General features: G+C 58.1%; 53 protein-coding genes. 27 read left to right on the top strand and 26 right to left on the bottom strand.

Annotated features, from left to right (window positions below; all coding sequences use genetic code 11):
- The first annotated feature begins 252 nt into the window (after positions 1–252).
- The gene (locus tag Q1W15_RS07525) at positions 253–702 is read left to right on the top strand and encodes a phosphate-starvation-inducible PsiE family protein (RefSeq protein ID WP_300725725.1); all 450 of its coding nucleotides are present in this window, start codon (positions 253–255) and stop codon (positions 700–702) included.
- A 262-nt stretch (positions 703–964) separates the two neighbouring features.
- Here Q1W15_RS07525 and Q1W15_RS07530 read toward each other — a convergent pair whose 3' ends face one another.
- A complete protein-coding gene (locus tag Q1W15_RS07530) occupies positions 965–2,224 on the bottom strand; it encodes an MFS transporter (RefSeq protein WP_300725728.1) in 1,260 nt (419 codons plus the stop codon).
- Positions 2,225–2,482: 258 nt separating this feature from the next.
- Between Q1W15_RS07530 and Q1W15_RS07535 the strand changes: the two genes are divergently transcribed.
- Both Q1W15_RS07535 and Q1W15_RS07540 read left to right on the top strand, forming a co-directional pair.
- Entirely contained in the window at positions 2,483–4,252 is a 1,770-nt protein-coding gene (locus Q1W15_RS07535; RefSeq protein ID WP_300725731.1) for a sigma-54-dependent Fis family transcriptional regulator, read from the top strand.
- Between the two features lie 175 nt (positions 4,253–4,427).
- Positions 4,428–5,720, top strand: coding sequence for a carbohydrate porin (locus tag Q1W15_RS07540; protein WP_300725734.1), 1,293 nt, complete (start codon positions 4,428–4,430; stop codon positions 5,718–5,720).
- A 57-nt stretch (positions 5,721–5,777) separates the two neighbouring features.
- On the opposite strand, the gene Q1W15_RS07545 is transcribed toward Q1W15_RS07540, so the two are convergent.
- From Q1W15_RS07545 to Q1W15_RS07565, 5 genes are all read right to left on the bottom strand, one after another.
- Complete coding sequence (locus Q1W15_RS07545; RefSeq protein WP_300725737.1) at positions 5,778–6,161, bottom strand: VOC family protein; 384 nt, start codon at positions 6,159–6,161, stop codon at positions 5,778–5,780.
- A gap of 63 nt (positions 6,162–6,224) precedes the next feature.
- Positions 6,225–7,235, bottom strand: a complete 1,011-nt coding sequence (locus Q1W15_RS07550) for an alcohol dehydrogenase catalytic domain-containing protein (protein WP_300725740.1) — start codon at positions 7,233–7,235, stop codon at positions 6,225–6,227.
- A 10-nt stretch (positions 7,236–7,245) separates the two neighbouring features.
- Positions 7,246–8,064 carry an SDR family NAD(P)-dependent oxidoreductase gene (locus Q1W15_RS07555; RefSeq protein WP_300725743.1) on the bottom strand — a complete coding sequence of 273 codons (819 nt, stop codon included), beginning with the start codon at positions 8,062–8,064 and terminating at the stop codon, positions 7,246–7,248.
- A gap of 12 nt (positions 8,065–8,076) precedes the next feature.
- Entirely contained in the window at positions 8,077–8,598 is a 522-nt protein-coding gene (locus tag Q1W15_RS07560) for a 2,4'-dihydroxyacetophenone dioxygenase family protein (protein WP_300725746.1), read from the bottom strand.
- A gap of 377 nt (positions 8,599–8,975) precedes the next feature.
- Entirely contained in the window at positions 8,976–9,404 is a 429-nt protein-coding gene (locus tag Q1W15_RS07565; RefSeq protein ID WP_300725749.1) for an HPF/RaiA family ribosome-associated protein, read from the bottom strand.
- 312 nt (positions 9,405–9,716) lie between these two features.
- Between Q1W15_RS07565 and Q1W15_RS07570 the strand changes: the two genes are divergently transcribed.
- The 3 genes from Q1W15_RS07570 to Q1W15_RS07580 all read left to right on the top strand — a co-directional run bounded on the left by Q1W15_RS07570 (position 9,717) and on the right by Q1W15_RS07580 (position 14,101).
- Entirely contained in the window at positions 9,717–10,277 is a 561-nt protein-coding gene (locus Q1W15_RS07570) for an RNA polymerase sigma factor (protein ID WP_300725752.1), read from the top strand.
- Positions 10,274–11,263 (top strand): FecR family protein, encoded by a 990-nt coding sequence (locus tag Q1W15_RS07575; protein ID WP_300725755.1) that lies wholly within the window; start codon positions 10,274–10,276, stop codon positions 11,261–11,263. The genes Q1W15_RS07570 and Q1W15_RS07575 overlap by 4 nt, the downstream gene beginning before the upstream one ends.
- A 417-nt stretch (positions 11,264–11,680) precedes the next feature.
- On the top strand, positions 11,681–14,101 hold the full coding sequence (locus Q1W15_RS07580; protein WP_300725758.1) for a TonB-dependent receptor: 2,421 nt from the start codon (positions 11,681–11,683) through the stop codon (positions 14,099–14,101).
- A gap of 77 nt (positions 14,102–14,178) precedes the next feature.
- Here the strand turns inward: Q1W15_RS07580 and Q1W15_RS07585 are convergent, their stop codons facing one another.
- Positions 14,179–15,054 (bottom strand): helix-turn-helix domain-containing protein, encoded by an 876-nt coding sequence (locus tag Q1W15_RS07585; protein ID WP_300725761.1) that lies wholly within the window; start codon positions 15,052–15,054, stop codon positions 14,179–14,181.
- A 134-nt stretch (positions 15,055–15,188) separates the two neighbouring features.
- Between Q1W15_RS07585 and Q1W15_RS07590 the strand changes: the two genes are divergently transcribed.
- Complete coding sequence (locus Q1W15_RS07590; RefSeq protein WP_300725764.1) at positions 15,189–16,085, top strand: DMT family transporter; 897 nt, start codon at positions 15,189–15,191, stop codon at positions 16,083–16,085.
- A 58-nt stretch (positions 16,086–16,143) separates the two neighbouring features.
- Here Q1W15_RS07590 and Q1W15_RS07595 read toward each other — a convergent pair whose 3' ends face one another.
- The gene (locus tag Q1W15_RS07595) at positions 16,144–17,118 is read right to left on the bottom strand and encodes a D-glycerate dehydrogenase (protein ID WP_300725858.1); all 975 of its coding nucleotides are present in this window, start codon (positions 17,116–17,118) and stop codon (positions 16,144–16,146) included.
- A gap of 192 nt (positions 17,119–17,310) precedes the next feature.
- On the opposite strand from Q1W15_RS07595, the gene Q1W15_RS07600 reads away from it, so the two are divergent.
- Positions 17,311–20,118: an RHS repeat-associated core domain-containing protein gene (locus Q1W15_RS07600; RefSeq protein ID WP_300725766.1), complete on the top strand. Its 2,808-nt coding sequence runs from the start codon at positions 17,311–17,313 to the stop codon at positions 20,116–20,118.
- A gap of 155 nt (positions 20,119–20,273) precedes the next feature.
- Here the strand turns inward: Q1W15_RS07600 and Q1W15_RS07605 are convergent, their stop codons facing one another.
- The gene (locus Q1W15_RS07605; RefSeq protein ID WP_300725767.1) at positions 20,274–21,206 is read right to left on the bottom strand and encodes a LysR family transcriptional regulator; all 933 of its coding nucleotides are present in this window, start codon (positions 21,204–21,206) and stop codon (positions 20,274–20,276) included.
- A gap of 220 nt (positions 21,207–21,426) precedes the next feature.
- Between Q1W15_RS07605 and Q1W15_RS07610 the strand changes: the two genes are divergently transcribed.
- The 5 genes from Q1W15_RS07610 (at position 21,427) to Q1W15_RS07630 (ending at position 29,116) form a co-directional block, all read left to right on the top strand.
- Entirely contained in the window at positions 21,427–22,938 is a 1,512-nt protein-coding gene (locus tag Q1W15_RS07610) for an efflux transporter outer membrane subunit (RefSeq protein WP_300725769.1), read from the top strand.
- A gap of 58 nt (positions 22,939–22,996) precedes the next feature.
- A complete protein-coding gene (locus Q1W15_RS07615) occupies positions 22,997–25,183 on the top strand; it encodes an FUSC family protein (RefSeq protein WP_300725772.1) in 2,187 nt (728 codons plus the stop codon).
- Positions 25,173–25,373: a DUF1656 domain-containing protein gene (locus tag Q1W15_RS07620; protein WP_016781859.1), complete on the top strand. Its 201-nt coding sequence runs from the start codon at positions 25,173–25,175 to the stop codon at positions 25,371–25,373. Before Q1W15_RS07615 ends, Q1W15_RS07620 begins: the two co-directional genes overlap by 11 nt.
- Before the next feature lie 10 nt (positions 25,374–25,383).
- Positions 25,384–26,247 (top strand): HlyD family secretion protein, encoded by an 864-nt coding sequence (locus Q1W15_RS07625; protein ID WP_300725777.1) that lies wholly within the window; start codon positions 25,384–25,386, stop codon positions 26,245–26,247.
- A gap of 97 nt (positions 26,248–26,344) precedes the next feature.
- The gene (locus Q1W15_RS07630) at positions 26,345–29,116 is read left to right on the top strand and encodes an RHS repeat domain-containing protein (RefSeq protein ID WP_300725782.1); all 2,772 of its coding nucleotides are present in this window, start codon (positions 26,345–26,347) and stop codon (positions 29,114–29,116) included.
- Between the two features lie 27 nt (positions 29,117–29,143).
- Here the strand turns inward: Q1W15_RS07630 and Q1W15_RS07635 are convergent, their stop codons facing one another.
- The 5 genes from Q1W15_RS07635 to yaaA all read right to left on the bottom strand — a co-directional run bounded on the left by Q1W15_RS07635 (position 29,144) and on the right by yaaA (position 32,785).
- On the bottom strand, positions 29,144–29,413 hold the full coding sequence (locus tag Q1W15_RS07635) for a hypothetical protein (protein WP_300725785.1): 270 nt from the start codon (positions 29,411–29,413) through the stop codon (positions 29,144–29,146).
- A 53-nt stretch (positions 29,414–29,466) separates the two neighbouring features.
- Positions 29,467–30,291, bottom strand: a complete 825-nt coding sequence (locus tag Q1W15_RS07640) for an SDR family oxidoreductase (protein WP_300725788.1) — start codon at positions 30,289–30,291, stop codon at positions 29,467–29,469.
- Between the two features lie 19 nt (positions 30,292–30,310).
- Positions 30,311–30,775 carry a multidrug transporter gene (locus Q1W15_RS07645; RefSeq protein ID WP_300725790.1) on the bottom strand — a complete coding sequence of 155 codons (465 nt, stop codon included), beginning with the start codon at positions 30,773–30,775 and terminating at the stop codon, positions 30,311–30,313.
- A gap of 85 nt (positions 30,776–30,860) precedes the next feature.
- Entirely contained in the window at positions 30,861–31,691 is an 831-nt protein-coding gene (locus tag Q1W15_RS07650) for an SDR family oxidoreductase (RefSeq protein WP_300725792.1), read from the bottom strand.
- A 314-nt stretch (positions 31,692–32,005) separates the two neighbouring features.
- Positions 32,006–32,785 carry a peroxide stress protein YaaA gene (yaaA, locus tag Q1W15_RS07655; RefSeq protein WP_300725794.1) on the bottom strand — a complete coding sequence of 260 codons (780 nt, stop codon included), beginning with the start codon at positions 32,783–32,785 and terminating at the stop codon, positions 32,006–32,008.
- Positions 32,786–32,942: 157 nt separating this feature from the next.
- Between yaaA and Q1W15_RS07660 the strand changes: the two genes are divergently transcribed.
- From Q1W15_RS07660 to Q1W15_RS07670, 3 genes are all read left to right on the top strand, one after another.
- Positions 32,943–34,073, top strand: a complete 1,131-nt coding sequence (locus tag Q1W15_RS07660) for a polysaccharide deacetylase family protein (RefSeq protein ID WP_300725796.1) — start codon at positions 32,943–32,945, stop codon at positions 34,071–34,073.
- A 334-nt stretch (positions 34,074–34,407) separates the two neighbouring features.
- Positions 34,408–35,802 carry a PhoH family protein gene (locus Q1W15_RS07665; protein ID WP_300725797.1) on the top strand — a complete coding sequence of 465 codons (1,395 nt, stop codon included), beginning with the start codon at positions 34,408–34,410 and terminating at the stop codon, positions 35,800–35,802.
- A gap of 336 nt (positions 35,803–36,138) precedes the next feature.
- On the top strand, positions 36,139–37,035 hold the full coding sequence (locus tag Q1W15_RS07670; protein WP_300725798.1) for a LysR family transcriptional regulator: 897 nt from the start codon (positions 36,139–36,141) through the stop codon (positions 37,033–37,035).
- Positions 37,036–37,100: 65 nt separating this feature from the next.
- On the opposite strand, the gene Q1W15_RS07675 is transcribed toward Q1W15_RS07670, so the two are convergent.
- Entirely contained in the window at positions 37,101–37,547 is a 447-nt protein-coding gene (locus tag Q1W15_RS07675) for a DMT family transporter (protein ID WP_300725799.1), read from the bottom strand.
- Positions 37,548–37,692: 145 nt separating this feature from the next.
- On the opposite strand from Q1W15_RS07675, the gene moaC reads away from it, so the two are divergent.
- The 3 genes from moaC to moaE are packed head-to-tail and all read left to right on the top strand — an operon-like array spanning position 37,693 to position 38,863.
- Complete coding sequence (moaC, locus tag Q1W15_RS07680) at positions 37,693–38,166, top strand: cyclic pyranopterin monophosphate synthase MoaC (protein ID WP_300725800.1); 474 nt, start codon at positions 37,693–37,695, stop codon at positions 38,164–38,166.
- Positions 38,163–38,408 carry a MoaD/ThiS family protein gene (locus tag Q1W15_RS07685; RefSeq protein ID WP_300725802.1) on the top strand — a complete coding sequence of 82 codons (246 nt, stop codon included), beginning with the start codon at positions 38,163–38,165 and terminating at the stop codon, positions 38,406–38,408. The genes moaC and Q1W15_RS07685 overlap by 4 nt, the downstream gene beginning before the upstream one ends.
- A gap of 2 nt (positions 38,409–38,410) precedes the next feature.
- Positions 38,411–38,863, top strand: a complete 453-nt coding sequence (gene moaE, locus Q1W15_RS07690; RefSeq protein ID WP_300725805.1) for a molybdopterin synthase catalytic subunit MoaE — start codon at positions 38,411–38,413, stop codon at positions 38,861–38,863.
- Positions 38,864–38,911: 48 nt separating this feature from the next.
- Here moaE and rhlB read toward each other — a convergent pair whose 3' ends face one another.
- The 4 genes from rhlB to Q1W15_RS07710 form a co-directional block, all read right to left on the bottom strand.
- On the bottom strand, positions 38,912–40,390 hold the full coding sequence (rhlB, locus tag Q1W15_RS07695) for an ATP-dependent RNA helicase RhlB (RefSeq protein ID WP_300725807.1): 1,479 nt from the start codon (positions 40,388–40,390) through the stop codon (positions 38,912–38,914).
- A gap of 83 nt (positions 40,391–40,473) precedes the next feature.
- Entirely contained in the window at positions 40,474–41,130 is a 657-nt protein-coding gene (locus Q1W15_RS07700; protein WP_300725809.1) for an alpha/beta hydrolase, read from the bottom strand.
- A 350-nt stretch (positions 41,131–41,480) separates the two neighbouring features.
- Positions 41,481–41,951, bottom strand: a complete 471-nt coding sequence (locus Q1W15_RS07705) for a type II TA system antitoxin MqsA family protein (RefSeq protein WP_300725812.1) — start codon at positions 41,949–41,951, stop codon at positions 41,481–41,483.
- On the bottom strand, positions 41,948–42,259 hold the full coding sequence (locus Q1W15_RS07710) for a type II toxin-antitoxin system MqsR family toxin (protein ID WP_300725814.1): 312 nt from the start codon (positions 42,257–42,259) through the stop codon (positions 41,948–41,950). The genes Q1W15_RS07705 and Q1W15_RS07710 overlap by 4 nt, the downstream gene beginning before the upstream one ends.
- A 167-nt stretch (positions 42,260–42,426) precedes the next feature.
- On the opposite strand from Q1W15_RS07710, the gene Q1W15_RS07715 reads away from it, so the two are divergent.
- The 4 genes from Q1W15_RS07715 to Q1W15_RS07730 all read left to right on the top strand — a co-directional run bounded on the left by Q1W15_RS07715 (position 42,427) and on the right by Q1W15_RS07730 (position 45,191).
- A complete protein-coding gene (locus Q1W15_RS07715) occupies positions 42,427–43,086 on the top strand; it encodes a FadR/GntR family transcriptional regulator (protein WP_300725816.1) in 660 nt (219 codons plus the stop codon).
- Between the two features lie 14 nt (positions 43,087–43,100).
- Positions 43,101–44,390, top strand: coding sequence for a CynX/NimT family MFS transporter (locus Q1W15_RS07720; RefSeq protein ID WP_300725818.1), 1,290 nt, complete (start codon positions 43,101–43,103; stop codon positions 44,388–44,390).
- Between the two features lie 64 nt (positions 44,391–44,454).
- Entirely contained in the window at positions 44,455–44,931 is a 477-nt protein-coding gene (locus Q1W15_RS07725) for a nuclear transport factor 2 family protein (RefSeq protein ID WP_300725820.1), read from the top strand.
- Positions 44,928–45,191 carry a GIY-YIG nuclease family protein gene (locus Q1W15_RS07730; RefSeq protein WP_300725822.1) on the top strand — a complete coding sequence of 88 codons (264 nt, stop codon included), beginning with the start codon at positions 44,928–44,930 and terminating at the stop codon, positions 45,189–45,191. The genes Q1W15_RS07725 and Q1W15_RS07730 overlap by 4 nt, the downstream gene beginning before the upstream one ends.
- Before the next feature lie 12 nt (positions 45,192–45,203).
- Here the strand turns inward: Q1W15_RS07730 and Q1W15_RS07735 are convergent, their stop codons facing one another.
- A complete protein-coding gene (locus tag Q1W15_RS07735; RefSeq protein ID WP_300725824.1) occupies positions 45,204–45,554 on the bottom strand; it encodes a glutaredoxin family protein in 351 nt (116 codons plus the stop codon).
- A complete protein-coding gene (yejK, locus tag Q1W15_RS07740; protein WP_300725836.1) occupies positions 45,554–46,558 on the bottom strand; it encodes a nucleoid-associated protein YejK in 1,005 nt (334 codons plus the stop codon). Before yejK ends, Q1W15_RS07735 begins: the two co-directional genes overlap by 1 nt.
- A 396-nt stretch (positions 46,559–46,954) precedes the next feature.
- On the opposite strand from yejK, the gene Q1W15_RS07745 reads away from it, so the two are divergent.
- Positions 46,955–47,236 carry an HU family DNA-binding protein gene (locus Q1W15_RS07745; protein ID WP_300725838.1) on the top strand — a complete coding sequence of 94 codons (282 nt, stop codon included), beginning with the start codon at positions 46,955–46,957 and terminating at the stop codon, positions 47,234–47,236.
- A 125-nt stretch (positions 47,237–47,361) separates the two neighbouring features.
- Here Q1W15_RS07745 and rlmF read toward each other — a convergent pair whose 3' ends face one another.
- From rlmF to Q1W15_RS07770, 5 genes are all read right to left on the bottom strand, one after another.
- On the bottom strand, positions 47,362–48,378 hold the full coding sequence (gene rlmF, locus Q1W15_RS07750) for a 23S rRNA (adenine(1618)-N(6))-methyltransferase RlmF (RefSeq protein ID WP_300725840.1): 1,017 nt from the start codon (positions 48,376–48,378) through the stop codon (positions 47,362–47,364).
- A 145-nt stretch (positions 48,379–48,523) separates the two neighbouring features.
- The gene (locus Q1W15_RS07755; protein WP_300725842.1) at positions 48,524–51,370 is read right to left on the bottom strand and encodes a valine--tRNA ligase; all 2,847 of its coding nucleotides are present in this window, start codon (positions 51,368–51,370) and stop codon (positions 48,524–48,526) included.
- A 156-nt stretch (positions 51,371–51,526) separates the two neighbouring features.
- The gene (locus Q1W15_RS07760; RefSeq protein ID WP_300725844.1) at positions 51,527–51,892 is read right to left on the bottom strand and encodes a DNA polymerase III subunit chi; all 366 of its coding nucleotides are present in this window, start codon (positions 51,890–51,892) and stop codon (positions 51,527–51,529) included.
- Between the two features lie 7 nt (positions 51,893–51,899).
- Positions 51,900–52,328 carry a DNA polymerase III subunit chi gene (locus Q1W15_RS07765; RefSeq protein ID WP_300725861.1) on the bottom strand — a complete coding sequence of 143 codons (429 nt, stop codon included), beginning with the start codon at positions 52,326–52,328 and terminating at the stop codon, positions 51,900–51,902.
- Between the two features lie 85 nt (positions 52,329–52,413).
- On the bottom strand, positions 52,414–53,904 hold the full coding sequence (locus tag Q1W15_RS07770; protein WP_300725848.1) for a leucyl aminopeptidase: 1,491 nt from the start codon (positions 53,902–53,904) through the stop codon (positions 52,414–52,416).
- A 320-nt stretch (positions 53,905–54,224) separates the two neighbouring features.
- Here Q1W15_RS07770 and lptF point away from each other — a divergent pair, with 320 nt between their 5' ends.
- The 3 genes from lptF to Q1W15_RS07785 all read left to right on the top strand — a co-directional run.
- A complete protein-coding gene (gene lptF / locus Q1W15_RS07775; protein WP_300725851.1) occupies positions 54,225–55,343 on the top strand; it encodes an LPS export ABC transporter permease LptF in 1,119 nt (372 codons plus the stop codon).
- Positions 55,336–56,397 (top strand): LPS export ABC transporter permease LptG, encoded by a 1,062-nt coding sequence (gene lptG / locus Q1W15_RS07780; protein ID WP_300725854.1) that lies wholly within the window; start codon positions 55,336–55,338, stop codon positions 56,395–56,397. The genes lptF and lptG overlap by 8 nt, the downstream gene beginning before the upstream one ends.
- Positions 56,398–56,559: 162 nt before the next feature.
- Positions 56,560–56,642 (top strand): GTP-binding protein (locus tag Q1W15_RS07785; RefSeq protein WP_300725864.1); only part of this gene is annotated, 83 nt, incomplete at its 3' end.

The following is a 56,642-nucleotide window of genomic DNA, read 5'->3' on the forward strand; positions in this document are numbered from 1 at the left end:
CTAGGCTCTGTACGAAATGTATCTGCGCTCGGTTATGCGGCGTTGAAAACAGGCTCGGAATGCTCATTTACAACCCGTAAACTCCGCTTCCTCGCCTGTTTTCGCCTTGCCTAACCTTCGCTCGAAAACATTTCGTACAGACCCTAAGATTTTATTTTTTGGTTTTAAACGTACTGAAACGCTTCGCTTTGCTGTGGCTTGGCAGGCGCGAGGACGGCTAGAAAGCATTTTTTCTTTGAGAGGGTATAAGGCATGAGTCAAATTCAATGGGCGGAACGGTTGCGCAAAAGCCTGCACAATGGCGCTGATTCAATTGGAAATCTGGTGGTCGAGTCATTTCATTACCTTGCGCTTTTTGGCATTGCTGCCATCACCGTTTGGGCTGCGATAAGCGCATTTATTGGAATGCTTGGGCAAGAAAAAATAAGCGTTGATGATATTTTACTATTGTTCATCTACCTTGAACTTTTGGCGATGAGCGGGATTTATTTTAAAACTAACCACATGCCTCTGCGGTTTTTGTTGTATATCGGCGTCACTGCATTGATTCGGTTATTGATCAGTGATGTTTCACATCATAATGCTCCTGATATGGGCATCATTTATGTGTGCGGTGGTGTCTTGTTGTTGGCGTTTTCAATTCTTGTTGTTAGATACTCTTCCTCGAAATATCCATCCGTCAGAGAGCGTGCAGAGCGCTAACGGCTGACCAAATAGAACAACTTCAAGAGACAGGGCGTTTGATGGGTATGAACAATACCCATCTGCGACCTGAGCTTGGACGCCTGTTCGCCGGAGCTGTCACCGAGTTATTTAACCCGTGAACGGCGGTGGGCCAGCAGCGGATTATGCTCATCTGCTGCTGACTGTTTGGCTTGCGCCTTCGACGTACTACGCTGTTCGCGCAGGCCTCAAGCCGCACGCCCCCGTGACGGGTTGGAGCGCGCCTCTCAGTACGTTGCCTTCAGGGAAGGGTCGCATCTTTGACCGTTAGCCCGTCCTGTTGCGCAGGCTTGGCGCGCAAGGGTGCGGTTTCGAGCAGCCATAGGCCTATCAGGCCCACGACCACTGCACAAGCAGCCTGCAGCATGAGAGGCGCGCTCAACCCGGCGATGTCAGCCAACCATCCGCCGGCGATCGGGCTCAGAACACCACCGACGATTTCCCCTACGCCCATCACCAACCCAACGCAAGCAGCGATGCGGTGCGCGGGGACTGTTTCGTAAGGGATGGTGGCCATAAAAATAGGTGCCACTCCGCTGGCAGACCAGGTCAGAAATAGAATCAGGCACAACATCCAGAAAGGCCCGTCGAAGTACAGGGCCGCCAACGGTGTGAGCGCGCCGATCAAGGAAAACACGACGACCACGGTTCGACGTCCCAAGCGGTCTGAGAGTGCGGGCACGATGTAGCTGAAAACCGTTGCGCTGGCACCCAGTACACTCATCAGAATGCCCATTTCTGTTGAACTAAAATGGCGTTCATTCATGTAGTACATCGGCATAAAGGCCCAGCCCAGCACCATCCACGCCACATAAAAACAAGCAATCAGCATGCACAGCGAGACGTTGCGATAGCGCAGCAGATCACGCCACGTTTCATGGGTAGGCGCAGTTATCGCTGTCGCAACAGGGGCGATGATGGCTTTAGGCTCTTGAACGTACTTCCAGATCAACCAAGCCGCAATCAATCCGGGGATCCCGGCCACAAAGAAAGCCATCCGCCAGTCGTAATAGCTGGCGATTGCCACCAGCACCAGCGGGGCAAGGCATGAGCCCAGTAGGTTGCTGCCGAAGTTCTGCATGATGCCCATGTTCTGGCCCCGTCGTTTCGGGGTCGAGTTCATGGCCATCAGTGTTTGCGAGATAGGCAGAATGGGCCCCTCGGCCACGCCCATCAATAAGCGTGCGGCCAGCAGCATGAAGAATGAACCCGCCAGGCCGGAGATGAATGAGCAAGCTGAAAAGACAATGACGGCCACCAGCAAGTACGCTTTACGACGACCGCTGCGGTCAGACCGGGCACCCAACAGGTAGCCCGACACGGCCCAAGTCAGGGAAAGTGCCGAGACCAGCAGGCCGATCTGGGTGTTACTCAAATTAAGGTCTTGCGCCACGAAGGGCGCCAGGAAACTCATGGCATTTCGATCAAAGAAAACAAAGCCAAAGCTCAGGCTAAGAACGAACAACAGACGGTTTTCATAATGAGAGAACCAGCGGCGCATGGTGAATCTCCGGCATGATTATTGTTATGGGTTGACTGATGCGGGTCACACCTCAGTCGGCAATGACATAGCAAAGGGCAGGCCAGCACTCATTTAATTATCTAAGTTGTTGTATTTAAATAGTTTTATAAGGTTCTTCAGAACCTCTGCCTTGATCTTTGTTGATGAAGGTGGGAAAAATTGATGATCAAATCCGATGCCTCCAATTTTCTTCGCGGCCACGTGCGCGGAGGAAAACAAAAATAATTAGGAGATTGCATGAGTCACTCGCCCCAGACGGTTACCCATGATCAGGCTGCTCGCCTCGTGCAAGGCTATGAGACCTGCGCCCCAACACCCGCAGACCTTCGGCGGTTTCTGCGCTTTTCCGATGAGGATGCGCGTATCTGGCTGGATGATCAGAGCATGGTCATGCTGCACTCCACGGCTCTGGGGGCGCTGCGCCAGGAATTGATCGAGAGCGTTGGCCATGAGGGGGCCAAGCGCATACTGATGCGTATTGGTTACTCCGCGGGCACCCAGGATGCCGCCTTGGTGCGCAAGCGCTGGCCAAGCGGCGACGAGCGCAGTTCATTCATTGCCGGGGGCCGTCTGCATGCCTTGCAAGGCATGGTGCGAGTCGAAACGGTCGACCTGGTCCTGAACATCGAGAAAGGCCATTTTCATGGCGAATACCTGTGGCATGACTCGCGCGAAGCCCATGAGCATATTGGGCACTACGGTATTGGTGACGAGGCCGTTTGCTGGATGACCCTGGGTTACGCGGCCGGTTATGCCAGCGCGTTTATTGGCAAGCTGGTGGTGTACCGCGAAGTGGAATGCGTTGCGGCAGGTGGCAACATCTGTCGAATTGTTGGGGATACCGCCGACCGCTTGCCTCACCATGAACACAGTGAGGCCCAACGTTATTGGGACCCGGCCCATTTCATCCGGATGAATTCGATCTGGTCCTCAACGGAGAACGACGCGGCGCAGCCTGCCAGCATCCCAGCGACCACCACCATCAGCAGCCTGCCGGTGCAGGACGATATGGTGGGCATCTCGGCGGCATTCAGCGTGGCCCGCCATCAGATCGCGCAGGTAGCCCCCACGCGTGCCACGGTGCTCTTTAGCGGTGAGTCAGGTGTCGGCAAGGAAGTCTTTGCCAAATGCTTGCACCGCCTCAGCCCGCGAGCTGATCAGCCGTTGGTGGCGGTCAACTGTGCTTCTCTGCCGGAGAACCTGTTGGAGGCCGAATTGTTCGGTGCCGAAAAGGGTGCTTACACAGGGGCAACTCAAGGCCGGGCCGGGCGCTTTGAGCGCGCTTCGGGTGGCACGCTGTTTCTCGATGAAATTCAGGCCTTGAGCTTGAGTGCGCAAAGTAAGCTGCTACGGGCTTTGCAGGAGGGGGAGATCGAGCGAGTGGGAGGCAGCAAGCCCATCAAAGTTGATTTGCGGGTGGTGGCGGCCACTAACATCAACCTGCGGGCCGCTATCGCTCAGGGTACCTTTCGTGAGGATCTGTTTTTCCGACTCAACGTCTTTCCTATTCATCTCCCGCCGTTGCGAGAGCGTCGTGATGACATACCGTTGCTGATGGAGCATTTCTTTAACCACTTCACAACGCTGCATGGCAAGCAGGTGACCGGTTTCAGCGCGCAAGCCGTTGAGGCTCTGCTCAATCACGATTACCCCGGCAACATACGCGAGCTGCAAAATCTGGTGGAGCGCGGGGTGATTGCCGCCCCCAACAATGCTTCAGTTCGAACGCAGCACCTGTTTCCCAAGGGTGAACAGGCACCGCGCCCAGGATTGAGCATAGGAGGCGACGGGAGCTTGGGCGTGTCATCGCCTCAGGCCAGCGGGACCGAGTTGGATCTAAACGCATCACCCGTGACGCAGCTCAAGCAATCGATCCAGTGCCAGCAAGTGGAGCATTACCGGCAAGTGCTGCAAGCCTGCGCGGGCAACCTCTCGGCGGCTGCGCGCAAATTAGGTGTGACACGACCGCAACTGGCGTATCGGCTCAAGACCTATGGTTTGGCTTGATCATTGAGGATGATCAAAACCGATTGAATTGATCAAATGTTTTTCGCCACAAAGGCCACCAAACGCCCGGTTTTACGGGTGTTTCCGGTGGTCGGCAGTGCTGGCATAGCCTTTGCGATGTAGCTCTCGCGGCCGGATGGCCGCTCTTGATAATGACAACAATAGAGAGAGCATCATGATTGCTAAGCATCGCGGCATGCCTATGCCCGGGGTTTGCCTTACCCGGCTGTCAGCATTACTCCTGTCCCTTGCCAGCACCTCGTTAATGGCTGAGCCCCTGCTACCCGAGGATGCGATCAAACTCAACCTGCAGGTCTGGAACCTCTCGGTCAAGAACCTGAACACTGGCCCGCAGCCCTATCGGTATGGCAACAGCGGCAACGTGTTCACGGGGGCCGAGGCGGATATGGCCAAGTTGGCAGGTATCGAAGGGGCTTCAGTGTCTTTTCAGTACGTGTTCTTTCCGTGGATGCGTGGCGAAGGTCAGCCGGCTCAGGACAGTTGGCAGGGCAAGGCCGGTAGCTTTTTTGCCGGAGCGCCCATGCACAACGACATCGACTCCGGTTATTTGGCGCGATTCACTTGGAATCAACGCCTGTTGCAAGACCGTTTGGAGTGGGTGGTGGGGCGTAGCAATGCCAAGCAGCACTTCTACATGTCCAACTGCAATAACGTGGTGACCTGCAACGATCCTGTCATCGATAACTCCACGGGTATTTTGCCGTTCCCTTATGGCAGTTGGAGTTTGTATTCGCGCTATCGAGCAGACCAGGGACGGTATGTGCATGCTGGCGTGTTCGAGTCCAACCCACAGCATTATTTCAAGGACACCAAAGGATTTGATTGGGACCCGGGCGATGCCAGCGGTGTGTCGATATTGGCCGGATGGGGCGCTGAGCAGGGTTTCGACCAGACGCCCTATGCCTACCACTATGAACTCAATGGCTTTTACAACAGCGGCGAGCAGACCGACCCGCTAGATGGCAAGTCTCGTTGGGGCAGCAGTGGGTTGCTTTTCAAATTTCGTCAAACCCTGGCACGCGAGGGCGATGCGCGCGTGCCGGAGAAAGCGTGGCAATGGTTCGGCTCTTGGTCGTGGAGCGCCGATGACATACAGCCGTTTGAGCATTTCGCCGAGGTGGGCATCACCCGTCTGGGAGTTTTTGATCGGCCTCAGAACAGTATCAATTTAAAGGCCAGTTATTTGCTCCTTGGGGCGCGTCAGGCGAAGTGGCAGGAGCAAGCGCGCTTGCTGGCGACGGGGGAGGATGAGCGTACGCGGCGCGGTGTCTCGCGCATTGAGCTCAATACCCATTGGCAGGTGACTCGCGACCTGGCGTTGGAGCCCAGCGTGCAATATGTCTTCAACCCGGACAACTTTTACAACCCACAGGCACGGGTGAGCAGCAACGGTGCGGTCATTGCTTTGGAGGTCATGTACGACTTGGGCACGGCATTGGGGCTATAACGCATGAGCCCACACCGGCGGCGGTTGCCGCAGGTGTGGGCCATTGACCAGGCAGAATCAGGCGGGTTCAAAGCAATAGACGGCCAGCTTGTTGCCATCTGGGTCGCGCGCATAGGCGGCGTAGGCGTGCGGTGCCCAACTGCGTGGGCCAGGCAGGCCTTCGCAGCTGCCGCCAGCGGAGATGGCCGCGGTGTGAAAGTTTGCCACGGCTTCGCGAGTGGGTGCCTGGAAGCTTACGGTCACGCCATTGCCAACCGTTGCTGGCGCACCATTGGCGGGGCGAAGCACGAAGAAGGCGGGGGCTTTATCGCCCCAGATCGAACCGTTTTCTTCCAAGTCCATTAGCCTGGTCAAGCCCAGTTGGCCGAGCACGATGTCGTAGAATTGGCGCGCTTTGGTCAAGTCGTTACTGCCGACCGTGACGTGGGTGTAAACACTCATGTTGATTCTCCAGCACAGGTTTAGAGTGCTCGCCGCCCAGAGGCGGCGAGCAGGTTGAAAACATCAGGAAAGTTGTGGGGCGACCATGACCTTGCAGTGATCAGTGCGTTGCCTCAGCGCTTCAAAAGCCTGCGGCATTTGCGCAAGCGAAACGGTGTTGCTAACCATCGCCAAAGGCAGCGCATGAGGGCTATCGAGTACGTCGATGGCCGCGCGAAACTCGTCGAGATTGAAGAAGGCTGAGGTCACCAGGTTGACCTCCTTGGACAGCGCCTTAAAGGGCACAAAACTGTCTGGCGCGGTACACAGTCCCAAGATGACTACCGTGCCACGAGGGCGCACGTACTCGATGGCCTGGGCAATCAACCCCGGGCGGCCGACGCATTCAAAGACAATATCGGGAGGGGCTCCCAGGCTTTCGGCCATACGCCTATCAAGGCTGCTGTCATTCACCAGAAAGGCGCTGGCCCCAAGGTGCAAAGCGCGTTCGCGCTGCCATTCTCCCAGGTCAGTGATGCAGACTTGGGCTGCCCCCAAGCGCCGAGCCCAAAAAGCGACGGCCAAGCCAATGGCACCTGCCCCCAGGATCAAAACCTTGGCACCTGGACGCAGCCGCGCGCGCATAACCCCGTGCAGCGCCACAGCCAGTGGCTCAGCCAGTGCGCTGTCGGCCAAGCCGATACTGGATGGGAGCACCACGCATTGGTGAGCCTTGGCAGTGGCAAACTCGGCAAAACCACCCCCTTGCAGGCTGAAATCGGAACACCAGGCGGGCTCGCCCCGGCGGCAACTGGCGCACTGCCCGCAGCCGCGCAGCGGGGCCACGGCGACGTGGTCACCAACGCGCAGGCCACTGACCTGTGACCCGCATTCGACCACGCGGCCAGTGTATTCGTGGCCCAGGACAGTATTCGGCGCAATGGCGAACGCCGGGTCATGTGTCATGTGCAGGTCACTGCCACAGATGCCGCAACGACACACTTCGATCAATACCTCATCGTGCCGAGGTGTCGGAGTGGGTAGGTTGGCCAGCTGTAAAGGTTGCTGTATAGCCTTGAAAACAATTGCTTGCATCCTGGTTTCCTCAATCAACTCTTCCGAGCATTTGCCCGCCGTCAATCACGATTTGAGCGCCGGTGACGTAGCTTGCGGCGGGTGAGGCAAGGAACAGCGCCAGGCCTTTGATCTCTTCGGTGCTGGCAATTCGGTGTTGAGGGACGCGCAGTGCAAATGCGGCACGGTCTGCGGGATTGCGCAGCCGTCCCCCGGCGATATTGGTGACAAAGGGGCCGGGGGCGATGGCGTTGACGTTGATGCCGAAGCGAGCCAACTCCATGGCGGCTTGGCGCACCAGCGAGGCTGCCCCTGCCTTGGCGGGCATGTAGGGCGTGCCGACGATCGCTTCGTTAATCATTGCTGCGTTTGAGGTGGTGACGATGATGCGTCCAGAGCCTTTGGGTTTCATCAACCGCACGGCTGCCCGCAAGGTGGTGAACACGGAGGTCAGATTGGTTGCCAGCACCTTGTCCCAATGGGCTTCCTCAATATTTTCCAGGGCACCTTGCTCACAGCGCTGGCCGTCGCTGTCGAGAAAGCCTGGGCCGGAGTCGATGCCAGCATTGGCGAACACCACATCGAGTCGGCCGTAGCGCTCCCCGATGCGCTCGAAGCAGGCATACATCGCCGAGCGATCGGTGGCGTCCACGACTTCGCCGTGTACGACCAGGCCTTGGGCCTTCAGGCGAGTCACTTGTTCGTGCAACAACGCACCATCAATGTCCAGCAGGGTGACTTGGGCACCCGCTTCGGCCATGACCTCGGCATACGCCAGACCAATGCCGCTGGCGGCCCCGGTGACCACGCAGGTCAGGCCTTCTACGGAAAATCGTTCCCAAAATTTCATGCGAATCACCCTTTATAGAAACAACGCCTTGTTGATTGGCAAGCCATGTTTTTCGCAATGGCTGACGTAGTGATTGATGAACCAGAAAACGTCGGTTGTTTCGGTGTGATTGCCGTGTTCGTCAAAAAACTCGATGGGGCCGTGAATCCAGAAAAGAGCTTTCATGCCCTCAGGGTTGTCGGAATAGAGCGTGTGCGCAGTGCCTGGCGTTTCGTAGACGAAACTGCCGGGTTGTGAAATCCAGTCATATTCGTAATAGCCCCAACTGCCTTCAAGCGTGACGGCTGAGACGGCAGCGCGGTGGCGATGGGTGCCGATGCGACCGCCACCCTTGACCCATAGAATGTTGCAGACACTGCCGGTGCGAACATCAAAGCTGAGGTGACGGATGGCAGCACTGTCGCCGAATGGCACCCAGGGTGACTCGTTTTCGCCGATGCCAATGTGACCGCCGTGCAGGGCGTATTGGTCAACGATGGCGGCATGGGGTTCAGGGGGCAGTTGAACAACATTTGGCTTAACGGTATTGGACATGGAGAGGCCTCTGATCATTTTTTTTATAGGGCTGGTACGCAAGCGCGGCCAGGCATCAGAGACCGTTTGCACAGGCTGTGCCAACGGTTGGAAAGGCTGTATTTACGGGGGCGCAGGACGAGAATGGGTGGCACAGAGCCAGGCAGGACTGACGTTAAGTGATGAGTTTGATGATCAAACTTGATCAAGTCAGCAGGCCGTCAATGACGGCGGATGAAAAAGGCGAGTTGTGCTTTAAAGAGGCTTGGCGACGCGTTGGCACCGAGGGTCGGTCCATCTGGCCTTGAAATACAAAACGCCCGAGGCAATGCATCGGGCGTTTTGAGACTGAAGCAGGTGTAAACCTGGTTCAGGACTGGGCAGCCCTCAGGGCTGAATCAACTGATTTTATCGAGTTGCTTTTCTTTCTCCAGAAATTCTTCTTCCAGCAAATCATCGATGCTTTCTTTAGGCTCTTTTTCTTCGAACCCTTCAACGGCGAGCTTATCGGCGTGTTTGCCACGCAGCTTGCCGAACAGGTGTTGCAGAGCGTTGTGCAGCTTTGCGGTTGCCCCCTCGACCGCTTGTGTCAGCGAGTCAGCGTCGTGGGATACAAAAATCGGTTGGTGTCCTTTTGGCCGAGCCTCCATGTTGCAACGCTTATCTTTGGGACCGGATTTGCCGCCATTCTCATCATGGAGATGGACTTCCACGCTGCTCAGGTTCTCCAAATAGCGTTCGAGCGTAACTTCAACAGTTTGTTTTACCCATTCTTGAGTGCGTTGGTCGCTGTTGATGCGGTTATCGGAAAAGACGTTAATTTGCATAATGCTTCCCTTATTTCTGCTTGCTCGAGTGAGGTGTGACGGCCTTGGGTGGTCAAAGGTTCACCGTCATCGCTCAATGACAGTGTTTGAGCCGATGAAGAAATATTTCAAGCACTATTTCAGGAATAATCACACGCGCATGATCAAGGTCAGCCTTTGGGGGAGGGCAAAGGCCCGTGGTACGGACCTCTGAAGGATTTTTGTCATAATGCTACGGGTAGCCGTCTTGAAGAGTGCAGCCCGTCATCTGCTTTTGCTTATGAGAATATTTATCATTAGTATTGTTTTTCTTTGACCCTCACCTCGATCTCCATGACGCCTCCCGAACTTGAGAACGCCCCCGGCCCTGGCAGTGACGCGCCCCAGGGGCGTGCGCATTTTTTGCAGGTGTTTCTGTCTCAGCGCCCGCAAATGGAAGCGCTGGTCAGTCGCCGTGTGGGCTGCCGAGCGACGGCGGCTGATCTGGTACAGGACCTGTTTCTCAGGTTTTGGCGCCGGCCATTGGTGCAGGTGGAAGAGCTCAGCACGTACCTGCTGCGGTGCGCGGGCAATATTGCCATCGACCATTTACGCACCGAAGGCTCGCGTGAGCGCAGCCGCCAGCACTGGCAACCCGAGCCGGACACCGAAAGCTGCGAGCCGCAGGCCGCTTTCGAAGCCGGCAAGGATTTGCGCCAGGTTGAGGCAGCGTTGCGCCGTTTGCCCGAGCGCACGCGACAGATTTTTTTGCTTAACCGCATTCACGGTCGTACCTATGCCGACATCGCCAAGGCCATGGGTGTGTCCCAAAGTGCTGTCGAAAAACATATGATGCGGGCTCTGGAAGCCTGCAAGGCCAGCTTGCGTGAACCGCCGACAGGGACTGCGTCGTGAACCATCGTTCGAGTACCCCCATCACCCCCGAGCAAGAACGCACGGCCCTGGCGTGGCTGAGCGTACTGCACGACCAGCCCGACAGCGGCGATCAAGCCACCTTCAGCCATTGGTTGCAGGCAGACCCGGCCCATGCCGAGGCCTATGCCCAGGCGCAAGTCGTCTGGGAGTTGAGCGAAGTGGCGGGCCGGACCCTGGCGAATGAAGACGCCTTGGCGATGCAGCGCTATTTGCGGGCGATGGACACGCCCCGGCGCAGCCGTGTGGCATACAGGTCTGGCGGGTTGGCCGTTGCTGCGAGCCTGCTGCTGATGGTCGGGGTGTTCGCGGGGTGGCAACCGACGCGCTGGCTGGACGATCTGGGGGCCGATTATGTGAGTGCGCCGGGGCAGGTCCGCACCGTCACGCTGGCCGATCAATCCCAAGTCACGCTGGACGCTGACAGCGCCATCGCGGTGAACTTTAGCGGCGGTGAACGCCATGTACAGCTACGCCGGGGCGTGGCGTTTTTCCATGTGACCCACACGGGCGAGCCGTTTGTGGTGGAAGCCAAGGGTGGCGAGGCGCGGGTCTTGGGCACCGAGTTCGAAGTGCGCCTGCAGCCCGACGGCGCTCAGGTCACGGTGCTGTCCGGGAGGGTGGGGGTCAAGGCGGACAAAAACGCACCGCCGCACATTCTTAGCGCCAACCAGCAAGTGGCCTATGACGCGGGTGTGAGTGAGGCGGTGCATGGGGCGGACAGTCAGGCGCGGCTGAGTTGGCGCACGGGCTGGCTGACGTATACCAACACACCGCTGGCCGACGTCGTGGCTGACCTCAAGCGTTATTACCCTGGGCAAATCCTGCTGCTCAACCGCTCATTGGGCGAGCGGCGCGTGAGTGCCAGCTTCCCTAGCCAGGACCCGCAAGCGGTCATCAACTCCCTGCAAGGTGTACTCGGGTTTGACCAGCACAGCCTCTTCGGCCGCGTGATTGTGCTGCGCTGAATCACAAAAACGCATGATCTTCATTTTAAAAGATCGCGAGCAATCGAGCGTCGACCGGCTGCTCCTACGTGTGAGCGGCTACCCCTTGAGCCACGCGGGTTTCGCGCCGGTTTTACGCCGCGGGCCCAAGGAGCAAGACTGTAGGAACGAGCTTGCTCGTGATCTTTTGATCTAAAGGGCCCCTTAAACCACGCTGGCCAATCGCGGCGGCCCACGGCGTAAAGCCGCAACCTTATGCGGCCGTGACCGCCGCAATGGCCAGGATTGCTGAACGACAGGGCGACGTCATTGATCTTTATAACGCGCTGGAACATTTATTTTCGGGTGGGGGTGAGGTAAACCCCTAGGCCATCCGTGTAGTGCTTGAAAATGCGAAAAATTCGCATTACGTATCAGGTCGACACACAGGTCATGAGCATGAAGTCCAGGGCAATTGCAGTTACACAGGGGTTGGGTGCGTCCGTCGTACTGATGGCCGGGGTAGCGTTAACCCCCCTGGGCACCGTCATGGCGGCCGAGGTGGCGCATCAGCAATCCCGTGCCCAGTTTGATTTTAATCAACCCGCCAAGCCCTTGCCTCAAGCGTTGAACGACTTCAGCCGCGTCACCGGCCTCAGTGTGGTCTATACCGACGAAGCGCCTCTGGGCCTGCAGGCCCCCGCCATCCAGGGGCGTATGAGTGCCGACCAAGCCTTGCAGCAGTTACTCGCGCAGTCGGGCTTCACGGCGCGGCGCACCGATGCCAACACCTTTGCCCTCGAGCCCCGGCCCACGGACGGAGCCCTCAACCTGGGGGCTACCACTATCACGTCCCTTGCACAAAACACCACCAGCTACCAACCGCCTGCCACAGCTTCGGTGATGCGTGGCACGGGTTCGTCCATGGACGTCCCGCAGACCATCAACGTGGTCGCCGCTCAAGTGCTCCGTGATCAGGCACCGCGCAACCTGGACGACGCGCTGAACAATATCAGCGGCATCACCCAAGGCAACACGTTGGGGGGGACTCAGGACTCGGTAATGAAGCGCGGCTTTGGTGACAACCGCGACGGTTCGATCATGCGCGACGGCATGCCGCTGGTGCAGGGCCGGGCGTTGAACGCCACGGCCGAACGGGTCGAAGTGCTCAAGGGCCCGGCATCGCTGCTCTACGGCATCCAGGACCCGGGGGGTGTGGTCAACGTGGTCAGCAAAAAGCCGCAGCTTGAACAGTACAACGCACTGACCGTGCGCGGCTCTAGCTACGGCTCGGGCAAGAACGGCAGCGGTGGCCGCCTGGACAGCACCGGCGCGCTGGGTGCCTCGGGGCTGGCGTACCGGATGATCCTCGACCATGAAGACGAAGATTACTGGCGCAATTTTGGCCTGCGCCGCGAGACGCTGATTGCGCCATCGCTGGCCTGGTACGGTGACAACACCCAGGTGTTGCTGGCTTACGAACACCGCGAGTTTCTGACCCCGTTCGATCGCGGCACGGCCATCAACAAAGCCACCAACCACCCGCTGGATATCCCGGCCACACGCCGCCTTGATGAGCCTTTCAACAACATGGAAGGGCGCTCGGACCTGTATCGCCTTGAAGTCGATCATGACCTCAACGACGACTGGAAAGCCCACTTTGGCTACAGCTGGAACCGTGAAACCTACGACGCCAGCCAGGTGCGAGTGACCGACATGAACCCCAAAACGGGTACTTTGACCCGCAAAATGGACGGCACCCGCAACGCAATTACCACTGACCGTTTCGCTACGGTCAGCCTGCAGGGCACGGTCCAGGCCGCCGGCCTGCAACATGACGTGGTGTTCGGGGTGGATGATGAGTACCGCAAAATCTACCGCGCCGACCTGATCCGCCAGAACAGCCAGTACCCGTTCAGCTACCTTGACCCGATTTATGGCCGCGAAGAAGCGGGCAGCACCGTCAGCGCCAAAGACAGCAACCAGACAGACCTGTTGCGCAGTGATTCGGTGTTTGCCCAGGATTCGATTCACCTCACCGATCAATGGATTCTGGTGGCAGGTGCGCGGTTTCAGAAGTACGACCAACTGGCGGGTAAAAACATTCCGTTCAAGACCAGCACCGACACCAACGGGGTGAAGTGGATCCCGCGTGCCGGCCTGGTGTACCGCTACACCGATGAACTGTCGTTTTATGGCAGCTACACCGAATCGTTCAAGCCCAACTCCAGCATCGCGCCCCTCGAAGGAGGCGTGGTGCTGGACTCGGCCATTGCACCGGAACAGTCCAAGGCGTGGGAGCTGGGGGCCAAGCTGGATATGCCGGGGCGTATCACCGGTACCGTGGCGCTGTATGACATTCATAAGCGCAACGTGTTGGTGTCCACCACCGTGGGGGCTGAAACGGTGTATTCGACGGCGGGCCAGGTGCGTTCGCGCGGGCTGGAACTGGACCTCAGCGGTCAATTGACCGACCACTGGAGCCTGATCGGCAGTTACGCCTACACCGATGCCGAAGTGACCAAAGACATTACCTACCAAGGGATGCGCTTGCAGAACGTGGCCAAAAATAGCGGTTCGGTGTCGGCGGTGTATGACGTGGGTGCGGTGTTGGGCGGGGACACATTACGGGTTGGCGGCGGTGCGCGTTATGTCGGAAAGCGCGCGGGTGATGCGTTGAATGATTTCGACCTGCCGTCCTACACCGTGGCCGATGCCTTTGCGACCTACGACACCCGGATTGAAGGGCAAAAAGTCAACGTGCAGCTTAACGTCAAAAACCTCTTTGACCGCGTGTACTACACCTCATCGGCCAGCCGGATGTTTGTCTCCATGGGCGATGCGCGACAAGTCTCCATCGCCACCACTGTGGAGTTTTAAGCCGAAATTACCTCGATAATAGGCTTGGCATTAACAGCTAAAGATCGCGAGCAAGCTCGCTCCTACAAGGTGTTCGGTCAAGACTTGAACGCCGCGCGGTATGCCCCTGGCGTTGCGCCAGTGGCTTGCCGGAACCGGTTGGCAAAATGGCTGGCGCTGGTGAAGCCGCAAGCCAGGGCGATGTCGCTCAGGCTCATTGAGCTGTTGCGCAGCCATGCTCGCGCCCGCTCCAGGCGGCGGGCCAACAGGTATTGGTGGGGCGGCACGCCGAAGCTTTCGCGAAACATGCGGGCAAAGTGATAGGGCGATAACGCGCACTGCGCCGCCAGTTGGCCGATGCTCAAGGGCTCGGCCAATTGGTGTTCGATGGTCTCGATCAGCAAGCGCTGTTGATGCGCGGCCAATCCACCCTTGAGCCGCAACCCGTCGCGCAGGCCAACTTGGCTGAGCACCGCGTGGTCCAGCAACTCGTTGGCCAGGCTGCTGGTGAGCAGGCGCTCGCCCGGTTCAGCCCAATTGAGCGTCAATAATTGCTGAAAACGCCGGGTTTGCTGTTCATCGTCCAAAAAGGTGAATTCACGTAATTGCAGCGTGCGCGGTTCGCGGTCCAGCAGGCGGATGCAGCCCAGCGCGAATTGCGCCTGGCTGACATACACATGGGCCAGACGGATTTCACCGTTTATGACCCAGGCCGATTGATGCTCTGCGGGCAGTACGCAGAGTTTGCCCGGCGCACCTTTTTCCCCCGGTTGCTCGCGGCGAAAGGTGCCGGTGCCGCCTGAGATGTAGCATGACAAGGTGTGGTGGGTCGGCGCTTCGTAGTCGCGCGCATCATGGCTGTTGGTCCACAAGGCTGCGGCCATACCGTCACCGAGCTCGGCGCAATGCTCCAGGCGGGCATTGGGCGAGCGGCTCATGGATTGAAACACTTGCAAGGTATCAAACGCGGACATTTTCTGATCTCCAACGCCTTGCATCCTACTCCGTCGTTTCGCGGCTGCCATCCCTGGGCAAACAAAAGCGCAAGAATGTGCAAGCCCGCGCACATCGTGGCAGACACACTGAAGGCCATCTTCAGGAGTGGGCCATGAACCTTTCTTTGTACTTGCTGACCGTATTGATCTGGGGCACCACCTGGATTGCCCTCAAACTGCAATTGGGCGAGGTCGCCATTCCCGTTTCCATCGTGTACCGCTTTGGCCTTGCGGCACTCGTGCTGTTCGCGGTGCTGTTGCTCAGCCGCCGGCTGCAAGTGATGAACAAACGCGGGCACCTGATTTGTCTGGCCCAGGGGCTGTGCCTGTTTTGTGTGAACTTTATGTGCTTTCTCACCGCCAGCCAATGGGTGCCCAGCGGCCTGATTGCCGTGGTGTTTTCCACTGCCACGCTGTGGAATGCACTGAACGCACGGGTTTTCTTCAAACAAAAAATTGCCCGCAACGTGGTGATGGGCGGCGGGCTCGGCCTGCTGGGGTTGGCGCTGTTGTTCTGGCCCGAGTTAAGTGGCCACACCGCGACCCCCGAAACCCTGTTGGGGTTGGGTTTGGCGCTGCTGGGCACGCTGTGTTTTTCGGCGGGCAACCTGTTGTCCAGCTTGCAACAAAAGGCCGGGCTCAAACCGTTGACCACCAATGCCTGGGGCATGTTCTACGGGGCCAGCATGCTGGCTGTGTACTGCGTTTTCAGCGGGATCCCGTTCAATATGGAGTGGAACACCCGCTATATCGGTTCGTTGCTGTACCTGGTGATTCCGGGTTCGGTCATTGGCTTTACCGCCTACTTGACCCTGGTGGGGCGCATGGGGCCGGAGCGGGCCGCGTATTGCACGGTGTTGTTTCCGTTGGTGGCGCTGAACGTGTCGGCAGTGGCCGAGGGCTACCAGTGGACAGCGCCTGCGCTGGCCGGGCTGGTGCTGGTGATGCTGGGTAACGTGCTGGTGTTTCGCAAACCCCGGCCTGCTGTGCTGCACGCCAAGGCGGTGTGACGGGCCTGCTGTGCGATGGCAGCGCACCTGGGTCAGGGGTTGCCATCGCACAGAGGGGTCAGCCCTTGAATACCTGCGGGTTAACCAGGTCTTGCGGCCGCTCACCCAGCAAGGCACTGCGCAGGTTGCTCAGCGCACGGTTGGCCATCGCTTCGCGGGTTTCATGGGTGGCTGAGCCAATGTGCGGCAGGGTCACGGCGTTTTTCAGGGCAAACAGTGGCGACTCTGCCAGTGGCTCTTTTTCGTACACATCCAGCCCGGCCCCGCGAATCGTGCCGTTTTTCAGGGCTTCAATCAGCGCCGGTTCATCCACGACCGGGCCGCGCGAGATATTCACCAGAATCGCGCTTTTCTTCATCAGGCCCAGCTCACGATGGCTGATGAGGTGTTTGGTTTTTTCGCTGAGTGGTACCACCAGGCACACGAAGTCGGCTTCGGCCAGCAACGCATCGAGGCTGCGAAACTGCGCGCCCAGTTCGTTTTCCAGGTCAGTCTTGCGGCTGTTGCCGCTGTACAGAATCGGCATGTTGAAGCCCAAGCGACCGCGACGCGCCACAGCGGCCCCGATATTGCCCATGCCGACAATGCCCAGCGTTTTGCCATGCACATCACTGCCAAATAGCGTGGCCGGCACGCTGGCTTGCCATTGGCCCGCCTTGGTCCAGGCATCCAGCTCCGCGACGCGGCGGGCGCTGCTCATGATCAGGGTAAAGCCCAGGTCGGCGGTGCTTTCGGTCAGCACGTCCGGGGTGTTGGTGAGCATGATGCCGCGCTCGTTGAAGTAGTCGACATCGTAGTTGTCGTAACCCACCGACACGCTGGACACCACCTCAAGGTTGCGGGCGTTTTCCAGTTGCTTGCGCCCCAGCTTGCGGCCAACACCGATCAAACCGTGGGCCTGAGGCAAGGCCTCATCGAACTGGGCATTGATATCACCCAATTTGGGGTTGGGCACGATGACATTGAAATCCTGTTGCAGGCGCTCGACCATTTCGGGGGTGACACGGCTGAAAGCAAGGACGGTTTTCTTGATGCTGGGAAGGCTCATCGGAACAAGGCTCATCGGCTGTCGGGAATGTAAGCACGCTAACATTCTCGTCCTGCCCACGCCAACTGATGTAAGCGATTAGGTGTGTGGATGCAGGCACTGTCATTTCTGCCAGTAGGTTTTTGTGATGGAAAAGTTCATGTTATTTGATATGTCCTGCAGTAGACGGCCTTAGCGATGACATCAGATTTGGGGGTGCTGCATAGCCGAACTCCAACACTGCGGGTTTCAGACCCGCGGGGTGAGGTCATTCGTGAAGTTGCCTATTGCCGCGCTGTCCCCGATGAAGTGGCAGACGAACGTGTTACCCGCCACGTGTTCAGTGCGGCGGGGCACCTGCAGAGCAGCCGTGACCCCAGATTGCAGGGGGCCAATACCGTCACGGTGTACTCACTTTCAGGCGCACCGTTGCTGACGGACAGTGTCGATGCCGGCTGGCGCTTGGTGCTTCACGGGCAGGGTGCAGAGGTATTGTGCCAGTGGGATGCTCGCGGAACGCGACGTGAAACGGTATTTGATGAGCAATTGCGCCCCACTGTAATGACTGAGCAATCGGTGGCTGTTGAACGATTGACCTATGGAGAGTCAAACTCGGCCGATAACCAGTGTGGGCAATTGATTCGTCATGATCATCCCTCCGGCACACGGTTGTTCACGCATTACACGGTCTCGGGTTTGCCACGGAATGAAACGCACGTTTTTTTGCCGGACTTACAGACTCCGCACGGGTCTGTAGCGCTCGGGCAGCGAGGTCATTCGCTGCACACTGAGCGTTTTATACAACGCACCACCTTCAATGCCTTGGACGAAGTTATTGAACTCAAAGACGCCATGGGTAATGTGCGCCACTTCAATTTCAATGTGGCGGGCGAGCTAAAAAGCGTGACGCTAGTGATGGCCGATTTATCAAGCCATACCGTGGTCAGTGAAATCATTTACAGCGCAACGGGTCAGATTCAACAAGAAACGGCGGGCAACGGTATTGTCAGCCAATTAACCTATGACCCGTGTAATGGTCGATTGACCCAGCGCTCATCAGGTTCTTTGTTGGCCCTGCATTATTGTTACGACCCGGCTGGCAATATCCTTTCAATTCAAGATTCCACGCAACCCGCAGGGTACTTCAAGAATCAGCGGACGGAGCCAATCTGTCGATATACCTACGACAGCCTTTACCAACTGATCAAAGCCACTGGGCGTGAAGTGGCTCCCGCCCCTGCAGGCCCGCAATTGCCCACGTTGCAGCCGCTGCCGCTTGACCCGAATCAATGGCTCAATTACACCCGCCATTATGAGTACGATACGGCTGGTAATTTGTTGACGATGCAGCACTTGGGAGGTCGTTCGTTTCGTCAGCGTATGGCTGTCTCGGCGTGCAGTAATAAAAGTGTATGGGTCATGGATGAGTCACTTACCGGAGAGGTCGCGCTGAACGATTGTTTTGATGCCAACGGCAATCTCAAACAGCTACAACGCGGCCAGTCGATGGTATGGAACAGGCGCAATCAACTGCTGCAAGTCAATCAGGTTGAACGCCAGGACGCGCCTGCGGACAGCGAAACATACGCGTATGACGGAGGGGGGCAGCGCGTGTGCAAAAGGCGCGTCAGTACGGCGCGTCATCTCACACACACGGCCCAGACACTGTATTTGCCGGGCCTGGAAATACACAGCAATAGCGCCACTGGCGAAGACTTTCATGTCATTCGCATAGAGGGCGGGCTGCACGGCTTCAGCATGTTTCTCTGGGTGGGCGTGCCGCCGCCTGATGCGCCTCATGGCGGTGTGCGCTATGCACTGACCGATCACTTGGGCTCCTGCACCCTGGAGTTGGATGGCTCAGGAGCGGTGATGAGCCAAGAGGGGTACTACCCATTTGGCGGCACTGCCTGGTGGGCGGGGCGTCATGTGGTAGAGGCCTCGTACAAGACACTTCGCTACTGTGCCAAGGAGCGCGACGCCACGGGGCTTTATTATTACGGCATCCGTTATTACGCGCCGTGGTTGCATCGCTGGATTAACCCTGATCCCGGGGGGGCTGTCGATGGACTGAACCTTTACCGGTTTGTGCGCAACAACCCGGTGTGCAACAAGGATCTGTTTGGGGGAGATACGGTACCGGCCAATGCCAACTTCTTTTGGGACGGTGGAGCCATTCCCGAAAAATTCATGTTCAATGTACTGATGTTTAAAGAGTTGAATCCAGAGTGGCAAGTTACTTTGTGGGCTTCTAGGCCAACGCAGGTACAGCATACATTGATCAAGATGGAGGACAGCCTTGATTTTGCGGAACGGTATCTGTCTGGGAACAACAGGAATGATATTTCAATTCGCCATACGGATGAACTGTTCGCTGAACTGGGGGGTGTGTATGGACAGACTTCAAAACTTCAAGCTATTTTTGAGCGTGAACGATCTGGCCCGTATCTGAATTATGCAGCGGCCAGCGATATTTTCAGGCTAGCGGCTAACTATCTCGGTGGGCTTTATATGGATGTTGATGTAGCCGTCACAGGAAGCCTTGGGCAGTTAGAGGCCCCTCATGGGCTTCTTGCTCATATTGAGTATTCCAGTATTTCCAATGGTGTATTGGCGGGAACTCCTCTCGCTGCCAAAGGCAAGGACCTTCTGGATCGTCTGATTCATGAGTACTCTCCAGAGTCTAAAAAGAATATCAATAATAAGAATGTAGGCTGGGTCGATAAACGCAGTGTTCCGGGAGAAGGTATATTTAGCCGGAAAAACTTGACCATTTTTATGAGCGGTCCCGGGTTAATTGAGGAGTATGTGGACTCTTCGCACGCTAAAAGAGGTGAATACTCAGTGCCTGTTGAAAAGTTCTATAGCAATTACCGGTCTTCGGGGGGAGGCACTCCGAAGGAGCGCGGCATGAATGAAGTATTCTTTTCAGGCTATCGAAAAGGCATTGATGCAAGCGCATCTTGGGTTCGGCATACGCCGGGCAGAAGAGCCTCAGTCGCCTAGGTTCGGTACGAAATGGATTTGCGCGTGGTGATGCGGCGTTGAACACAGGCTCGCAATGCTCATTTACTTTATCCGCATCACTGCACACTCAACCGTTGCGCCAACGGCTACGAAGCGCTAACGCTGTAGCCGCAGGGTGATAGTCAGAAGGCTCTTCAGCTATACGACGCCAATTCGACCTGGTGCTCCGCCAATAACCCCGGCAGCGAGCCGCGCAGGTATTCGACCCAAGTCTTGATTTTCGCATCCAGGTACTGGCGCGAAGGGTAGATGGCGTACAGGTTCAGTTCTTGCGAGCGGTACTGGGGCAGCATGCGCACCAGCGTGCCGTTGCGCAGGCCGTCAATGGCCGCGTACACGGGCAACAGGCCTACGCCCATGCCGCTGGTGATCGCGGTTTTCATGGCGTCGGCCGAGTTCACTAAAAAGGGCGAGGAGTTGATAAGTACCATTTCCTGGCCTTGCGGGCCTTCGAATACCCACTTGTCCAGGGCAATCACCGGGCTTACCAGGCGCAGGCAGGCATGGTTGAGCAGGTCGTTGGGGGTGGTGGCGGTGCCGTTGGCTTTCACGTAACCGGGCGAGGCGCACACGATGCTGTATGTAATGCCCAGGCGTTGGGACACAAAACCCGAGTCCGGCAGTTCGCTGGCCAGCACTATGGACACGTCGTACCCCTCGTTGAGCAAGTCCGGTACGCGGTTGGCCAGGGTCAGATCAAAGGTCACGTCGGGGTGAGTTTTGCGGTAGTGGGCGATGGCGTCGATCACAAAGTGCTGACCGATGCCCGTCATGGTGTGCACTTTGAGTTGGCCGGCCGGGCGCGAATGGGCGTCGCTGGCTTCGGCTTCGGCTTCCTCGACATAGGCCAGGATTTGTTCACAGCGCAGCAAATAGCGCTTGCCGGCTTCGGTCAGGGCAATGCGGCGGGTTGTACGGTTTAGCAGTCGGGTTTGCAGATGGGCCTCCAGGTTGGAGACCGCGCGCGAGACGTTGGCCGTGGTGGTGTCCAGTTGGGCGGCGGCTGCAGTGAAACTGCCGGCTTCGGCCACGCAACTGAAGGCGCGCATATTTTGCAAAGTGTCCATGAAGTGCTCTCAAGGGGCGGTGTAGGGGACAGCAAGATAAAAACAGCAGCAAATTGTGACACGAAGTTTCAGGTATTGCAGGTCGGTCATGCATTCGACCAAGGGATTATCCCAAGAACGGTAATAAAGATTCACAGTTATGCCAGCTTATCGCTGCACCTGCCAAGTCATAGACTTCTGTGCTTCAAGCCTCCTCCATCTTTGACGGGAATTTGCAGCAGTGTCGCGTCGCATCAGCAGAGAGCTCAAAGCCCTCAGTGTTCTGGCTTTATCGTTAGCATTAAATGGCTGTATCGGTTTCGGTGGCATCGGCCCCCAAAGCCAGATGCTGGCTGCCAATACGCTGGTCACCGACGAGGCGATTCAAAGCGCCGCACACGACGCAAACTGGCCCAAGGCCCAATGGTGGCACGCTTACGGTGACCCGCAACTGGATGCCTGGGTCAGCCTTGCCGTACAGGGTAGCCCAACAATGGCCATGGCCGCGGCACGGGTGCGTCAGGCCAAAGCGATGGCGGGTGTGGCTGAGTCGGCCGAGTCGCTGCACATCAATGGCAATTCAAGCCTTAAGCGCCACAACTGGCCGTCCGATCAGTTCTATGGGCCGGGTGCGCTGGACAGTGCCAACACGTGGGACAACAACGCAGCCTTGGGCTTCAGTTTTGCCCTCGACCTGTGGGGCCGCGAAAGCAATGCCACCGAGCAGGCAGTGGACAGGGCGCACATGAGCGTTGCAGAAGGCCGCCAGGCCCTGCTCGAATTGCAGAACAACGTGATTCGCACCTATATCCAGTTGTCGTTGCACTACGCCCAACTCGATATTGTCGAGTCGACCCTGCACCAACAGGAACAAATCCTCGACCTGGCGCAAAAGCGTTTGGGCGGTGGTATCGGTACGCACTTTGAAGTCAGCCAGGCGCAGGCACCGCTGCCGGAAATTCACCGCCAGATCGACGCGATGGAAGAAGAAATCGCGCTGACCCGCAACCAGTTGGCGGCACTGGCCGGTAAAGGGCCGGGTGAGGGCGCACGTCTTAAGCGGCCAACGCTGGCGCTGAGCACCGCGCTCAAGCTGCCGTCCAGCTTGCCGGCCGAACTGTTGGGCCAACGCCCTGACGTGGTTGCCAGCCGTTGGGAGGTTGCCGCACAGGCCCGTGGCATTGATGTCGCGCATGCCAATTTTTACCCCAATGTCGACTTGGTCGGCAGCATCGGCTTTATGGCCACAGGTGGCACCGCGTTGGGTTTTTTGACCGCCCAGAAAATGAACTACAACGTCGGCCCGGCCATTTCGCTGCCCATCTTTGATGGCGGCCGTCTGCGTTCCGAGTTAGGCGTGGCCTCCAGTGGCTATGACTTGGCGGTGGCCAAGTACAACCAGACATTGATTACGGCGCTCAAGGGCATTTCCGACCAGTTGATCAAGCGCGAATCCATGGACAAGCAGCAAGTGTTCGCCGCTGAGTCGGTTGACGCGGCGCAGAAGACCTACGACATCGCCATGATCGCTTATCAACGCGGCCTCACCGATTACCTCGACGTGCTCAACGCCCAGACCCTGCTGTTCAAGCAACAACAGGTTCAGCAGCAGGTCCAGGCTGCTCGACTGAGTGCCCATGCCGAACTGGTGACGGCTTTGGGCGGTGGCCTGGGGGCTGGCGATGACGTGCCCAAGGACGACCGCTACCAGCCGAATAAACCGCCAGCGGTGATGGCGCTGTTTGATCACTGACCAGCGCCCGATTCTGATGACGTTCAACCCCCTGATGGCTAATTTTGAGAGCCTGTAGATGAACCATTTGTCCGCCCCGGTACGCTGGCTGTATTCGCTGGAATGGCGTCGGGGCTTTTTTGACTGGGCACGCAGCGATGGCGTGACCTGGGTGCATATCTTCAAGGTGCTGGTGGCCGCGTTTCTGACCTTGTGGCTGGCCATGCGCCTTGAACTGCCGCAACCGCGCACCGCCATGATCACCGTGTTTATCGTGATGCAACCGCAGAGCGGCCAGGTGTTCGCCAAAAGCTTCTACCGCTTTTTGGGCACGCTGACCGGCTCGGCGGTGATGGTGGCGCTGATTGCGCTGTTTGCGCAAAACACCGTGCTGTTCCTGGGGGCCATGGCGATCTGGGTGGGCATTTGCTCGGCCGGTGCTGCCCGTTGCCGTAACTTCCGGGCCTACGGTTTTGTGCTGGCCGGTTATACCGCCGCCATGGTTGGCTTGCCCGCGCTGGCTCATCCGGATGGTGCCTTTATGGCGGCCGTGTGGCGGGTGCTGGAAATCTCGCTGGGCATTTTGTGCGCCACGGTGGTCAGCGCGGCCATTCTGCCCAAGACCGCAGGTGCCGCCATGCACAACGCCCTGTATCAGCGCTTTGGGGTGTTTGCCGGCTTTGTTGCCCAAGGCTTGCGCGGTCAGTCGACCCAGGAAGCCTACGAGGCCAGCAATGTGCGCTTTATTGGCGAGAGTGTGGGGCTTGAAGGCATGCGCAGTGTGACGGTGTTCGAAGACCCGCACATGCGTCGGCGCAGTGGTCGCCTGAGCCGCCTTAACAGCGAGTTCATGGCCATCACCACGCGCTTTAACGCCCTGCACCAATTGCTCGCCCGCTTGCGCAGCCGTGGCGTGGTGCAAGTGGTGTCGGCCATTGAGCCGGAGCTGGAACTGCTGGCGCAACTGCTCGACACCTACACCGCCCGCTCGTTGACCGACAAAGACGCCGCCGTATTGGCTGACCAACTGCTGGCGTTCAGGGCCGGCTTGCCGGAACACGTGCGCTCCTTGCGGGTCAAGTTCCTGGAAACGCAGCCCAGCGCTTCGGACTTCCTGGACTTCAACACCGCCTACGAACTGTTGTATCGCTTTGTTGATGACATGCACAGCTACGCGCTGACCCACGCCTCACTGGCCGACCATACCCATGAACGCGAGCGCTGGGACCAGCCCTTTATCTCGCAAACCAGTTGGTGGTCGGCAGCCGCTTCGGGCCTGCGGGCGTCGTTTATTCTGGCCGTGCTCGGCACTTACTGGGTGATGACCGCCTGGCCCAGCGGCGCGATGATGACCCTGATTGCGGCGGCCACGGTGGGGTTGTCAGCGGCCACGCCAAACCCCAAGCGCATGGCGTTTCAGATGGCTTGCGGCACGTTCTTGGGCGCGTTGATTGGCTTTGTTGAAATGTTCTTCGTGCTGCCGCGCATCGACGGCTTCCCACTGCTGTGCCTGGTGCTGGCTCCTGTGATTGTGCTCGGCTCGTTCCTCACCTCTCGGGCTAACTACGCCGGGGTAGGGCTGGGCTTGCTGATCTTTTTCAGCACCGGCTCGGTGCCCGACAACCTGACGATCTACAACCCTTACCAGTTCATCAACGACTACATCGCGATGGTCATCGGCATGCTGGTGTGTGCCGCTGCTGGGGCAATCATTTTGCCACCCAACAGCCGCTGGTTGTGGAGCCGTCTGGAACAAAACCTGCGCGAGCAAGTGGTGTACGCCATCAGCGGCAAGTTGCGGGGGTTGAGCTCGAGCCTTGAAAGCCGTACCCGTGACCTGATGCATCAGGCGTATGGCCTGGCGGCTGGCAAGCCAGAGGTGCAGCGCACCTTGCTGCGCTGGATGTTTGTGGTGCTGGAAGTGGGCCACGCGATTATCGAATTGCGAAAAGAGCAGGAACTGCTGCCGGTTCACCCGGCGTATGCCGAGTCTCAGCCTTGGCGCCAAGCCATCCGGGTGATGGGCCGCGCACTGGTGCGTCTGTTCTTGTCCCCCAGCGAAAGCAACCTGGAGCGTGCGCTGATTGCCGTCGACCACGCCATCAGCCGGGTTCAGTCCACCGACGAACCGTTTGCCCGCAACTTCGACACCTCGGCGCTGGTCCGGGTGCAAAGCTACCTGCACTTTATCCGTACCTCACTGCTTGACCCGCAATCGCCGCTGTCGGCCTATGGCCAACCGCAAGGACCTGAACATGCCTCGTGAAATCGCTTTCCACGGCGTCTACATGCCCACCATGACCCTGATGTTTTTTATCGCGGCCGGCTTGGCTTGGGGCTTTGACCGACTGTTTTCCGGTTACGACCTGTACCGCTTCTTCTGGCACCCGGCGCTGCTGCGCCTGAGCCTGTTTGCCTGTCTTTTTGGCGCCATGGCGCTGACTGTTTACCGTTGAGAGCACACCGATGAAAAAGTTCTTCAGCTTGCTTGCCACCTTGCTGGTCCTGGCCCTTGCGATAGGGATTGGCCGCACGCTTTGGGAGCATTACATGAATACCCCGTGGACCCGTGATGGGCGGGTACGGGCCGATATCATCAACGTGGCCGCTGACGTTAACGGGTACGTGGTCAATGTGCCGGTCAAGGACAACCAGTTGGTGAAAAAGGGCGATGTGCTGTTGGAAATCGACCCTGAACACTACGACATTGCGGTGAAACAGGCGCAGTCGCTGGTGGCTTCCCGCAAGGCCACCTGGGAGATGCGCAAGGTGAATGCCCGTCGCCGGGCCGATATGGACAACTTGGTGATCTCCCGTGAGAACCGCGATGATGCCAGCAACATTGCCGACTCGGCCTTGGCTGATTACCAGCATGCTCAGGCCCAGTTGGACGCGGCCTTGCTGAACCTCAAACGCACTAAAGTACTGGCCACTGTCGACGGTTACGTGACCAACCTCAACGTGCACCGAGGCGACTATGCCCGGGTCGGCGAGCCGAAAATGGCCGTGGTCGATAAAGACTCGTTCTGGGTATACGGTTTCTTCGAAGAAACCAAGCTGCCGCATATCCGTGTGGGCGACAAAGCCGACTTGCAAATGATGAGCGGCGAAGTGCTCAAAGGACACGTAGAAAGTATCGCCCGCGGTATCTACGACCGTGATAACCCCGAGAGCCGCGAGATGGTGGCCGACGTCAACCCCACGTTCAACTGGGTGCGCCTGGCCCAGCGCGTACCGGTGCGTATCCACATTGACGAAATCCCGGACGGTTTCCTGCTGGCGGCCGGTACCACCTGCACAGTGATTGTGGAGCAGCCCCCAGAACGGTGACGCCCCTCGGTCTGGCGTGACGCCTGTCATTTCTGACAGTAGCCACGCCAATTTTTTACGCCTTTACTCCCATCAAGCACTTGTCTGAGTCTTGGTGATGCCTTCCCTACACCGTCATACTCCTACCTTGAGTGTGCTTGACGCGCGCGGCTTGCAGGTCCGTTCTGTTGCCTGGTGCCGTTCAGCGCCTGATGCCCCGGCAGAGGCACGCGTTCATCGCGCCCGTTTTGACGCGGCAGGCCATGAGGTCGCGCAATGGGACCCGCGCTTGTGGGCGCGCAAGCAATATGATCCCGCGACCCCGGCCAACCTTCAGAACCTCTATACCTTGTCTGGCGCGGTGCTGAGCACTGCCAGTGTCGATGCGGGGTGGCGGATCAGTTTGCTGGGCGATGCCGGGCACTTGATGCAGAGCTGGGACGGGCGGGGCAGTGAGCAACGAAACCACTACGACGCGTTACTGCGGCCCACGGCGTTGTTTGCAAAGGCGTTGAATAGCGACACATTGACCTGTATTTCCCGTTATAGCTACGGTTCAGTTGACGCCGATTCAGCGTTGAACAACCAGTGTGGCCGGTTGATCCGTCACGATGATCTGGCGGGTACCCGGCATTTTCCGGCGTTCGGTTTACTGGGCGGGGTACTTGAGCAGCAACAGTGCTTTCTGAAAGCGCTTGGCCCTGTCAATTGGCCTGAGAACATACCCGAGCGCAATGATTTGCTTGAGCCGCAGGGGTACAGCAGCCGCTCGACGTTTAATGCAGTGGGCGAAACCAGTGAGCAGGCCGATGCCCAGCGCAATGTGCAACGGTTCACCCAGACTATTGATGGGCAATTGCACGAATTGCGCTTGTTGCAGGCCAATATACCCACCGCCAAGGTGCTCGTCAGTCAGATTCAGCACAACGCCCACGGTCAGATCACGGCGCAAACGGCGGGTAATGGCGTGGTCAGCGCGTTCGAGTATTGCCCTCGGGACGGTCGGCTGATGCGTTTGCACGCGGGCGCGTTGCAAGACCTGAATTATATCTATGACCCGGTAGGCAATATCGTGAGCCTTGAGGACAAGGCGCAGGTCGCTCGCCACTTTGCGGGCCAACGTATCGACCCGATCAACCGCTACACCTACGACAGTCTGTACCAACTAATACACGCCACAGGCTGGGAGTCGGGCAGCGCCAATCAAGGCCCGGCCCACCTCCCGGACCCGCAGGCCGTCGCGAATTACCAGCAGACTTATCGCTACGACGCGGGCGGTAATTTGCTTGAGCTGACCCATCTGGGCCCGCAAAACCACAGTCGCCTGTTGGTGGCGGATGAGTGCAGCAACCGCTGTTTACCGGTCAAGGGCAGTCGACGGCCTGTTGCTGACGGATTTGATGAGAACGGCAACCTGCTGGCGCTGGACAACGGCCGATCACTGACCTGGGACCTGCACAACCAGCTCACACACGTTCGGCCTGTGCAGCGTGAGGGGGCAGAAGATGATAGCGAGCATTACGTTTACGGCGCGGAGGGCATGCGCCTGCGCAAAATTCGCATCAGTCAAACCAATGCCCGCACTGTGATCAGCGAAACCCGTTACCTACCAGGGTTGGAGCTGCGGACCAACGCCACGGGGGAAACGGTGCAGGTCATCACTGCCCAGGCCGGGCGCAACACCGTGCAGGTGCTGCATGGGTCGAGCAGGCCGTCCAAGGGGGTGGTCAACGACCTCTGCCGCTACACCTTGGCTGACCATTTGGGTTCCTGCAGTGTCGAGCTGGACAGTGATGCTCAGATAATTAGCCGCCAGACCTACCACCCGTTCGGCACAACGGCGTTCAGCGATATGGGTAACGCTAGTCAAACGACTTTTCGAACCCTGCAGTATTCGGGCAAGGAGCTGGATGCAACGGGGCTTTATTACTATGGTCGGCGTTATTACATGCCGTGGTTACAGCGATGGGTGAATACGGATCCGGCCGGGGGGGTGGACGGTTTGAACCTTTTTGCGATGGTGGGAAACAATCCGATCAAGTTTGTGGACACCCAGGGCTTGATTAAAACAGATCCAGAAGAATCGGTAGACATCGCTGAGTTTGAAGCGGCGGGTACGCGTCGTTCAGCAGACATCGTAAACGCAGGCACTGCGCTTAAGCACTATCCAAAGATGTCAGTCGCCAAGCTGAAAAAAGTCCAGGAAGAGGATTACAAAATTAACCCGGACAATCGTTTGAGCAAAAAAACGGTTGCTACGCTAAATGCTCATGCGTTCGCCATTATTCCTACTGTAGGGACGATGGTGATGAACCACTTCAATCTTGAGGCACCAAAGGGAGGCCCGATTAATTATCGTGGCGTGGACCCTGACTACACGAGCGTAGAGTTTAAGGAAGAGCACTATTTGGGTTTTGGCTCCTACAGAATTTCCTCCATCAGCGACTATTTGCAACATCTCAGTGCTGACTACAGCGCCGCGCTCAGTGATCCTGTTCATAAACGAGCTCTTACAGTTCAAGACTTGGAGAATAACCCGCTCTTTTCCAGGTCGGTTATTCAGTCTGATGAACTTCAAAGCCCCGTAAAGGAATGGGTGAGCAAACACATAGAGAGCAGTGATGGCGTGATTCCTGTGCGCGCTGGCGGCCCGGGTGCGCATGCAGAAGTGAGAGTGCTGAACACGATTGTAGGGTTGTACCCCAATAACGCGGAGCGAATGCTGGCAGATACTCAGTTGTACACACATCGACTCCCGCCTAATGGCGATTCATGGGATTTTGTAGGGTGTTACAACTGCACAGGTGTTATTCCAGCCGAGGTCAATGTGCGTACGGGGCGAAGCCAACAAAGCTATGCCAGCTTTAATCAGGCAGTGAGGCGGCAGTGAAACGGGGGGCAACGGTCACCCCTCCCTTTACGCGTTGCAAAACGTCTCATGCAAATGCCGCCACAGAATCTTGCCGTTGGCGTCGGTTTCAAATACGGCGGTGGCGCGTCGGTCGGTGCGGCTGCCGTTGTGTTCCTCCTGCAGTTCGCGGTAACTGACGACTGCACGGCCTGCGGAGTGGGCGATGCCGGTAAATTCGCTGAGGGTAATGACCAGATCGGGGCGGCCACCGCGCAAGGGTTCAAACAAGGCCTCCAGGCCGTCGAGATCCAGCACCTTGCCCGTCGGTGTAATCATTGAGGACTAGGCGAACAGTGCGTCAGCAAGTGCTGCACGTGTGGGAATGGTTACTATGCTGGCGTGTTGAGCCCAAAACGCTTCATCAGGATTTTTTGCAGCAAGGCGCGGGGCACCAGTGCCGCCAGCAGCGGCAGGGCGCGGCTGCCATTACCATAGCGCAGCAAGGCCGGCGGGCGGTTTTTTTGGCTGGCCTTGAAGATGGCGTCAACCAAAGCCCGCACGGGTGTCGGGTGGTCTTGCGAGGCCTTGGCGCGGGCACGAATACCGTCGCGCATCGGCCACCACGGTGAGTCCTGTGCAATCAATTGCTCGGCCTGGGCGCTGGCGTTCTGCGCGAAGTGGGTGTCGATGGCACCCGGCTGCACTTCCAGCACGCGAACGCCGAAGGGCGCGAGTTCCATGCGCAGCGCTTCGCTCAAGGCGTGCACGGCGGCCTTCGAGGCGCAGTAGGCCCCGGCAAACGGTGTAACCAGCACCCCGGACACGCTGCCGATAGTGATGACCAGGCCACGGTTGCGACGCAGCGGCTCGAACACGGCCCGGGTCACGCCGACCACCGAGAACACATTGGTCCTGAATTGCTGCTCCAGGCCTTCGACACCGCCATCAAGCACTGGCCCCATCGCGCCATAGCCTGCGTTGTTGATCAATACATCCAGCCCCTTGCCATGCTGCTTGATGCGGGCGCTGAGTTGGTCTACTTCCAGGCTGTCGTTGACGTCCAACTGCACCGCCGTAAAGCCCGCGGCCCTTAGCGCGGCTACATCGGCGGGTTTGCGGGCGGTGGCCCAGACTTCGTACCCGGCCTGCTGGTAGGTATCGGCCAATGCACGGCCAATGCCACTGGAACAGCCGGTAATCAAAACAAATGGCATCAGGTCATCCTTGCGTGGGTCAGTTGGCGAAGTGGCCTTGTAGACGTTCGGCCCTGAATTCGAGGCTATGTGGCCGGTAACCGGCGCGAATTGAAGGTAATGGCAAGCAGTCCTGCCACTCGGCCGCGCTTTGCAGCTCTCCCGGGCCGCGATAATGCGGGGCGGTGTAGGCCGTGTCGGCGAGGTTAACGGTATCGCCAGGTGCGTAGGCCGCCACGCGCCAACTGAGTTCGGTCAGCGGTACGTCGTTGCCATTGCGCAACGTCAAATGCAGCGGCCGGTCAGCCGGGCATTGGTCGGGGGCATACGCAAGGCGCAGTTCCAGGCGCGCCAATTGTTGCGCTTCACGGTGGTCTTGCCAGACCACGACCGCAGTGACGATAGCCAGCCCGATCAGGGCGGCCATCGACACCGGCAAGGCTTTGGCCGGGTAGCGCAGCAACAGGATGAGCCAGGTGATGATCAGTAAAGCGCCGATAATCATGACGTTGGCCTCACAGAGAATGAGCAGTCATCCTACTCGATAAACGGCCAGCATCCATCGCAAGTATTCTCTTGATGGGGTTGGTTTAGAGCGTGTGTGTGGGCTTTAAGCCAAAACGCCGCATCAGGATTTTCTGCCGCATGCCAGTAGGCAGCCAAAAAGCCAGAAACGGCATGAGTCGGCTGCTTTTTCCATAACGCAACAGCGCCGGCGGCTTGGTTTTTTGCGCAGCTCTGAGTACGGCTTCGGCCAGTTGTTTGGCCGCAGTGGGATTCGTGCGCGAGAAGTTGGTTCTTTGCCGAATGGCCTCACGCATGGGCCACCAAGGGGATTGCTCGTTAATCAACAGTTCGACCTGGTCGATGGCATTTTTGGCAAATGAAGAGGCGATGGCTCCAGGCTGCACCTCCATGACACGAATGCCAAAGGGCGCGAGTTCCATGCGTAGCACGTCGCTGAGTGCATGAACCGCCGCTTTCGAGGCGCAATAGGCACCGGCAAACGGGGTGGCCAGCACCCCGGACACACTGCCGATGTTGATCACCAGCCCGTTGTTGCGGCGCAGGTGCGAGAGCAGGGCGCGGGTAACCCCGACCACGGATGAAACATTGGTCTCAAACTGACGTTGCAGGTTCACGGCTCCTGCTTCAAGTACCGGCCCCATGACGCCATAACCAGCATTATTAATCAGTACGTCCAGTCCACCGCCTTCGTGTGTCAGGCGCTCAAAAAGGTGCATCAATTGCGTCGGGTCATTTACATCCAGTTGTACGGCGTTAAACCCTTCTATTGCCAATTGCGCCACATCTTCAGGTTTGCGTGCACTGGCCCAAACGTCATGGCCTGCCGCCCTGAAAGTGTTAGCCAGAGCGCGGCCAATGCCACTGGAACAACCGGTAATCAAAACACGAGGCATCAGAATATCCTTTGTGGAAAAGCTGCCTTGCAAGCGCTGCGCCCGTATTTAGAGGGTGCGCGCACGATAACCGGCGCGCAAGGGCGGCACGGGAAACATTCAGCCCTATCGCCTGGCGTAAACAGTCGCGATGGTCTGGGTCAGGTGCGGTAGAGAGGTTATCGGCGGGGTGGACAGTATCGTCTGGTCCGTAGGCTGCGATACGCGAAGCCTGCTCTATGATCGATAGGTCATTGCATCGCGTAGCGTAAGAAGAAGGGCACGGCACAAGGGCCTTTGCCGAGGACGCACGGGCGTGCACCCTCGGTGACTATTTACTCGGGGGCGTGGTCGCGCAGGAAAACCAGCAGATCAGGCTTGGATTGTTCGGCACTGTAGCGATAACCCTGCGCGTCGAACTGCTTGAGGTGTTCTGGGGTGTTGATGCGTTCCTTGATCACAAAACGGCTCATCATGCCGCGTGCTTTCTTGGCGTAAAAACTGATGATTTTATGCTGGCCGTTTTTCAGGTCCTTGAATTCGGTGTTGATGATGCGCGCATTCAAGGCGGTTTTCTTGACGGCTGAAAAGTACTCGTTGGAGGCCAGGTTTAACAGCACATCATCACCTTGCTCGGCCAGCGCTTGGTTAAGCCACTCGCTGATGCGCGTACCCCAGAACGCGTACAAGTCTTTACCGCGAGCGTTGGCCAGCTTGGTGCCCATTTCCAAGCGGTACGGCATCATCAGGTCGAGCGGGCGCAGCAAGCCATACAGCCCGGAGAGCATGCGCAGATGGTTTTGCGCGTAATCAAAGTCGTCTTCACTGAAATCGACGGCATTCAGGCCGGTGTACACATCGCCCTTGAAGGCCAGCAGCGCCTGTTTGGCGTTCTCGGGGGTAAAAGTGGGGATCCAACTGCCAAAGCGCGCGGCATTGAGCCCCGAAAGCTTGTCGGACAGGTGCATCAATTCGCCAATTTGTTGCGGGCTCAGCTCACGCAGGCACTCGATCAACGCTTGAGAATGGTCCAGGTACTGCGGTTGAGTGAAACGCGCAGTGGCAGGCGGGGTTTCGTAATCGAGTGTCTTGGCGGGTGAAATCACCATCAGCATGAGGTCGTCTCCTGTAAGCGTGGGAAGGATTCTAGGGGCTTGGGCGATTTGACTCCACCTATCAGCGCAATAGCCCATCGGTGGGGCGGTGCGCGCGTGCCGATGGTGGCAACGGTGAGGTTATAGTACTGGCCAGTATTGAGTGGGGAGATGACCTGTGCGAGTTGTTCTTTTCTTGTCGGCCTGGCTGGTATGCCTGGGGGCCGTGGCGGCCCCCAACGCGCCGGTGACGTTGGACCGCAGTACCTGGCCCGAGGCATTGACCAGCCCGGCGTTGTTCGATGTGGCCTCACGCGCCGAGATCCTCACCTTTGCTCATGCCTTGCGGGTCAGTGAAGCGCTGGATGAACGTGCGCTTAAAGCGCGCTTGGGGCTCAACGTCATCAACGTCGAGGCGATTGATCGCGTCCGCAAGAGTATGTGGCAACGGCTGTTGGTCAATTACAGCCGTGCCGGGCAAAGCTGCGATCAGGATGCGTCGTTCTGTTATTACGTCGACGGCCTGGACAGCCTGCGCGAGCTGGCCGGCACGTTTGAAGTTGGCCCGGATTCGTTTTATGCGGCCTGGGCTGAACCCAGTGCCACGTTTCATCGTCGCTACTTGGATGAGCAACTGCGCCTGGCGGCGTTGTCTCCCTCCGCGCGCAATGAAATTGAACTGCTCGGTGACCATGAACTGAACGGCGATCAACTGCACGACAGGCTGTTTATGCTGACCTTTAACAGCGGCCCGACCCTGTTACCGGGCACCACCGACTGGCTCACGGATTACCTGCGCAAACAGTCCATGAGTGCGACGTTTTTTGTGCTGGGCAACCGTCTGCAGGCACGGCTCGACAAAACGGATGGGCCCGCGCTCAAGGCGTTGTACAAGGACCAGTGTGTGGGCGTGCAGGGCTGGGAGTACCGCTCGCACAGTCATTGGCAGGCGTGGCAAGACTCGATAGTGCGCAGTGTTGGCTTGGTGCGTCAGGTTTTACCTGGCAGTTATGTGCCCCTGTTTCGCCCGCCCTACGGGCAACGGCGGGGCGACAGCGCCGAATTTTTCAAGGCTGAGGGCTTGAATGTTGCGTTGTGGACAATGGATTCACAGGACATGACGTCGGGCCTGACCGCCGAACAGTCCGCGCACCGGGTGCTAACGTTGATGCTGCTGTGGCGCCATGGGGTGATTGTGTTTAACGACACCTTGGACAAGGTGCACACGGCGTTGCCGTGGCTGCTCAAAAATACGGCGCAAAGCGGGTTGGGCTGGGAGGCGTGTAGTGAATTTGGGAAGGGGCTTTAAAGGCTGCCTTCGGGCATCCTGAGCACAATTTCTCTAGCTGTGAGTAGAAAACGCTGACGAGTAGATTACTTAGCCTAGTCGGCGTTTGGCCCGATGCCAAGGGCATTCGTCTGTTTGAAAAATATAGGTCTGAAACATTAAAAAAACTTTTTTTTGTCACACGTTTAGGAGTATTACGAAGACAGACCGCCGAAACCTGCACCTCAGGTGGCGTCTTCAAGGACCCATCGGGCAGGGCTTTATCTGACACGAAAACAGATGAATTCGACAGTCACTTCGAGGCGCAGCACTGTCGTGGTATTGCGTCTAATGGCTCCCACAAAGGTGACCGAGTATGGATGATCACGCACGCACGCACTCCTCCAACCAGCCAATCCTTTATGTACTCGATACCAATGTTTTGATTCACGATCCAAACGCATTGCTCAACTTCGAGGAACACCACGTCGCCATTCCGATGACGGTGCTTGAAGAACTCGACAAACTCAAAACCGGCAAGCTGCTGGTAGCCGCCGAATGCCGTCAGGCGATTCGCCTTATTGACCAGACCCTGGGAGCGGCCTCCCCGCAAGACGTTGAACGGGGTGTGCCAATTCAGCGCGGCAAAAGCGGCCCCAAAGGCTTTTTGTCCATCCTGATGAACAAGCGTCGGGAGCCGAATGCGCTGCTGCCCGAAACCCTCAACGACAACATCATCATCAATCAGTTGATTGACTTGCATGCCCGTGAGCCGCAGTTGCATGTGGTGCTGGTCACCAAAGACATCAACATGCGCCTCAAGGCCCGAGCGTGCGGGATCGAATCCGAGGACTACAGCACCGACCAGTTGGTGGATGACGTGTCGATGTTGTCACGCGGCTACCACATGATGACGGGCTCGTTCTGGGACCGAGTCAGCAAGGTCGAGACTCGCCAGGGGCATGGACGCACCTGGCATCAGGTGCACATGAACGAGCACCTGCCCGCAGTGCATATCAACGAATTCATTCTCGATGAGCAAGGCTTTGTGGGGTGGATCAAAGAAGTGCGCAAGGATCATTTGCTGATCCTCGACATGCACCAGGAACCTCTGCTGCACCAAGAAGCCTGGGGGCTTAAACCGCGGGATATTTACCAGGGGCTGGCGCTGTTCGCCTTGCTCGACCCGGACATTCACCTGGTGAACCTGTCAGGGGCGGCCGGTTCGGGCAAAACGATCCTGGCGCTGGCGGCGGCCATTGAACAAACCATGGTCAGCAAGCGCTACCGGCGCATTATCTGTACTCGCAGCGTGCAGGGCCTGGACCAGGAAATCGGCTTTTTACCGGGGACCGAAGCCGAAAAAATGGAGCCTTGGCTCGGTGCTATCACTGACAACCTCGAAGCCTTGCACATGGATGACGAGAACACCCACGGCAGCGTCGATTACATCCTGAGCAAGGTGCCTTTGCAGTTCAAATCCCTGAACTACATTCGCGGCCGCAGCTTCCAGCAAAGCCTGATCCTGATCGACGAGTGCCAGAACCTCACGCCGCACCAGATGAAAACCATCATCACCCGTGCAGGGGCAGGTTCTAAAGTGGTCTGCCTGGGTAACCTGGCGCAAATCGATACGCCTTACCTGTCGGCCACCAGTTCGGGGCTGACCTACCTGACGGAGCGTTTCAAGGACTTTCCCAACGGTGTGCACATCGCCCTGCAAGGCGTACCGCGCTCGATTCTGGCCGAATACGCCGAATCGCACCTCTGACCTGTTCTGCAACCCTGACCCGGGCGGCCTTGAGCCGCCCGGTTTCGTTTGGGTAATTTCGTAATCTTTTGCAGGCCCTGTGGATTTGACCTTAGACATGACGCTCGAAAGGTGGGAATTTGCGCTCAATGATGGCTGATAAACAGGCACCCCCGCCCACGGCAGCTCAAAGCCAAGTCCATGCCGGTGACGCTCGGCCTGTCGACCCTGGATGGCGTTGAAGTCTTTGGTCTGCGTCCCGGTCTTATTTTTGTTCCACAGTGAGGCTTTGCAGGTGCATGCTGTTTTTTCGATGCAGACGACACAATGATCTGCGGGGGATAACAGGAGGTCGGGGTGTTACTGCGTAATATCGATTTAAATCTGTTGGTGGTGCTTGATGCGCTGCTGACGGAGAAGCACGTGACCCGCGCCGGTATTCGTCTGCATTTGAGCCAGCCGGCCATCAGCCATTCGCTGAATAAACTCCGGGGGTTGCTGGACGATCCGCTGTTGATTCGCCAGGGCAACGAGGTGGTGCTCAGCGCGCTGGCACAGAACCTCCAGGCACCGCTCAAGGACATTCTGGGGCAGATCGAGTCGTTGCTCGGTCGGTCTATCGACTTTGTGCCGGCCACCTCTGGGCGCACGTTTCGCGTGGCGATGTCCGATTATGGGGCCGCTATCGTATTGCCCAAGCTGTTGGTGCACATGCGGGCCCAGGCACCGGACACGTCGCTGGTGGTGGTGCAGGACAGCCGGTTGGGCATGCTTGAGCAAATAGAACAGGGCAAAATCGACCTGGCGTTGGGCGTGTTTGCGCCATTGCCAGCAGACCTCTGCAGTGAGGTGCTGTTTGAAGAAACCTTTACCTGCCTGCTCAATCGCCTGTCATTGCCCGAAGGTGGCACGTTGGATCTGGACACTTACCTGGCTCGCCCGCACCTGTTGGTGTCGGTGGAGGGCAGTACCTTGGGCGAAGTTGACACTGTCCTGCGTGCCCGGGGGTTACAGCGCCGGGTGGCGGTCAATGTCCCGCACTGGAGTGCTGCGCCGGGGATGATCGCGGGCACCGACCTTATTCTCACGGTGGCTACCCGCACACTGGACAACGTAGTGCTGGGCGACACGCTGGTGACCTCGGCACCGCCGCTTACGGTCGCGCCGTTTAACTATGTGCAGGTCTGGCATAACCGCTTTGAGCAGGACCCGGCCCATCGCTGGTTGCGCGAACTGATTAAGCAGGTCAGTTAAAAAGATGCAGGAACGAGCCTGATCGCGATCTTGGGTAGGGTTGAGATCACGAGCACGGGCGTCAATCAGCCCCGCGATGCGATCACAAACCCCGCCAGTACCACGCCGACCCCTAGCAGTTTTTGCAGGCTTGGCGTGTGTTTGGGCAAGCCGAGCAAGCCGAAGTAATCAATGGCCAGTGAGATGATCAATTGGCCCACCACGACCGCCAGGATGAAATTCAATGCGCCCAGGCGCGGTACTGTCATCAGCGCCACGGTGATGTAGAACACCCCGGCCAGGCCACCCAGCCAGATCCACCACGGGCCGCTCATCAGGGCACCCAAACCGGGGCGTGGCACTTTGACGATCAGCATCACCAGTGCAATGGCCAGGCCGCTGATCAGCAAGGAAAACACAGTGGCCCAAAAGGGATGGCCCAGCACCGCCCCAAGCCGGGCGTTGCTGGCGGCTTGCAAGGGCACTGCAAAACCTGCGAACAGGCTCATGACAACAGCAAGAAATAGTGGCATTACGTATGTCCTCCAATGTTTTCACTGTTGTACGGTGAATACTGGCGGACGGCCAATTCGCTGTTCTGATGGGCGCTATTCGCGGGGTCGATGGCCTTCATGGGGTACGGGGTTTACACTTCCTGTTCCTGTCTGGAGTAACCCTGTGCTGACTCATTTAGATTCTCAAGGCCGTGCCAACATGGTGGATGTCACCGATAAAGCGGTGACATCCCGTGAGGCAACGGCACAAGCCGTGGTGCGCATGCGCCCCGAAACCCTGGACATGATCGTCAGTGGGGGCCACCCCAAGGGCGATGTGTTCGCCGTGGCCCGCATCGCTGGCATCCAGGCCGCGAAAAAAACCTCAGACCTGATTCCTTTGTGCCATCCCTTGATGCTCACCAGCGTCAAGGTGGAACTCAGCGCTCAAGGCAGCGACGCCGTTTTGATTGTGGCGCGTTGCAAACTGGCCGGGCAGACCGGGGTCGAGATGGAGGCCCTGACTGCGGCCAGCGTCGCGGCCCTGACGATTTACGACATGTGCAAGGCGGTCGATCGCGGTATGACCATCGAAAGTGTGCGCGTGCTTGAAAAACTCGGCGGTAAGAGCGGGCACTTCCAGGCGTCAGTGTCATGAAGCTCAATGTGGTTTTTTTTGCCCGTTATCGCGAAGTTCTGGGGTGCGAGGACGAGGCGCTGGACGGCGATTTTGCCAGCATCGAACACGTGCGCTCGCACCTGGTACAACGGGGCGGTGCTTGGCAGGTACTGGCAGAAGCCAACCTGATGTGCGCGCGTAATCAGGACCTGTGCAAACCTGACGAACGGCTGTGCGAGGGCGATGAAGTGGCGTTTTTCCCCCCAGTAACGGGAGGCTGACCATGGCGATTCGGGTGCAGGCCGCAACGTTCGATCCGGGGGCCGAGACCAATGCGTTACACGCCGCGAACACGGGTGTGGGGGCGGTGGTGAATTTTGTGGGCTACGTGCGCGACTTCAATGACGGCCATGAGGTGGCGGGCCTGTTTCTGGAGCATTACCCCGGCATGACGGAAAAAGCCTTGGGTAAAATAGCGGCTGAGGCGCAGGACCGTTGGCCGTTGCTTCATCTTGAAATAGTGCACCGGGTAGGTGCGCTGGAACCGGGCGAACCGATTGTGTATGTCGGGGTGGCTAGCGCCCATCGACAGGCAGCGTTTGAGGCCTGCGCGTTTGTCATGGACTACCTGAAGACCCGTGCGCCGTTCTGGAAAAAGGAACAGACCGCTAATGGCCCACGCTGGGTCGAAAGCCGCACCAGCGATGACGCCGCTGCGCAGCGCTGGGAGCAATAATCGCCCCTGTAAACCTGCCCAAGAAGCCGATTTACAGGCGAGTGAGACTCAGACGCTGGGTTCGAGTGGCTTGCGCACGGCGCGTACTACGGGGCGCAGCAGTTCTGTCGGAGGTGTTTCGCAGCTGATTTTGCGGCCCAGCAGTGCTTCGATGGACGGCAACTGGTAGGAGTCGTCTTCACCGGCAAAGCTGATCGACACTCCGTTGGCACCTGCGCGGCCGGTACGGCCAATGCGGTGTACGTAGTCGTCCGGCACTTCGGGCAAGGTGAAGTTGATCACGTGGCTGATGCCGTCGATATGGATCCCGCGGCCCGCTACGTCGGTGGCCACCAGCACACGGATTTTCCCCTCGCGGAAGCCTTCCAGGGTCTTGATGCGTTTGTGCTGCGGGACATCGCCCGACAGTTGCGCCGCGTTGATGCCGTCGCGCACCAGGCGCTCTTCAATTCTGCGTACTTCGTCTTTGCGGTTGGCGAACACGATGACGCGTTCCCAGCCGTTGTCGTTCACCAGGTTGAACAATAGCTTGTACTTGTCGGCACCGGCCACCGCATACACGTGCTGCTCCACGCGTTCGCTGGCGACGTTCTGTGCTTCGATCTCGACAATGGCCGGGTCGGTGGTCCATTGCTTGGCCAGGTTCATCACGTCTTCGGTAAATGTCGCGGAGAACAGCAGCGTCTGGCGCTCGGCTTTCGGCGGAGTCTGGCGGATGATCTGGCGTACCTGCGGAATAAAGCCCATGTCCAGCATGCGATCGGCTTCGTCGAGCACCATCACTTCGACCATATCCAGGTGCACTTCGCCGCGCTGGTTGAAGTCCAGCAGGCGACCCGGCGTGGCCACCAGAATGTCGCAATGGCGAGCTTCGAGTTGCTTGAGTTGCTTGTCGAAGTCCATGCCGCCTACAAACGTCATGACGTTGAGGTCGGTGTATTTGGTCAGGTCAGCGGCGTCCTTGGCGATTTGCACCACCAGTTCGCGGGTAGGCGCGATGATCAGTGCACGCGGCTCGCCCATATAACGCTCTTTGGGCGGCGGGGTTTGGGTCAGTTGGCTGATGATCGACACCAGGAACGCAGCCGTTTTACCTGTACCGGTCTGGGCACGGCCAATGGCGTCACGCCCATTGAGGGTGTAGCCCAATACGCCTGCCTGGATCGGCGTGCAATACGGAAACCCCAGGTCCTGGATGGCGTGCATCAGCTCAGGGGCGAGTTTGAAGTCGTGAAAGCGGACTTTGCCTTCTTCAGGCTCAACCACGAAGTCTTCGAGTTTCCAGGGAATGACGGGCGGCTTGGGCGCGGTGTCGCGGCGAGGCTTGGCCGCCTTGGGTTTTTCGCTGCGCGCGGTGACGTGCGCAGGAGCGGGCTGAACGTCGGGCGTAATCACCGAGGTCTGAGCCGCAGTGGTGTCGTGAGGCGTCGGCACGTGCGCAGTGCTGGAAGGTGCCGAAGAGGCGGGCGCGAGCGGCTCAGCCTCGCTTTTACCGAATATTTTTTTGAGTGCTTTGAGCACGGTCATCTCATTAGTTGGTTAAGGAGTGTACGCCGGGCAGTGTAATGCAAGTCGAGTGCCCGGCGTAGTAAAGACAGGATGTTTCGCTGTTAGCCCAGGCGGGCTTTCAGCCAGGCACCAATGTCTTGTATTTCTTCTGGCGCGACTTGGTGCGCCATTGGGTACTCCTTCCATGTCACGGCGACATCGAGGCGCTTCAAGTGCTCATAGGCCGAACGGCCCATTGCGTTCTGTACCACATCGTCGTATTGGCCATGCAGGCACAGAGCGGGCGTGCGCTGTTGGCTGGCGGACAATTGCAAGTCATTGTCGAAGGTGGGGGCGTAGGTGGACAGCGCCATTACGCCGCCCAGCGGGCCTTGCCATTTGATATAAGCAGTGTGCAGCACTACGGCACCGCCCTGGGAAAAGCCGGCCAGAAAGATCCGGCTGGCATCTATCCCGCTGCTGCGCGCGTTTTCGATGAGTTCAATCACGGTGTCAGCGGACTGCTCCAGTTCTTCCAGGCTAATCGATCGCGCCGGGCTCATGGCTTTGATGTCGTACCAACTGGGCATGGCATAACCGCCGTTGATCGTCACGGCGCGCGTAGGTGCCTGCGGCAGTACAAAGCGGGTAGTGAGCAACGTTTCTTGCAGCATTTCAGCGACGGGCATGAAGTCATAACGGTCGGCCCCCAGGCCATGCAACCAGATGACACAAGCGTCTGCGGGTTTTTGGGGTTCAAGAATAAGCGGTGTGGTCATGGCTGCTCCATCGTTGGGCGTGCGTGCGGCTTGGGTGCGCGGCAACGGTGCACGTTCGGTAAAATATTGAAGAAGATGTCGTCTATAGGTGCCAGTAACATTAATGCGCCCATCTTCGGCGGTCACACTAACAGGCAACCGCCCAGGGTGGGATAGCAAAAAGCCTGACGATGACGTCAGACAAGGATTTCAGCCGCTCACGTGAACGCTTCGTTTTTAACGATCATGCGATGTACCTGAGCCATTTTTTGCATGGGCACCCCATCCGGTAGCGAGCCTGCTCGCGATCATTTGATCTTTAAACCATCGGGAGAAGTCGAATGTTGGCTGGCGGTTGCTGCGGGTGATGTTCATTCCTCGCGCTGGCGCTGAAGTTTTTCCAGTAACGCATTGATGTCTGCGCATTCATTGATCGATTGGAGTTCTGCCACCAACTCCGGGTGACGGTCCAGCAGGCGCATCAGTACAAAGAGGGGTTTTGGTGGCTCCACCTCCGCCCGCTCATAGCGGCTGAACGCATTGTGGCCGCCCCCCGATAGCAACTGCACCGCGCTTTTTTGCGTGAAGTGCAGTTTGCGGCGAATGCGCTTCATTTCGTGTGCCATGACCTGCTTGGCATCTTCGATCAGCTCATCTCCGGCTTTGGCATAACGCTCTGCACTGGGCGCATCAAACTCGATTTCTGCGCACTCATCACACGCGTGGCCGGCCAGGCTGTGCACGGTGCGGGTCAGTTGTTTGAAGCTCACGGTGAAGGGGCGTTCCTTGAACGCTTGCATGGCGCTGGAGGCACCGCAGGTGTAGCAATCGTGTCGGCTCATAGCTGTTTTTCCTTGAAAGCAATCACGGGCGGCCCTCCAGTGGGTCGGTAGGTCACCTTGATGTAAATAACCAAACCGTAGGCGTGTGTGTGATAGACGTCTTGCCACACGGTGTGGTCGGCATGGGTAGTCATCGACTTGTACAACGCCCGGCGCTCCAGAGACGCCACCACTCGCTGCATCTGCTCAAGTTTGAGCCCCATGCTTCGGCCGCCATCCAGCGCACTTTTGGTAAACGCCACTGCGCCGAGCCGGCGTACGTCGGCCTGAAAGCACCCGAGGTCGTAATGAGGTGTTTTCTTTTCCATAAGAAGTGGCCTCGATCCTATTTAAATTACCCTTAAAGGGTTGTTGGTTCAATGGTAAATTGTCTGAATGTGCAGACCCTTTAACCTCTAGTTGATTGCCTCTTGTTGCAGGTCTGATTAACATGTAGGTAAATTCATCCAATGATTGGATGAAAGTGGCGATTCCAATGACAGACTCATATCCATTGATCAAACGCTCTCTGGTCGATCAGGCCCTGGAGCAATTGCGCGCGCGTATCAATAACGGTGCTTGGGAAGTCGGGCAGCGTTTGCCCACCGAACCTGAACTGGCGGCCGAGTTGGGCATCAGCCGAAATACCGTGCGTGAAGCCATGCGTGTGTTGGCGTTTGCCGGGTTGATCGAGATTCGTCAGGGCGATGGCAGCTATTTGCGTGGGCGCGTCGACCCGATGGATACCCTGCGGGCGCTATCGTCCTGTTCGTTGGCGCAGATTCGCGAGACGCGACAAATCCTCGAAGTGGAAGCCATCGGTCTGGCGGCTTTGCGCCGTACGGATGAGGATCTGCGGTTGTTGCATCAGGCTCTGGAGGAAAGCGGTCAGCATTACCATGGCGAACTCGACACGTATATTTGTTGTGATCTGCTTTTTCATCAGCGACTCATTGATGCCGCGCACAACCCCGCGTTGAGCGAGTTGTATCGCTACACCTCCAGCATTGTGTCCAACCAGTTACGTCAGACATTGGCCATAGAGCCGCGTCGCCAGTCGGTGTTTGATCTGCATATCGAGATCCTCGACGCGGTCGAACATCGAGATCCGCAACGGGCCATGGCGCTTTGCCGGACGTTGATCAATGAACCTTGACCCCGGAGCAAGCCATGACCTCCAACCCGCCTGAGCCTGGCAACACGTCGCCCGTTCGCCATCTCGATGATCTGGAAGAACTGTTGATCGACGCTGAGGTGGATGACGCGCCCCTGCCGTCAGCCCCTGCCGTGGTCCGTCCCTGGTTGCTGTTGCTGGGGCTGGTGTTGGTGGCGTTGAATTTACGCCCCGCGTTGTCGAGCATGGCCCCAGTACTCAATACCGTGTCGGATAGCCTGGGGCTGTCGGCGGCGCAGGCCGGTTTGCTGACGACGTTGCCGGTGTTGTGCCTGGGGGTGTTTGCGCCGCTGGCACCGATCCTGGCGCGCCGTTTCGGCACGGAGCGCGTGGTGTTGGGCATTTTGCTGACGCTGGGCGGCGGCATCGTGTTGCGCAGTTATCTGGGTGAGGTCGGACTGTTTGCCGGCAGTATTCTGGCTGGGGCCAGCATCGGTGTAATCGGTGTGTTGGTACCAGGCATTATCAAACGTGATTTTGCCGGGCATGCCGGCACCATTACAGGCGTCTACACAATGGCCTTGTGCCTTGGCGCGGCGCTGGCGGCCGGAGCCACGGTGCCACTCAGTGATTACTTTGATAATCGTTGGGCGTTGGGCCTTGGGTTTTGGGCGCTCCCGGCGGTTATCGCCATGATTTTCTGGCTACCGCAAGTGCGTAAACGCCAGAGCGTGCACAGCGTGGCGTACCGTGTGCGTGGCCTGTTGCGCGATCCTTTGGCCTGGCAAGTCACGCTGTACATGGGGTTGCAGTCGTCATTGTCCTATATCGTATTTGGCTGGTTGCCGTCGATTTTGATCGGCCGCGGCCTGACGCCCACCCAAGCGGGCCTGGTGATGTCGGGCTCGGTCATTGTGCAGTTGATTACGGCCTTGACGGCACCCTGGCTCGCGACACGAGGCAAGGATCAGCGGCTGGCGATTGTGGTCGTCATGAGCATGACGCTGGCGGGCCTGTTTGGCTGCCTGTATGCGCCCATCGAAGGGTTGTGGGGGTGGGCGATTGTGCTGGGGCTAGGGCAGGGCGGTTCTTTCAGTTTGGCGTTGACCATGATTGTGTTGCGCTCGCGGGACGCTCATGTGGCGTCGAATCTGTCAGGCATGGCGCAAGGGATTGGCTACACCGTGGCTTCGCTGGGGCCTCTGGCGGTCGGCGTGGTGCATGAAATGACCGGAGGCTGGAGCGCGGTGGGCTGGATTTTTGCGGTGGTCGGCCTCGCAGCCATCATCGCCGGGCTGGGTGCGGGGCGCGCCCGTTATGTCAACGTGCGCTGCGAGAAAATTTGAAGCCGTAGTGTTTGCGCGTATTGCAGATTATTGTGCACACATTATGACCTGCACGGAGCCTGCCATGAGCCAAGCCCATCACGCCTTGATTACCCGTTTTTACCAGGCCTTTCAGCGGCTTGATGCTGAAGAAATGGCTGCCTGTTATACCGACGATGTGCTGTTCAGCGACCCTGTGTTTGGCCAACTGAGAGGCCGTGATGCTGGCGATATGTGGCGCATGCTGACCTCCCGGGCCCAAGACTTCAGCCTCACCTTCGATCAGGTGCAGGCAGATGAACGGCACGGCAGTGCGCACTGGGTTGCGACCTATGTGTTTGGTGCCACCGGGAACACGGTTATCAACGACATTACGGCCCGCTTTGTATTTCGTGATGGCAAAATCTGTGAGCACCACGACCAGTTTGATCTGTGGCGCTGGTCGCGTCAGGCGCTGGGTACCAAAGGGCTGTTGCTGGGTTGGACGCCGCTGGTGCAGAACGCCATTCGGGCGCAGGCGCAAAAAGGCCTCAAGGCCTTTCAAGGCAGTCGTGGGCGGTGAGTTCAAAACCCTGGTTTGTTTATCTGGTGCGGGCAGCCAATGGGGCTTTGTACTGCGGCATCAGCGATGACCCTGGGCGGCGCTTTAACCAGCACCAAACGGGCAAGGGGGCACGTTTTTTTGCCTCCAGCCCGGCAGTGGCCTTGGTCTATGTCGAGTCTTGGCCGAACAAAGGCGAAGCCTTGCGCCAGGAGCGATTGATCAAAAAACTCAAGAAAAGCGCCAAAGAGTGTTTGGTGCAAAGCCAGGCGGCTACGTGACCCGGCGACAGGTTATTTCAGTGCGGCTAATATGGCGTCGGGTTTGAAGTCGCGAATCAGCGTGCCGTTCACGTCCAGTATCGGAATTCCGCGGCCGCCCAAGGCCTCGTAGGCGATGCGGGCTGTGGCGTCCTTATCAATATCAAACTCTCTGTACGGAATGCCTTTCTCGTCCAGAAAGCGCCGCGTGGCCTTGCAGTAGCCGCACCACGCGGTGGAGTAAAGCACCACCCGGGCGCTGGCTCGGGTTTGCTCGGACACAACCCCCGAAGGGTTGAACAGCCGCTCGATCTTGCCCCAGTTCTGAAACATCACCACCACGATCAGAATGAACAGAACTTTCTTGAAGATACCGTTCAGCATTATTTGTTGCGCTTGAGCTGGTCGAGCAACTGGGTCGGCAAGCCCTTGATCACCAGCGTGCCGGCCTCTTCGTCGAACTCCACCTTGGAGCCCAGCAGGTGCGCTTCAAAGCTGATAGAGAGGCCTTCAGCGCGCCCGGTGAAGCGGCGGAACTGGTTGAGGGTGCGTTTGTCGGCCGGGATCTCCGGGGACAGGCCGTAGTCCTTGTTGCGGATATGGTCGTAGAACGCTTTAGGGCGCTCTTCGTCGATCAATTCGGACAGCTCTTCCAGGCCCATGGGCTCACCGATTTTGGCCTGGCTGCTGGCGTAATCCACCAGCGTCTTGGTTTTTTCGCGGGCCGACTCTTCCGGCAAGTCTTCGCTTTCTACGAAATCGCTGAAGGCTTTAAGCAGGGTGCGGGTTTCGCCCGGGCCATCGACGCCTTCCTGGCAGCCGATAAAGTCGCGGAAGTAGTCCGAGACCTTTTTACCGTTCTTGCCTTTGATAAACGATATGTACTGCTTGGACTGTTTGTTGTTTTTCCACTCGGACATGTTGATCCGTGCCGCCAGGTGCAACTGGCCGAGATCCAGATGGCGCGAGGGTGTTACATCCAGCTCGGCGTTCACGGCTACGCCTTCACTGTGGTGCAGCAGGGCGATGGCCAAGTAGTCAGTCATGCCTTGTTGGTAATGAGCAAATAGCACGTGGCCACCTACTGACAGATTGGATTCTTCCATCAGTTTTTGCAGGTGTTCAACGGCGACCCGGCTGAAAGCCGTGAAATCGGTACCGCCGTCCAGGTATTCCTTCAGCCAGCCGCTGAGTGGGTGTGCGCCGGATTCAGCATGGAAAAACCCCCACGCTTTGCCTTGCTTGGCGTTATAGCTTTCGTTGAGGTCCGCAAGCATGTTCTCGATGGCTTGCGACTCGGCCAGTTCAGTGTCGCGGGCGTGGAGAACAGCGGGCGTACCGTCGGGTTTTTTTTCAATCAAATGAACGATGCAATGACGGATCGGCATGGGCTTCTCGGCGAGTAATGAGGGGGCAGAGCGAGCCCCCCGAAAAAGCGTTAAGTGTAACGCACCTGAGCGTTTGGGCGGCTTTCATACGGGGTTCAAGGCCCTTGGGGCCCTGCATCGGTAGTTTTTTACGGTTTTAAGGTGATAAAGCTGACCAAATGGCTAGGTAGAAGCGGATATTTAGCCGTCTCTGTGCTAGTTTTGCCCCGTCTTGCGCTTATAAACGGCGTATAGCGTGCATGCAGCAGCTGTCAGGTCGAACCAAACCCCGTTTTAACACTCTACATTCGCGACTCGTCATGAACGTAAACGGGTGTGCCAGACCTCTAATTCTGGCTCGATAGCTGATACTGCACTGTGCAAACCAAATGAATTTGATAGGGAAGGAACATCTCAATGGCTATTACTAAAGACCAGCTGATCGCCGATATCGCTGAAGCTATCGACGTGCCAAAAACCACCGCACGTAACGCTTTGGACCAACTGGCTCAGATCGTTGCTGATCAACTGGAAAATGGCGGCGAAATCACTCTGCCAGGTATTGGCAAACTGAAAGTGACCGAGCGTCCTGCCCGTACTGGCCGTAACCCTTCGACTGGCGCTGCTATCGAAATCGCTGCCAAGAAAGTTATCAAGCTCGTTGTGGCCAAAGGCCTGACTGACGCTGTTAACAAGTAAGACGGTTGTATAAAAAGCCGTGCCCGGATCACTCCGGGCACGGCTTTTTTATGGGCGAAAACCCTGGAAAACCCTAATGCCGCAGGAGCGAGCAAGCTCGCGCCTACGGCAGGGCTATGTGTCGCTTACTTCCAGTTTTTCTCGCGCCACATCTGCTGCTGGTCCTTGTCATGGAAGGTCCAGGCCACAAAGCGGCTTTGCTTGTTACCTTGGGACATGTCCACCACCTGGCTCTCGCGGGCTCCGGCTTTTTTCAACGCCGTCTGGATCGCAGGCAGGTTGGAGGCCTTGGACACCAGCACACTGAACCACAGCACTTGACGCGCCACGTGAACGCTTTCGCGGATCAGTTGGGTCACAAAGCGCTGCTCTCCGCCTTCGCACCACAGTTCTGCCGCCTGCCCGCCAAAGTTGAGTACCGGCAATTTGCGTTTCGGGTCGGCCTTGCCCAGCGCGCGCCATTTACGTTCGCTGCCGCGGGTGGCTTCCTCCAGGGAGGCATGGAACGGCGGGTTGCACATCGTCAGGTCAAAACGTTCGCTGCTGTCCAGGATGTCCAACAGGATCTTCTGGGCATTGGGCTGCAGGCGCAAGCTGATAGCTTTGTTCAAGCCGTTGGACTGCACAATCGCTTTGGCTGCCTTCACGGCGGTCGGGTCGACTTCGGTGCCCAGGAATTGCCAGCGGTATTCGCTATGACCGATCAGCGGGTAGACGCAGTTGGCACCCATGCCAATGTCCATCACGCGCACGCCCGGGCCGCGCGGGATGACGCCGTCGTTCATGTTGGCCAGCAGGTCGGCCAAAAAGTGCACATAGTCGGCGCGGCCCGGTACGGGAGGGCACAGGTAGTCGGCCGGGATATCCCAGTGAGCGATACCGTAGAAGGCCTTGAGCAGGGCGCGGTTGAACACGCGCACGGCATCCGGGTTGGCGAAGTCGATGCTCTCTTTGCCATACGGGTTGAGGATTACGAATTGGCCCAGCTCCGGGCACACCGAAATCAATTGCGGGAAGTCGTAACGGCCCTGGTGGCGGTTGCGCGGGTGCAGGCTCGGCTTAACCCGCGGCTCGGCCGGTTTGGCGTCGCTGGCGGCCTTGGGCTTGTGGCGTGTGGCTTTGGAAGTGCGTGGGGTTGTCATGTTCAATTCATTCCACAAAAGCAATCGCGGGCAAGCCCTGAAATGCCTGCTGTTGCCTTAAGAGTCGTGTGACCTGCAGGGTCAACTTTCGCTTAAGAGAACAGCAGGGCATCAGGGCTTGCCCGCGATCAGGTGCGCAGCGTAATTACAGGCTGGAGATCCGCGCGTGCTGGTCTGCCAACTTGCTCAGTGCCTGTTCGGCCTCGGCCAGTTTGGCGCGTTCCTTGTCGATGACTTCGGCCGGAGCCTTGTCAACGAACGCGGCGTTCGACAGTTTTCCGCCTACGCGGGCCACTTCGCCGTGCAAACGCTGGATTTCCTTGTCCAGACGCGCCAACTCTGCATCTTTGTCGATCAGGCCGGCCATGGGCACCAGCACTTCCATCTCGCCAACCAACGCGGTCGCGGACAGAGGGGCTTCGGCACCGTCTTGCAGCACGGTGATCGATTCGAGCTTAGCCAGTTTTTTCAGCAAGGCATCGTTTTCGGTCAGGCGGCGTTGGTCTTCGCTGCTGACGTTTTTCAGATACAGCTGCAAAGGCTTGCCCGGGCCGATGTTCATTTCGCCACGGATGTTGCGCGTGCCGAGCATCAGGCCCTTGAGCCATTCGATATCATCTTCGGCCGCTTGGTCGATGCGCGCTTCGTTCGCCACCGGCCACGGTTGCAGCATGATGGTCTTGCCTTCAACGCCGGCCAGCGGCGCGATGCGCTGCCAGATTTCTTCGGTGATGAACGGCATGAACGGGTGCGCCAGACGCAAGGCGACTTCCAGTACGCGAACCAGCGTGCGACGCGTGCCACGTTGACGTTCAACCGGGGCGTTTTCGTCCCACAGTACCGGCTTGGACAGCTCCAGGTACCAGTCGCAGTACTGGTTCCAGATGAACTCGTACAGGGCTTGTGCGGCCAGGTCGAAGCGGAACTGGTCGAGGTGACGGGTCACTTCGGCTTCCGTGCGCTGCAATTGCGAAATGATCCAGCGGTCGGCCAGCGACAGCTCAAAGGCTTCGCCGTTCTGGCCGCAGTCTTCGCCCTTGTCCAGCACGTAGCGCGCGGCGTTCCAGATCTTGTTGCAGAAGTTGCGGTAGCCTTCAACGCGGCCCATGTCGAACTTGATGTCGCGACCGGTAGACGCCAGCGAGCAGAAGGTGAAGCGCAGGGCGTCGGTACCGTAGCTGGCGATGCCCTCTGCGAACTCGTCACGGGTCTGTTTTTCGATTTTCTTCAGCAGTTTTGGCTGCATCAGGCCGGTGGTGCGTTTGGCCACCAGGTCTTCGAGCTCGATACCGTCGATGATGTCCAGCGGGTCGAGGACGTTGCCCTTGGACTTGGACATCTTCTGGCCCTGGCCGTCACGTACCAGCCCGTGGACATACACGGTCTTGAACGGGACTTGCGGAGTGCCGTCTTCGTTTTTCACCAGGTGCATGGTGAGCATGATCATCCGGGCAACCCAGAAGAAAATGATGTCGAAGCCGGTGACCAGTACGTCGGTGGAGTGGAAGGTTTTCAGCGCGTCGGTTTTTTCCGGCCAGCCGAGGGTCGAGAAGGTCCACAGGCCCGAACTGAACCAGGTGTCGAGTACGTCGTTGTCCTGTTGCAGCGCAACGTCCGGGCCCAGGTTGTTCTTGGCCCGTACTTCGGCTTCATCGCGGCCGACATAAACTTTGCCCGACTCGTCGTACCAGGCCGGAATGCGGTGGCCCCACCACAGTTGACGGCTGATGCACCAGTCCTGGATGTCACGCATCCATGAGAAGTACATGTTCTCGTACTGCTTGGGCACGAACGCAATGCGCCCGTCTTCAACGGCGGCAATGGCAGGTTCGGCCAAAGGCTTGGTCGACACATACCATTGGTCGGTCAACCAGGGCTCGATGATCGTGCCCGAACGGTCGCCTTTCGGTACTTTCAGGGCGTGGTCGTCGACGCTGACCAACAGGCCTGCTTCGTCAAAGTCGGCAACGATCTGTTTGCGCGCTTCAAAACGGTCCAGGCCGGCGTACTTGGCTGGCAGGGTACCGTCGACCTGCTCGTTGAGCGTGCCGTCGAGGTTGAAGACCTGGGCCGTCGCCAGAACGCTGGCGTTCTTGTCGAAGATATTGATGAGCGGCAGGTTATGACGCTTGCCGACTTCGTAGTCGTTGAAGTCGTGGGCCGGGGTGATTTTCACACAGCCGGTGCCGAACTCGGGGTCGCAGTAGTCGTCCGCAATGATCGGGATGCGACGACCAACCAAGGGCAGTTCGACGAACTTGCCGATCAGGGCCTTGTAGCGCTCGTCGTGCGGGTTGACCGCAACGGCGGCATCACCGAGTGCGGTTTCCGGGCGCGTGGTGGCCACGACCAGGTAATCCAGGCCCTCAGCGGTTTTGGCACCGTCAGCCAACGGGTAGCGCAGGTTCCACAGGAAGCCTTTCTCGTCGTGGTTTTCCACTTCAAGGTCGGAAATGGCGGTGTGCAGCTTGGTGTCCCAGTTGACCAGACGTTTGCCGCGATAGATCAGGCCGTCTTCGTGCAGGCGCACAAATGCTTCCTTGACCGCCTCGGACAAGCCGTCGTCCATGGTGAAGCGCTCGCGGCTCCAGTCTACGGACGAGCCCAGGCGACGGATCTGGCGGCTGATGTTGCCACCGGACTGCTCTTTCCATTCCCAGATTTTGTCCATGAACTTTTCACGACCCAGGTCGTGGCGGTTCAGGCCTTGGGCTTCGATTTGGCGCTCTACCAGCATTTGGGTCGCGATACCGGCGTGGTCGGTACCCGGCTGCCACAGGGTGTTACGGCCCTGCATGCGGCGGAAACGGATCAGGGCGTCCATGATCGCGTTGTTGAAACCGTGCCCCATGTGCAGGCTGCCGGTGACGTTCGGCGGCGGGATCATGATGGTGTACGGTTCACCCGCGCCTTGCGGGGCGAAATAGTTCTGTTCTTCCCAAGTGTTGTACCAGGAAGTTTCAATGGCGTGCGGCTGGTAGGTCTTATCCATGCGCGGCGGGACCCTATTGGCATTAATTCAGGAAAGCCGGCAAGTATAGCCTTCGGTAGCCGCAAGTTTCTAGCGGCAAGCTTCAAGGAAAAGCAAGAGCTGCGGGGCTCGCAGCCCCATTGGTCGCTTGAGGCTTCAAGCGTGCTGCTGCTCTTTCTACCGCTGCGCCAGCAGGCGCTCCATGTGGGCATCAAGGCGGCGTTTGATTTCGGTTTCGATGTGCGGCGCGAAGTCGTTGATCACGTCTTGCATGATGGCCTGGGCGGCCGTACGCAGTTCCTTGTCCAGGTGAACCAGCAGCGCATCCGGGCTTTTCGCGACAGGGTCGGCAGCGGGCTCGGGGGGTGGTGCTTCCACGGCGGGGGCGACCACATCGGACAACAACGGAATCTGAGTGCCTTCGTCGCCCACCATTTCAGTCAGCAGGGGCGGCTGCAGATCTTCGTCGTCGAGCAACTTGCGAATGGATTCAAGATCATCAAGCAGGTGTGCGGCTTTTTGCGGCGAATTGGAAGTGTCCATCGTGGGCTCAGAGTCGTTGTAGCTTGTGATCCTGCAGAGGATAGCCCTGTTCGCGGTAGAAACGAAAACTCTCCCGTGCGGCCTGCCGAATGGCAGGGTCTTCGACCACCACTTCGGCGATGCGAGCGAAACGGTTGAAACATGCGGGGACCTTGAGGTCCAGGTTTATCAGTAAGTCGCGATGGCTGGCCGGGGCGGCAGTGAGGCCCATGACGATCACACCGTCGGGTTCATCTTCACTGTGGCTATGGGGTACGAAGCTTTCGCCCTTGAAACGCCACAGCCGCTCATCCAGCGCCTGACGTTGAGCGCCATCGCTGCACTGCAGGTATACGCGGTGCCCAAGGCGCCAGGCCTTATCGGTGAGTTTGCAGGCGAAGTCCAGCCGTGCCGACGGGTCTGCGCTGGGCAGGATATAAAAGTCGACCTTGGTCAGCTCTGTGTTTAATTCTGGGTTCATTGCGATTCCTGAATCGGGCAGCGCCGCCTTTCAAGTGCGGCGCTGCCATCGATGGTCAGCGTCAAGCGTTGGCGCGATCCAGCAGGTATTGCGTCAGCAGAGGCACTGGGCGACCGCTGGCCCCCTTGTCCTTGCCGCCGCTGACCCATGCGGTGCCGGCGATGTCCAGGTGAGCCCAGTGGTAGGCCTTGGCAAAGCGTGCGAGGAAGCAGCCAGCGGTGATTGCGCCGGCTTTAGGGCCGCCGATGTTGGCCATGTCAGCAAACGGGCTGTCCAGTTGCTCCTGGTACTCATCAAACAGTGGCAACTGCCAGGCGCGGTCGTCGGCTTGCTTGCCGGCGTCCAGTAGCTGGCCGATCAGTTCGTCGTTGTTGCCCATCAGGCCCGAGGTGTGGGCACCCAGTGCAACCATGCAGGCACCGGTCAGGGTGGCGATGTCGATGACGGCTTGCGGCTTGAAGCGTTCGGCGTAGGTCAGTGCGTCGCACAGCACCAGGCGGCCTTCGGCATCGGTGTTGAGGATCTCGACCGTTTGACCGCTCATGGTGGTGACGATGTCGCCCGGGCGGGCAGCGCCGCCACTCGGCATGTTCTCGGCGCAGGCCAGGATGCACACCAGGTTGATCGGCAGTTTCAGCTCCAGTACGGCACGCAGGGTACCGAAAACGCTGGCAGCACCGCCCATGTCGTACTTCATTTCATCCATGCCGGCACCCGGTTTCAGGCTGATACCACCCGTGTCGAAGGTGATGCCTTTGCCGACCAGAACAAACGGTTTCTCGGATTTCTTGCCGCCCGCGTAGTTCATCACGATCAAGCGTGGCGGCTGGTCGCTGCCCTGGCCCACGGCATAGAACGCGCCCATGCCCAGTTCCTTGATCTTCTTCTCGTCAAGGATCTCGACTTTCAGGCCTTTGTGTTCCTTGCCCAGGTCCTTGGCCTGTTCGGCGAGGAAGGTCGGGTGGCAAATGTTGGGTGGCAAGTTGCCCAGGTCGCGGGTGAATGACATGCCTGCTGCAATTGCCTGCGCATGAGTCACCGCCCGCTGTACTTCAGCCATGGCGGCCTTGATGGTCAGCAGGGTGATTTTTTTCAGGGCGCGGGGTTCTGCTTTCTGGCTTTTGAAACGGTCGAAGGTGTATTCGCCATCAGCCAGGGTTTCTGCCAGCAGGCGCGTCTTGCCGTAGCTGTCACGGCCCTTTACCACGACGTCGTCCAACGCGAAAACGGCATCGCTGCCGCCCAGGCCTTTCAAAACATTCAAGGCTGCACTAATGATTTTGCGGAACGGGCGATCACCCAGTTCGTCGTCCTTGCCGGTGCCCAGCAACAGCACGCGCTCGGCTTTCAGGTTTGGCAGGTTATGCAACAGCAGGGTTTGACCGGTTTTACCCGTGATATCACCGCGCTTGATCAGGGCGCTAATGGCACCGCCGGTCAGTTCGTCCAAGGCTTTGGCGGTGTGATCGAGCTTGCGGCCTTCGCCGATGGCAACCACCAGGGTGGCCGTTTTCAACGTTTCTGGGCTAACGCTTTTTACAACCAGTTCCATGTCCGGGTCCCTGAATCAAATGGTCAACGTGCGCACAAACGCGCGGTTTGTTTGCGTGAAAGAGGAGGCGCTTCGCTTGAAGGGGAGGGCGAGCGTCAAGGCTGGCAGTTTGAACCCCGGCGGTCGGGCCTGACAACCCTCCTGTGCCGTTGGCGTGATGCTTTGAGGCGCGCAGCAAGCATGCGCAGTGACAGGCGCGGTCATTCACAGGATAATGCGCCATCTTTTTTGAACGACTAGGCTCATCTCCATGAGTTTGTGTCGACTCGTTATGCCGTTTGTTTGGCCGCCTTAGCCTGACGACCCCTGGAGTGTCTGGTTTGATCGTCTTCCGTTACCTATCCCGCGAAGTCCTGCTTACATTGAGCGCTGTCAGCGCTGTGCTGCTGGTCATCATCATGAGCGGTCGTTTCATTAAATTCCTGGCCCAAGCTGCCGCCGGCGCAATGGATCCGGGCTCTCTGTTCCTGATCATGGGCTTCCGTTTGCCGGGCTTCATGCAGCAGATTCTGCCGCTGGGGCTGTTTCTGGGCATTTTACTGTCCTATGGGCGTATGTACCTCGAAAGTGAAATGACGGTGTTGTCGGCCACCGGCATGAGCCAGCAACGCCTGCTGGGCATGACCATGCTGCCTGCCACCATTGTGGCGCTGATTGTTGCCTGGCTGAGCCTGAGCCTCGCGCCACAAGGGGCCACCCAGTTTCAACTGCTGCTGAACAAGCAGGACGCACTGACCGAGTTCGATACCTTGGAGTCGGGGCGTTTTCAGTCGTTGAGCAATGGGTTGCGAGTCACCTACACCGAAGAATTGAGCGATGACCGCACAAATCTGTCGGGTGTGTTTATTTCCCAAAAAAATCTCGGGCCGAATGAAAAGGACCGTGGCATTACCTTGCTGGTGGCAGAGAAAGGGCGTCAGGAGGTTCGCCCGGACGGCAGCCGTTGGCTGATTCTGGACAATGGTTATCGCTACGATGGCAATCCGGGGTTGGCCGATTATCGCGCCATTCAGTACGACACCTACGGCGTGCTGTTGCCCAAGCCTGAAATCAGCGATGAAGTGACCGATCGTGATGCGATCCCGACCATGACCCTGATAGGCGATCCGGCCTTGCGTTCGGTTGCCGAGTTGCAGTGGCGTCTTTCCTTCCCGTTGCTGGTGTTCATTGTGACATTGATCGCTGTGCCCATGTCTCGAGTCAACCCGCGCCAGGGGCGCTTCCTCAAGCTGTTACCCGCCATCCTCCTTTATATGAGCTACGTCGCGATGCTGACGTGGGGGCGAGGCCTGCTTGAAAGCGGCAAGGTTCCAGCGGTGGTGGGCTTGTGGTGGGTGCATGCCCTGTTTTTGAGCATTGGTCTGGGGTTGATGTACTGGGAGCCGATACGCCTGAAGCTGGCGCGTCGTCGCAGTGAGCAGGAGATGGCCCGTGGTTAAGCTCGATCGCTACATTGGTAAAAGTGTACTGCTGGCGATTCTGGCGGTTCTGGGCATTATTTTGGGCCTGGCTTCGCTGTTTGCGCTGGTCGACGAAATGCGCAGTATCAGCAGCAGTTATTCCATCCTGGATGTATTCAGTTTTGTAGCGCTGACGGCACCGCGGCGTGTGTATGAAATGTTACCGATGGCGGCGCTGATTGGCTGTTTGATTGGTTTGGGTGGGCTCGCCAGCAACAGTGAGCTGACCATCATGCGTGCGGCAGGCGTGTCTTTGGGGCGTATTGTCTGGGCCGTGATGAAACCCATGCTGGTGCTGATGCTCGCCGGTGTACTCATGGGTGAGTACGTGGTGCCGGCCACTGAAAATGTCGCCCAGGCCAACCGTGCGCTGGCTCAGGGTGGGGGCGATTCGCAAAGCTCCGGGCATGGCATGTGGCACCGTCAGGGTGATGAATTTATCCATATCAACGCCGTCCAGCCGGGGGGTGTGCTTTATGGCGTGACCCGTTACCGGTTTGATAAAGAGCGCCATTTGTTGTCGTCGAGCTTCGCCAAGAAAGCGCAGTTTGATCAAGATAGCTGGTTGCTGAGCGATGTGAGTACGACGGTTTTCCACGATCGCAGCACGGAAGTCATCAAGACGCCCGAAGAGCGCTGGGACGTGGCACTGAGCCCGCAACTGCTCAGCACCGTGGTCATGGCACCCGAATCGCTGTCGATCAGTGGCTTGTGGGGTTATATCCATTACCTGAAAGATCAAGGCTTGAACAATGGCCGTTACTGGCTGGCGTTTTGGGTCAAAGTGTTACAACCACTGGTGACCGCTGCGCTGGTGGTTATGGCCATCTCGTTCATCTTCGGTCCGTTGCGCTCTGTAACCTTGGGGCAGCGCGTGTTTACCGGCGTGTTGGTGGGCTTTTCGTTCCGTATTGCTCAGGATTTGTTGGGCCCCCTGAGTCTCGTGTTCGGGTTCTCGCCGCTGTTTGCGGTGTTGTTACCTGCAACAATTTGCGCGCTGGCCGGTTTCATATTGTTGCGCCGGGCCGGTTGATGCAGTTCTTTTGAGTCGGTTCAAAGCCTCTATCCTGTGATAGGGGCTTTTTTGTAGGGGGCGATGGGCCTGTGAACGTGACGCTTGGCGAGATCATCAGGTACAATTCCCGGCTATTTTTCGGCGGGCAGTCTGCCTGCGACTTTTTTTGAGTGTTGACCCGTGAGTGATTTGAGTCATATCCGCAATTTCTCCATCATCGCCCACATTGACCATGGCAAGTCGACGCTGGCCGATCGTTTCAT

This window comes from Pseudomonas sp., assembly GCF_030150285.1.
Taxonomy (GTDB): Bacteria; Pseudomonadota; Gammaproteobacteria; order Pseudomonadales; family Pseudomonadaceae; genus Aquipseudomonas.

Excerpts from the sequence above, each read along its gene's own strand:
- Q1W15_RS07630 (WP_300725782.1), top strand. The coding sequence starts at position 26,345 with ATGCCTTCCCTACACCGTCATACTCCTACCTTGAGTGTGCTTGACGCG.
- Q1W15_RS07705 (WP_300725812.1), bottom strand. The coding sequence starts at position 41,951 with ATGAGCCGACACGATTGCTACACCTGCGGTGCCTCCAGCGCCATGCAA.
- Q1W15_RS07650 (WP_300725792.1), bottom strand. The coding sequence starts at position 31,691 with ATGCCTCGTGTTTTGATTACCGGTTGTTCCAGTGGCATTGGCCGCGCT.
- Q1W15_RS07675 (WP_300725799.1), bottom strand. The coding sequence starts at position 37,547 with ATGCCACTATTTCTTGCTGTTGTCATGAGCCTGTTCGCAGGTTTTGCA.
- Q1W15_RS07535 (WP_300725731.1), top strand. The coding sequence starts at position 2,483 with ATGAGTCACTCGCCCCAGACGGTTACCCATGATCAGGCTGCTCGCCTC.
- Q1W15_RS07605 (WP_300725767.1), bottom strand. The coding sequence starts at position 21,206 with ATGGACACTTTGCAAAATATGCGCGCCTTCAGTTGCGTGGCCGAAGCC.
- Q1W15_RS07745 (WP_300725838.1), top strand. The coding sequence starts at position 46,955 with ATGGCTATTACTAAAGACCAGCTGATCGCCGATATCGCTGAAGCTATC.
- Q1W15_RS07645 (WP_300725790.1), bottom strand. The coding sequence starts at position 30,775 with ATGATTATCGGCGCTTTACTGATCATCACCTGGCTCATCCTGTTGCTG.
- Q1W15_RS07720 (WP_300725818.1), top strand. The coding sequence starts at position 43,101 with ATGACCTCCAACCCGCCTGAGCCTGGCAACACGTCGCCCGTTCGCCAT.
- Q1W15_RS07550 (WP_300725740.1), bottom strand. The coding sequence starts at position 7,235 with ATGCAAGCAATTGTTTTCAAGGCTATACAGCAACCTTTACAGCTGGCC.
- Q1W15_RS07665 (WP_300725797.1), top strand. The coding sequence starts at position 34,408 with ATGGATGATCACGCACGCACGCACTCCTCCAACCAGCCAATCCTTTAT.
- moaE (WP_300725805.1), top strand. The coding sequence starts at position 38,411 with ATGGCGATTCGGGTGCAGGCCGCAACGTTCGATCCGGGGGCCGAGACC.
- Q1W15_RS07590 (WP_300725764.1), top strand. The coding sequence starts at position 15,189 with ATGAACCTTTCTTTGTACTTGCTGACCGTATTGATCTGGGGCACCACC.
- Q1W15_RS07565 (WP_300725749.1), bottom strand. The coding sequence starts at position 9,404 with ATGCAAATTAACGTCTTTTCCGATAACCGCATCAACAGCGACCAACGC.
- Q1W15_RS07545 (WP_300725737.1), bottom strand. The coding sequence starts at position 6,161 with ATGAGTGTTTACACCCACGTCACGGTCGGCAGTAACGACTTGACCAAA.
- Q1W15_RS07770 (WP_300725848.1), bottom strand. The coding sequence starts at position 53,904 with ATGGAACTGGTTGTAAAAAGCGTTAGCCCAGAAACGTTGAAAACGGCC.
- Q1W15_RS07710 (WP_300725814.1), bottom strand. The coding sequence starts at position 42,259 with ATGGAAAAGAAAACACCTCATTACGACCTCGGGTGCTTTCAGGCCGAC.
- Q1W15_RS07570 (WP_300725752.1), top strand. The coding sequence starts at position 9,717 with ATGACGCCTCCCGAACTTGAGAACGCCCCCGGCCCTGGCAGTGACGCG.
- rhlB (WP_300725807.1), bottom strand. The coding sequence starts at position 40,390 with ATGACCGTGCTCAAAGCACTCAAAAAAATATTCGGTAAAAGCGAGGCT.
- Q1W15_RS07555 (WP_300725743.1), bottom strand. The coding sequence starts at position 8,064 with ATGAAATTTTGGGAACGATTTTCCGTAGAAGGCCTGACCTGCGTGGTC.
- Q1W15_RS07685 (WP_300725802.1), top strand. The coding sequence starts at position 38,163 with ATGAAGCTCAATGTGGTTTTTTTTGCCCGTTATCGCGAAGTTCTGGGG.
- Q1W15_RS07635 (WP_300725785.1), bottom strand. The coding sequence starts at position 29,413 with ATGATTACACCGACGGGCAAGGTGCTGGATCTCGACGGCCTGGAGGCC.
- Q1W15_RS07580 (WP_300725758.1), top strand. The coding sequence starts at position 11,681 with ATGAAGTCCAGGGCAATTGCAGTTACACAGGGGTTGGGTGCGTCCGTC.
- Q1W15_RS07625 (WP_300725777.1), top strand. The coding sequence starts at position 25,384 with ATGAAAAAGTTCTTCAGCTTGCTTGCCACCTTGCTGGTCCTGGCCCTT.
- yejK (WP_300725836.1), bottom strand. The coding sequence starts at position 46,558 with ATGCCGATCCGTCATTGCATCGTTCATTTGATTGAAAAAAAACCCGAC.
- Q1W15_RS07525 (WP_300725725.1), top strand. The coding sequence starts at position 253 with ATGAGTCAAATTCAATGGGCGGAACGGTTGCGCAAAAGCCTGCACAAT.
- Q1W15_RS07620 (WP_016781859.1), top strand. The coding sequence starts at position 25,173 with ATGCCTCGTGAAATCGCTTTCCACGGCGTCTACATGCCCACCATGACC.
- Q1W15_RS07760 (WP_300725844.1), bottom strand. The coding sequence starts at position 51,892 with ATGGACACTTCCAATTCGCCGCAAAAAGCCGCACACCTGCTTGATGAT.
- Q1W15_RS07540 (WP_300725734.1), top strand. The coding sequence starts at position 4,428 with ATGATTGCTAAGCATCGCGGCATGCCTATGCCCGGGGTTTGCCTTACC.
- Q1W15_RS07560 (WP_300725746.1), bottom strand. The coding sequence starts at position 8,598 with ATGTCCAATACCGTTAAGCCAAATGTTGTTCAACTGCCCCCTGAACCC.
- Q1W15_RS07715 (WP_300725816.1), top strand. The coding sequence starts at position 42,427 with ATGACAGACTCATATCCATTGATCAAACGCTCTCTGGTCGATCAGGCC.
- rlmF (WP_300725840.1), bottom strand. The coding sequence starts at position 48,378 with ATGACAACCCCACGCACTTCCAAAGCCACACGCCACAAGCCCAAGGCC.
- Q1W15_RS07755 (WP_300725842.1), bottom strand. The coding sequence starts at position 51,370 with ATGGATAAGACCTACCAGCCGCACGCCATTGAAACTTCCTGGTACAAC.
- Q1W15_RS07530 (WP_300725728.1), bottom strand. The coding sequence starts at position 2,224 with ATGCGCCGCTGGTTCTCTCATTATGAAAACCGTCTGTTGTTCGTTCTT.
- Q1W15_RS07615 (WP_300725772.1), top strand. The coding sequence starts at position 22,997 with ATGAACCATTTGTCCGCCCCGGTACGCTGGCTGTATTCGCTGGAATGG.
- Q1W15_RS07640 (WP_300725788.1), bottom strand. The coding sequence starts at position 30,291 with ATGCCATTTGTTTTGATTACCGGCTGTTCCAGTGGCATTGGCCGTGCA.
- Q1W15_RS07735 (WP_300725824.1), bottom strand. The coding sequence starts at position 45,554 with ATGCTGAACGGTATCTTCAAGAAAGTTCTGTTCATTCTGATCGTGGTG.
- Q1W15_RS07700 (WP_300725809.1), bottom strand. The coding sequence starts at position 41,130 with ATGACCACACCGCTTATTCTTGAACCCCAAAAACCCGCAGACGCTTGT.
- yaaA (WP_300725794.1), bottom strand. The coding sequence starts at position 32,785 with ATGCTGATGGTGATTTCACCCGCCAAGACACTCGATTACGAAACCCCG.
- Q1W15_RS07725 (WP_300725820.1), top strand. The coding sequence starts at position 44,455 with ATGAGCCAAGCCCATCACGCCTTGATTACCCGTTTTTACCAGGCCTTT.
- Q1W15_RS07585 (WP_300725761.1), bottom strand. The coding sequence starts at position 15,054 with ATGTCCGCGTTTGATACCTTGCAAGTGTTTCAATCCATGAGCCGCTCG.
- Q1W15_RS07600 (WP_300725766.1), top strand. The coding sequence starts at position 17,311 with ATGACATCAGATTTGGGGGTGCTGCATAGCCGAACTCCAACACTGCGG.